Source organism: Nocardia sp. CA-290969, assembly GCF_050936135.1.
In the GTDB taxonomy this organism is placed as follows: domain Bacteria; phylum Actinomycetota; class Actinomycetes; order Mycobacteriales; family Mycobacteriaceae; genus Nocardia.
The window spans coordinates 3031855-3089525 of record NZ_JBNJNJ010000001.1; the positions used below are offsets into that span (position 1 = coordinate 3031855).

Genomic DNA, 57671 nt, shown 5'->3' on the forward strand with positions numbered 1-57671 from the left:
CAGGGGAATCGGGGTACCCGGCGAGCGGGCCAGATGTAATCGGATGCCGCCCGCCGACCATCGCGGTTCGGACTCCACAGCATGGGCCGCGATCAGCGACCTGATGCGATCCAGTGTTTCCGGCATACGACTGTGAGCCTAGCCGGTGCCGGGGCGGTGTAGTCGACGGGCGAGTGCCGTCACACCGGCCGGTGATGGTGCCGGCGCGTGGCAGTATCCGGCACGAGACGGGTAGTGACAGCCATTCCACACGCCTTTCTTCGGACATAGCGTGTGGTTGTCGGGTGTCGGCAGCCGGAATTCACCGGCCGAATTCGAAGGCAAGTCTTCGGTGATTTTCCCGGTGTCCGCCGGCCCCGCCCATCCTTGTGAACTCATCTATGGAGGTTTGTATGGTCGAGCCGATCGCCCAGAGCAGCGACGGCGCACTCGATGCGCAGATCGACACCGCACTCGACGCTTTCGCGCGCGGTCTTGCCTTTTCCGCGCGATCGCCGCTGCTGGCCACGCCCGCGGATGCCGGTCTCGCGTTCGACGACATCACCTTTCCCTCGGCCGACGGCACACCGTTGGAAGGCTGGTTCATCCCGTGCCCCGGCTCCACCGCGTTGATCATCTGTGCGCACCCGTTCGGATTCTCTCGCTACGGCTTCCCGGCGCATCTCGAACCGTGGCAGTCCGCCTGGGGAGAGGGGCTGGGAAACGACTTCGAGGTCGACTTCGTTCCCGACTACAAGATCCTGCACGACCACGGCTACAACGTGCTGGCGTACGACTTCCGCAATTGCGGACTGAGCGCGGCCGCAAACGGCGGTTTGGCGTCGAACGCGCGGTTCGAATCCCGTGACGTGCTCGGCTCATTGGCTTATGTGCGCGGACATCCGGAACTCGCGAGCATGACGCTCGGCCTGTTCAGCCGCTGCATGGGCGCCCACGCGACCTTCGTGGCCATGGAACGCGACCCCGGCGCCTTCGCGACTGTGCGTTGCCTCGTGGCGCCGCTGCTGCTTTCGCCGATGGTCATCCTGGAGCAGCAACTCGAGCGTGCCGGACTCGCCGGATACGCCGCCGAGGTCGATCGCCGATTCCAGCGGATCACGAGTGTCTCGCTGGCGGAGGGCAGTCCGATCGAGTCGGCGCCCGCGGTCACGGTACCGACCCTGACCTACGGCGTCCACGACGATCCGCTGGTCCGCCCGGCGGACCTGGAAAGTATTTTCGACGCGATCGGGGCGGCGGAAAAGGATATGTTCTGGATCCACGACACCACCGCCCGGTGGGACGGCTACCTGTGGTTTCAGCGTCATCCGGAGCGGATCCTGGAATGGCTCGCCGACCATATGTAACACCGGCCCTGTTCCACACCGTGGGCCGCCATCACAAGTCCGCGGCCGGCCGAGCGGCGCCGGGCGCCTGCGAGGGCTACCGTCCGGACTGTCATGATCATCGAGACCTGTGGGCCGCGGGCGAGATGCCTTACCGTGACGGCCTCTACCGGCCCGGCGATACCGCCGTGGAGTTGCATGTGGAAGGGCCGGGTGCCTACCACCCCGATGCGGGACAGCCGATTCCGTTCCGGCTCGGCGGGCCACTGGATGTGGCCCTCGCGGTGGCGGAGGACGGTGTCGCCGAGGCGTATCCGAACTTCGATGTCTGTCTGCCCGACGGCACCGGCCGGATGACCGGAGGCGGCAGCGGGATGGGTAACGTCGGCTGGCTCGCCCGGCTCGGCGCCGACGGCTCGTTGCGCTGGATCGCGCCGATGTTTTCCGCCAATCCCTTCATCGGCGTGCGCTACGAGGGGACCTCGGCGATCTTCGTCAACGACTGGCGCAACCTGCTGACCCTCGATCTCGCCGACGCCCATCTGATCTGACCGTGCACACCCGGAACATCCACTGTATCGACATATTTCGAGTCTGGACCATGTGTGCAGCGTCCTGCGGCCCTCGACGGCGGGCCAACCGCCCGTACCCGTGCGCCGGCCGCCGCGATCCGGCGCGCGAGAGCCCCGATCGAGGCCCCGGCGCCGGGATCTGTCACCGGATCTCAACCGTCGGCTGGCGACTCAGCGCTTCGAGAACCGCAGTGATGTGCGTGATCTGCCGCGAGTCGCTCGACCTCAGTTCCCGGAACTCGCGCTCCTCGCCCGCATCACGCAGCTGCGTCAGCCACGCGATCAGCACAGCGGTGCCCTCGGGAGTCGCGACGAAAACGGTTCCGCCGAGCGTCGGGTCGCCGAGCTGTGCGGTATCTCCGGTGAGGATCTCGGCGAGCGCCAGAGCGGTCACGTCGTACAGGTACTCGTCTTCGGCGGGATTGCCGCCGAGCAACCCCTCCGCGCGGGCGGCGTTCACCAGTTCATCGGCCGTGACCTGATCCCGGCCCGCGGAGACCTCCTCGACCAGAGCCAGCACTTCCAGACCCTCGTCGCTCTCCAGCGCCTTGACACCCCATGCACCCATGACCCGCACTCTAGCGACTGCCTCGAATCGTCATCGCCCGCTCACACCGCCGCAAGCCGCCGCCAATTGCCCGGCGAAGGTCGCGCCGACGCCGTCGGGCCCCAACCGGGCGGCGTCATGAAGACTATCGGTACGGACCGGTCGCAGCGTTTTCCGGCCGATCAGTGGGGAAGCGCGCGCAGCACGGCGGTCGCGAGCTCGACGACGTACCGTGCGCCCGAGCCGTCGGGATCCTGGCCGGGGTCGTAGATCGCGATACTCGCGCCCACGCAGCCCGGTTCCGCGACGGCCGAGGTCACGAGTTCGGTGAGCTGTGTACGCGAGAGCCCGCCCGGTTCGTCGGGATAGCCCGCGATGCCTTGCGCCGGGAACTCCGCGGGGTCGAGCACATCCACGTCGATGTGCAGCCACCACCCCGGGGCCGATTTCCGCACATGTGCGACGGCCGCTCGGCCCGACGCCGAGGGCGCGGCGGCAGTCTCGGCAGCGTTGCGCTTCCACACCCCCAGTTCGGCGAGAGTCCCGACATTCAGCTCGCGCCGCCAGTCGTCGTCACGCTGTCCGAGAAGCGCGAGCAGTTCACGGCGCAGCGCGGGAAGGCCGGTGGTCACGGGCCCGTTCACACCGCGTGCAGTCAGACCGAGCAGCATCCCGATCTCGGAGTTCGCCCCCTCCCCGTCTTCCGAGGCGTCCAGCGGCGTGGTGTCTTCGTGTCCGTCGACATGGAGGAGGCCGACGGTCCCGAGCACGTCGCGGGCACCGCGGACCGCGCCGACGAGCGCGGAGCAGTCACCTCCGACCACAAGTGGGAACCGCCTGTCCCGGAGCGAAGCGGATACCGCCGTAGCCAACTGGCCTTGGATGTCGACGACCGCGACTTCGTTGAGGAGGCCGTTGGGTCCCCGTTGGGCGGACTGCTCGGCCGGTCTCAGGTCGCCGAGGTCGTCGAGCGGGAGCGGGGAATCGATGTCGCCGAGGCCGGCGGCCCGCAGCGCCGTGGCGGCGAGGGTCTGGTTGCCCGGGCGGGCATACCCGTCGAATGCGAGTCCGATGAGGGCTACGCTGCGCGGCGGGTCGATCCGGGTGGCGGAGGGAGCGGTCATCGCAGCCTTCCGAGCATTCGTCGGTGTCCGGTGTCGTGGCAGGATCAGTGTAGATCGCGGGTGGGAGAGCACTCGTCGAAGACCGCAGATCTGCGCGGGTACTGATAGTTTGGGGTCATGCCAGCGTCTGCCGACTCCGAACACACCCAGGACGCTGTCCCGCCCCGCCGTACCGCCGGGCGCGTCATCGGCGGCATCGTCCTGATCCTTTGTGCGCTCGCCTTGTTGGCCGGCGGGATCCAGGCGATTGTCGATCCGGCCGCTGTCGTCGCCGGTTCCTCGAATTCCGCGCGCAGTCCGGACACCGACGCCGAGGCACAGATCGGCGGCCTGCTGCTTTGCCTTTTCGGGATCACGGTGCTGGGCTTCGGCATCGGTCTGCTCGGGAAGAAGTCCGCACCGGACACATCGTCATCGTCCGGCACACCTTGACACCCTGACCGCCCACGACAACCTCGCTCTCCTACGATCCAGAGGCGCCTGCCCGAAGAAAGCTGTCGAGCGGCAGGAATATCCCGATCCGGTCGGCCTCGATGCGCCGGTAGCGCTCGGCCGAGGTGTCGGCAATGGGCTACCGGTGACAGGTTCTCGCCCGGCGCTCTTCCCACACTCGGCAACGCGAGCGGTGGCAGCGGGGGCAGTTTTGCGCGAGTCTGGTGCGGCACTCACCGGAAATGACTGTGCCCGGCCGGCAGTGCCGCAGACAGGAGTCGCACGTGAATACGAGCCGAGAGCAGACGGTCGCCGACTCGGCGGAATTCCTGGCTGCTCACCCCGAATACGAGACCACCGGCGCGTTGGATCTGCTGCGCAGCACCGAGTACCGGTACTTGGGCGACGGTGGTGTGGTGTATCTCGACTTCGCCGGCGCCGGGCTCGCCGCGACCGCCCAGCACCGGGCCCACGAAGCCAGACTGGCCGAACAGTGCTTCGGCAACCCGCATTCGGAGAATCCGACCTCCCGGGCGGCCACCGATTCGGTCGAGCAGGCCCGCCGCGCGGTACTGGCGCATCTCAATGCCGACCCCGCGGAATACTGTGCGATTTTCACCGCCAACGCCTCCGCGGCCTGCCGCCTGGTGGGCGAGGCGTATCCGTTCGCCCGTGGTTCGCGATACGTCGTGGCCGCCGATAATCACAACTCCGTGATCGGTATCCGCGAATTCGCCCGGGCACGCGGTGCGCGGGTGGTGTACGCGCCGATCGACACACCCGACTTGCGCATCACCGACGAAACGGTCGGGGCGGCGCTGCGCCCTCGCCGCATCAGCACCACCGGACGTCGTGGACTGTTCGCGTATCCGGCACAGAGCAATTTCACGGGCGTGCAGCACCCCCTGGACTGGGTGGAACTCGCGCACCGGCGCGGCTACGACGTACTACTGGACGCCGCCGCCTACCTCCCCGCCAACGCGCTCGACCTGAGCGTGGTGAAGCCGGACTTCGTCCCGATCAGCTGGTACAAGCTGTTCGGCTACCCCACCGGCGTAGGTTGTCTCGTCGCGCGCCGGTCCGCACTGGCCGGGCTGCGCCGGCCGTGGTTCGCGGGCGGCACCATCGCCGCGGCGAGCCTGCAGGGCAATTGGCACGTCGGGGCCGACGACGAGTCGGCCTTCGAGGACGGGACACTGAACTTCCTGTCCATCCCGGACGTGACGTTCGGTCTCGAGTGGCTGCGCGAGATCGGCGTCGATACGGTGCGCCGTCGCGTCACCTGTCTCACCGGGTGGCTGCTGGACCGGCTGAGCTCGTTGCGCCACGACAACGGCGCGCCGATGATCCGCGTCTACGGTCCGGTGGACACCGCGCGGCGCGGGGGCACCGTCACGTTCAACTTTCTCGACCCGGAAGGCGTCGTCGTCGATGAGCGCCTGGTCGCCGCCGAGTCGGCGGCAGCCGGTATCTCTCTGCGTACCGGCTGTTTCTGTAATCCGGGGGCAGGCGAAGCCGCTTTCGGGATCACCCTGCCGGTCCTGAGCCGCCTGTTCCGGACGCGCATGGCCACCATGGAGGAATACATCGAGGCACTGGGGTTGCCCAGCGGCGGTGCGATCCGGGTCTCCTTCGGCCCTGTCTCCGATATCGCGGATCTGCAGTACTTTCTGGGGTTCGCGGAGAAGACCTACCGCAACCGCCCCGCAACGCAGCAAGGATTGCAGCCACGAGAACGCTGCTGACCGGGGCCCGCTCGGGCGATCGGCCGCAAGCGTCTGTGTGGACGTTGTATCGACCAACTCGAGCTCCAGCACGACCCGGTCGAATCCCCACATCTTCGGGCTGCAATGCGGCGCGCCCCGTACGCAGGAAGTCCGCCGGGTGTGTCGATCCATGCGTATTCTCCTCGCTTCCGGTGCTAGCTCACCGGGCTCTCGAAGCTCGTGCGGGTCAGCTGTTCGGACGCTGCCCATAACTCGACCGCGGCTTCGGTGTCTCTTGCGGATCGATAAACAGGTAGTTCGGCGGGGCTGCCGGTGAATTCTCCGATGCCGTTCGGGCCGTAGAAGCCTCCGCCGTGGGACTCACCGCCGATGGCCGCGTAGAGGATCGGTTGCACGCCGTCATCGATACCGTGGACGAACATACCCAACCGCTTCAGCGTGCTCATCACCGCTTTCTGCGGTGATGGCCGGGTACGGCCCAGGTTGGGCCCGGCCGCGTAGAGGTTGGTGAGGGTCGTTCCCGGATGGGCTGCCGTACTGGTGATACCCCAACCGGCCCGGGCACTGCGCCGGTCGAGTTCGAGTGCGAAGACCAGATTCGCGAGCTTGGAGATACCGTAGGAACGCGCTGGGGAGTAGCTCCGTTCGGACTGGAGGTCGTTCCAGTCGAACGTGCCGAACCGGGCAGCGCTGCTGGTAACGGTGGTGACCCTGGCCGCACCAGCGCGCAGCAGCGGCAACAGCCCCGCAGTCAGCGCGAAGTGCCCGAGGTGATTGGTTCCGAACTGGAGCTCGAAACCATCCTGGGTGAGTTGGCGGGTCGCGGGTGCCATGACTCCGGCGTTGTTCACGAGCAGATGGAGAGGGCGTCGGTCGGCCAGGAGGCGGTGGGTCAGCTCGGCGACCGAACCGAGTGATGCGAGATCGAGGGCCTCGAGTGTTACCTGTGCCTCCGGAGCCGCAATCCGGATCGCGTCGACCGCGGACCTGCCCTTCTCCTGGTTCCGCACCGGGAGCACGAGTTCCGCGCCCGCCGCTGCCAGACGAGTCGCGAGCGCGAAGCCCACACCGTCGCTGGCTCCCGTGACGATCGCCCGTTTTCCGGTCAGTCGCGGTACGGGCGTGATCGGCATCGAGCGTTTCATATCGACTCCTTCGACATGTTCGTCCTTCCACGATCAACACCTGCGCTGGAATGCACGGCGCCCTCCGACTACGGGGACCGCCGTCAGATGTCGGAGGATCGCTTGGTTTCGGCTCGTGGAACTCGCAATGTGGTTGCCGGGCGGCAGCCGTCACCCCTGACAACCACATGTCTCGCTACGAAAAGGTGGCGTGCGCGGCGTCGAGGACGGCGGCGGTGACCGCGTCCGGTTGGGAGACACTGACGGCGTGGGAGGCACCGGTCACCTCGCGGATCGCTTGCGCACCGGCCCGCTCGGCCATGAAGCGGTGCAGGCCGACCGGGACGTTGGGTCGCGCACATCACCGCGGCTCGAGCGACGGGGACGTCGGCGGCGTCGCTCGGCAGACTCCGCAGCGGGTTGGCGATCGCACCGACCTCGAAGGACTGCTCGCGCAGTCGCTCTACGACGCCCGACCAACCGGCGGATTCCCGCGAAGGCGCCGTGGACGAGGACGACGGTCGGTTTCTGCTCGGACATAGTGTGCTCTTCTCTCGGGTCAGTGGAATGCGCAGCGAAGTGCGTGGACGGCCTGGTCGATCGCCGCGGTCGAGGCGGTCCGGCGCAGGGGTTGAGCATCGTGAAGTCGTGCAGGGTGCCGCTGTAGCGGTCACTGGTGGTGTGCACGCCGGCCGCGGTGAGCTTGCGTGCTTTTCTCTGCTGTCATGACAACTTGGACCGCGCAGCATCGGGACTTTGTGACGGACGCGGCAGGGCCTCGTCTGCCCGGCCGCTCTGTCCACACGACGGGTTCCTCTGCTGTCGTCTTCGGCCAGGTGCGGAATCGCCGCGCGCGTCAGCTGTGAGCAGCCGCTCGAGGTGGGCCATGGCGCCGTGCTGCGCTGCGTCGAGGAAGGCCCGAAGCAATCGGTCCTGGTCCGCGCGGGGAACAGGTTCGTGCTCGTGCCGTGGCCCAGTGAGGCGGGCGCGAGCCCGATGGCAGAGTTGGCGGGCGTTCGTTTCGGATATCCCCAGCCGGTCGCCAATATCGCGGAACGGGTAGGCGAAGGCTTCGCGGAGTACGAAGACAGCGCGTTCGGTGGGCGTCAACCGCTGCAGCACGACCAGGACGGCGTGCTCGACATCCGCCGCCCGCTCGGTCGTCAGTGACGGGTCCTCGGAGGTGGGTAAATCTTCCGGGAGCCAGCGATCGACCAGAATTTCGTGGCGGGCGCGGGCCGAGCCGGTCGCGTTGAGCGTGACCCGGGTCGTGATCGTCACGAGGAATGCGATCCGATCGCGAACTTGTGTGCGGTCTGTGCCCTGCCAGCGGAGCCAGACGTCCTGGACGATGTCCTCGGCGTCGGCTGCCCGGCCCAGCATTCGGTAGGCGATCCCGAAAAGGCGGGGTCGAGCGCCCTGGAAGTCTGCCACGTACCCGGCGACTTCCGATGACGACGGACTCGTCCGGTCCGGCTCCGATAGGTCGTTGGTAATGGTCGTCGAGTGCACGGCGGACGTCCTTTCCTGCGGACCTCGACCGCCACTCGGATCGGCGATCGAAGAGGCGGCCCCCAGGTGGGCCGCATATCCACCGTCGCCCGGCAGGGGTGCCGATCGCGCCCTTGGCGATCCCGGGTGACCCCCTGGCGGCGCGGAACCAGGGATACGTGACCCCTGGGGTCTTTCCCCGGGCTGCCGGTGTGGACAGGCGGCGCCGATAGCCGCTGCCGAGATCCGAAATGCAGGGCGACAGCACGCTGACCAGCAATTGTGCTGAGGAACGCATCCGCGCGGGTGACATCATGAGCGCGTCCGGTCCGGCGGTGGTAGCGCTGGTGGACCAGCGAGCCCAGCGGACGCCTCCCGGGCGTGAGACGCCGCAGAGCCGACGTGATCGGACCCGCATGTCCCCGGCCAGGAGGCATCCTGGCCGAAGCAGACCAGGGACCGGCTACGGTCGGCGGGGCGCGTGCCGCCGCCCCTCTGTCATTCGGCCTGGAGCAGGGCATCCCCGAGCTGCCGGCGGGACGTGATCGACAGCTTCGTGAATATTTTGCGCAGATGCCACTCGACTGTCCGCGGGCTCAGGAACAGCCGGGCGCCCACCTCCGGGTTGGAGAGGCCTTCGCCGACGAGCGTCGCGATCTGCCTTTCCTGCGGCGTCAGCTCATCGCTCGAGGTTTCGACGCTGCGCTTTCGGACTTTCTCACCACTGGCCAGCAACTCACGGCGGGCGCGTTCGGCGAATGCCGCCATGCCGATCGAGACGAACATGTCGTAGGCGGTGCGCAAATGATGCCGGGCGTCGATGCGCCGCGACTGCCGGCGCAACCATTCGCCGTACAGCAGATGAGCGCGCGCCAGTTCGGGGCGTAGCAATGTCCGGCCCAACCGCTCGATCGACTCGCGGTAGAGGTCGTCCGCGGCGGTTTCGTCGGCGAGCAGTGCCCGGCAGCGTGCCAGGATCCCGTGTGACCAGTCGGTGTCGCCGGTCTCCGCCGCGTCGGCCAGCTGTTCGAGCGCGCTGCGGGCAGCCTTGTCGTCCCCCACCCGCACCGCTGCCTCGATGAGCTCGGGCAGCACCCACACCGAGACGACCAGCTGGGCGATCCGGGTGCTGGCCTGGGCTGCCGAGAGAGCGTCCTGGTAGCGGGCGAGACCGTTGTAAAGGACCGCTGCCGACCATTGCGCTGTGGTGACCCCGGTCAATTGGCCGTCCGCTGTGCTTTGTTCGATCGTGGCGGCGATCAGCGCCGACGCTTCGGTCTCATCGCCCTGCATTGCCGTCAGTATGAGAGTTGTGTAGGGAGCGAGCGGGATGCCGGTAGCGGCGGCGATACCTTCGGATTCGGCGACGATCCCGGCCGCGGTGGCGAAGTCCCCGATCAAGGAGGTCGCCGCCCCCAACGAGGCGAGATAGATGGGGAGCTCGGTCAAGATGCCGGCGGTGCGCACGACCTCGGCCGCTCGGGCATACGTTTCGAGCATCACTTGTTCGTCCCAGACGGCCGGGCTCAGGCCGCACCCAGCCCAGCCCCATTTCAGGAGGTCCGGCACGGGCAGGTCCACGAGTGCGGTCATCGCGCGCCGCAACGCGGTGATCGCGGTGCCACGCCCCTCGGTGACGAGCAGCGCGCAGCCCTCCAGCACCAGGTCGATCGGCCGCGGGCTGCCCGGGCGGGGTGGGAGTTCCCGGATCGCCCCGGAGATCGCCAGGAGACTCTCGGAATCGGCGGCACCCCACGCCGCCGCGCCCCAGGCGAGCAGGTAGGTCTCCCGCGCGAGGTCGGGGTCGAACGGCTCCAGTCGCCGCGCCGCGGCCAACAGTATCGGCGGGGCCTCCTGATTGAAGCCCGCCGCGTGCGCGATACGACCCCGCACCAGCTGGGCTCGTGCGCGGAGCCATTCGCTCGGCTCATCGAGTTCAGCGATATCGACGAGCCTGCGCGCGGCATCCAGATCGCCCGCCCGGACACTCGCGTCCGCGGCCGCCACCGCGCGTTCGGCGCGCCGCTCGGTACTCGAGGTCAGTGCCACGGAACGCTGCAGGAAGGCAGCAGCGGAGGCCAGCCCGCCGCGCGCCTGTGCCCGGCCGGCGGACAGCTCGAGTTCCGCGGCGACGCTCTCATCCGGTTCGGCAGCGGCGGAGGCCAGATGCCAAGCACGGCGATCCGGGTCGATCTGCGGGTCGGTGACCTCCGCCAGCGCCAGGTGCACCGCGCGGCGGTCCTCGTCCCCGGCGGCTCGGTACACCGCCGAGCGCACGAGCGGGTGGCGGAAGGTCACGCGGATATCGAACGACAGCAATCCGGCAGTCTCGTCGTCGAGGGCCGTCGCCGACGAGACGCCGAGTCGTTCCGCGGCACGCCACACCAGGGCAGGGTCACCGACCGGCTCGGCGGCGGCGATCAGCAGCAGCAACCGACTCTGCTCCGCCAGTTTCTCGATCCTCGTGAGAAAGCTCTGTTCGATCCGGTTGGGCAGCGTATCGGTCCGCGGCAGGCCGAACCCACCGGCCAGCTGGGTGATGGTGCGCTCGCGGGGCAGCTCCAGTAGAGCCAGCGGGTTGCCCCCGGCTTCGGCGACGATCCGGTCGCGGATGTGGTGATCGAGCCGGGCGTGGGTCGCCGCCTCGAGCAGGGCATGGGCGTCGGCCTTGCCGAGTCCTGTGACTTCCAGCTCGGGTAGCCCGAGGAGATCCCGAATCCGCTGCCGGGCGCCGAAAACGAGCGCGACCGACTCCGCGAGCAACCGCCGGGCCACGAAGCCGAGAACTTGCGCCGAGGCCTGGTCCATCCACTGCGCATCGTCGACCACACACAGCACAGGGCCGCTTTCCGAAGCCTCCGACAACAAGCTCAGCACCGCCAGTGCGACCAGGAAGCGTTCCGGTGGGGTGCCCGCTCGCATCCCGAATACCGTCTCGAGGGCGTTGCGCTGTGGTTCGGGCAGTGCCTGCACTCGATCCAGCAGCGGCACACACAACTGGTGCAAGGTAGCGAATGCCAACTCCATCTCGGACTCGACGCCGACCGCACGTAGCATCCGCATGCCTGTCGCCGAATTCTGCAGGTACTCGAGCAGCGCGGACTTTCCGGTTCCGGGTGCGCCGTGCACGACGAGGACACGGCTCTCACCGGTGCGGACAGCCGCAGCCAGCTGATCGAGGACAGCGCATTCCGATCCTCTCCCGACAAGCCCGGCCTGCCCTCGAAACGCCACCCTCGCCCGCCTTCGCCTCGGTCGATCAGAACCGGATCGGTCCCGACGATCCTGAAAAGATCATCGGGACCATTCTTGCGGTCGGGCAGACCTGATCCGCGCTCGGGCGGTGCTACGGATGCAAAAGTGCCCTGCCAGGGGTGCACAATCGGCTCACCGGATGATCTTGGTTCTCGCCCACCCCCTCCCCGGGAGTTCGCTCGCGGGCACGGATGTGTCCCGCTGCGCGGCGAGTGTCACCGCCACAGCTGTCGCGGTGAGCAGTGCGACCAGCACGACGGTCGAGGCCGGGACCGCCGCAGTGGCGACCGGTGCGATGAGCACCGCCACCGACGTGCCGAACAGCACTCGCGTGCGAATCGGCGAACGCGCCGCGATCCCGGCATGAGCCGCCCACAGCAATACCAGGAACACAGCGGTGGGAATCGCCACGGCATAGCCGGTGACCAGTGAAGAGGCACTGGTATGACCGTCTCCGCTTCGCACCGCGACTTCCAAACCCGCACCGAGCGCGGCCAGCGCGGCGAAAATCGCGTAGTGCGCGTATCCCCAGAGGAACGACCGGGTCCGTCGTTCGCTCAATGCCGCTCCGCTCGGCTCGAGGTCGTAGAGCCACCACAGGGCGAACAACAGGACCAGCCCGGACAACGCGGTGACCACCAGGGTCGGTCGCAGGCCGTGATCGAGGGCATCGGCGACCCCGGTGGACACCGCGAGAACGCTCTCACCGAGGAGGATGATCGTGAAAAGGGTGTAGCGCTCGGCGATGTGGTGTGGATGCCATGCGGTGCCACGGGCTCGTTCGGCCCATACCGGTATTGCCAGCTCGGCGGCGGCGAGTGCCAGAAAGATCGAACTCACCACTGTCGTGGGCAACACGTCGAGCTCGGCCAGCAGCAGTCGTGACAACCACAGAGCTTCGAGCACCGCGATACCGGTTGCGTACCGCAGTGCGGTCCGCCGGCCGGGCCGATCGTCGCGCGCTGCCCGGAGCCATTGCGCCAGGAGACCGCTGCGCATCACCAGATAGCCGACAGTGATCGCGAGATAGTCGTCGTGACCGAACGCGGCGGGCACACCCGCCGCGAGTATCAGCACGCCGGCCATCTGCACCCATGTCAGCAGGCGATAGGGCACATCGTCGGTGTCGTACGACGACGCGAACCAGGTGAAGTTCATCCACGCCCACCAGATCGCGAAGAACACCTGCAGGAACGGCAGCAGACCCGAGAGCGGATGACCGGCGGCGACGGCATGCCCGAGCTGCGAGACGATGGCGGCGACCGCGACCACGAAGCTCAGGTCGAAAAGCAACTCGAGTCCGGTCGACGCCCGATGCGGTTCATCGACCGACCGGCCACGCATCCGGACACGCAGCCGGCCGGAGCGGGTGCCGTTGGTCACTCGACCAGCTTTCCGATGGTTGAAACGTCGCGCATCAGGTGCGCTATATCGGCGGGAATGTCGGGAATCGCTTCCCGTTCGATCCGGCCGGGGCCCGACCACACGAGGTTGACCTGCAGCTCCGGATCGAGCTCCGGATAGTCGGACCGGTTGTGACACCCTCGTGTCTCACGTCGCTCGAGGGCGGCGTCCAAGGTGGCGCGGGCGGCCATCGCCGACGATTTCAGGTCGAAGGCATGCGCCAGATCCTGGAAACCGGCGGGGTCGGGATGCACACCGATATCCGCCATCCGTTCCTCGAGCTCGTCGAGCTCGGACAACCCCGCGCGAATCCCGGCGTCGTCGCGCACCACACCGGCATGCTCGGTCATCGTATTGCGCAGTGTGCGCTGTAGTGCCCGGACGTTCTCCTGCCCGTCCGCCGCCAGCACTTCGTCGACCTCACGGCGGGCCTCGGCGAGCGCGCCTTCCGACCGCCGCTGCACGGACAGCCCGGCCGAGTACCGCGCGGCGGCCTCCCCCACGATCCGGCCGTAGACGAAAAGCTCGATCAGCGAATTGCCGCCGAGCCGGTTGGCACCGTGCAGACCACTGGACGCCTCACCTACCGCATACAATCCCTCGACGCCGGTACCGTGATCATCCGCCCGAACCCAGACACCACCCATCGAATAATGCGCCGTGGGCGCGATTTCGATCGGCGACCGGGTGATATCGAGCATCTGCAGTTCCAGCATCGTCTGGTAGACGCGCGGCAGCCGCCGCATGATCGTCTCCCGGGGCAGGTGCGAAACATCCAGCCACACGCCACCGTTATCCGTGCCCCGGCCCTCTTTGATCTCGGTGTAGGCGGCGAGAGCGACCCGATCACGGGTGGACAATTCCATCCGCTCGGGGTCATAACGCTGCATGAACCGCTCACCCCCGGCGTTGCGAAGAACTCCCCCCTCCCCGCGGGCGGCCTCCGAAACCAGTGTTCCGGCGGCGTTCTCCGGCTCGATCAGACCGGAAGGGTGGAACTGGACCAGCTCCGGATCCCGGATCCGCCCACCCGCCAGCACCGCCAGCCGCACCGAGTCGCCGGTGTTCTCGTCCCGGCGTGACGAGGTACGACGCCAGATCCGGGTGTGCCCGCCCGCGGCGAGGATCACCGCGTCGGCCCGGAATGCGTAGCGCCCGCCGTCGTCGAGATCGAAGCCGTAGGCACCGAAGACGACGTTGTCGTGCACCAGAATCCGAGTCACGTAACAGGTGTCGATGATTTGGATGCCGAGCTGCGCGGCACGGTTCACCAGGGTTCGCTGGATCTCGAGGCCCGTGTAATCACCCGCGAACGCGGTGCGCCGGTAGGTGTGCGCGCCGAAGAAGCGCTGGGAGATCCGGCCGTCGGACTCCCGAGCGAACGGCATCCCCCACCGCTCCAGATCGTCGATGCCGCGTGCGGCATGCTCGGTGACCGTTCGCACCGTATCCGGGCGGGCCAGCAGGTAGCTTTCGGTGATCGTATCCGCGGCGTGCTGTTGCCAGCTGTCCTCGCGGTCCATCGTCGACAGTGCGGCGTTGATACCGCCGGCCGCGAGTGTGGTGTGCGCGTCGGCCTTCGGTCGTTTGCCGACCACCAGAACATCGATACCGCGTTCGGCCAGCTCGATCGCGGCCCGCAGGCCCGCCCCGCCGGTGCCGATCACCAGTACCGATGTCGCGACCTGACGTTCGCCGGGGTAGACGAGCATCAATTCAATCCCTTCGAATCACGATCGGTGCGCGCGGGCGGGGGTGTACCGCCCACGCGCCCCGGATCACTGCTGCGCCAGCCACTCCGACAGGCGCGTCTGCGCGAGTTGCGCGTCTCGCCCGGGCAGCAGACTGCCGGGCTCCAGTACCGCCCCGAAGTACCGCGACTGTGGGTCGGTGCGGACCTCACGCGGATCGGAGCGGGCAGTCAGCACTGTGCGGATCCACTGGTCGAGCCCGAACACCTCCGGACCCGCGACCTCGACGGTGCCGTCGACCGGCGTACCCGCGGCGGTGCGGCCCACGGCGGCGGCGACATCGTCGGCAGCCATCGGTTGCACGTTCGCGCCCGACAACCGGACCACGCCGTCGCGGGTCGCGGAATCGGCTATACCACCGGCGAACTCGAAGAATTGGGTGGCATGCACCAGCGAGTACGGCAGGCCCGATCCTTTGATCAGTTCCTCCTGAGCCACCTTCGCCCGGAAGTACCCCGACTCCGGCAATCGTTCGGTACCGACGACCGACAGCGCGACATAGTGCCCGACCCCGGCCCCGCGCGCCGCCTCGAGCAGGTTGGTGGTGGAGGTTCGGAAGAAGTTCATCACATCGTCGTCGGCGAACGACGGCGAGTTGGAAACGTCGACGACGACGTCGGCGTCCTGCAGGACTTCTTTGACCCCTTCCCCGGTGAGCGTGTTCACTCCCGTGTTGGGTGCGGCCGGAACCGCCTGATGGCCGTGCTCACCCAGCCGGGTGACGAGTTTGGAGCCGATCAACCCGGTACCGCCGATGACGACGATCTTCATGCTCATTCCTTCCATGGAGCGCTGTTTCGAAACCGATATGTCCCTGTAGTGAGGACAAGCCGGGCAGTTGTTTCGTGACGGTTGTTGCCGTTCGCGCTCTCGAGACGGCGCGATTTCCGTTCGAATCCGCTGATCGGTCGTGTGTCCGGCGACGATTAGGACCAGCCACGACGTCAGTTCCGCTGTTCGGGTGGCACGTACTCGAAGGTCGGCCCCGCGGTCGTCATACCGTCACCGCTCGGCATCTTCATCAAGGCCTGGGCTTGTGATTTCAGGGCGTACATGGCCCCGACTGCGTCCCTCATCTGCGACGGGCTGCCGTTGAAAGCATCCTCCAGCAGGTAGAGCAAGAGACAATAGGTGTTGTTGAATTCTTCCTGCGCTGTGCGGATTTCACTGCCCGCTGCATAGTCGGCAGTACGCTGGTTCGGCCGCATGGGCACAATACCCTCCGGATCGATCCGGATCGGCTCACCGCTCGGACCGGACTGCGGAGTGTCACCCGGCCGGAATCGGCGGCCCTGCGCGAGTTCGACGAAGCGGTAGTAATGGGCTACCTCGTCGCGATCGGGATGATAGATGTTCTTGTCGCCGTCCCACACCTCGGTCCGCGCGGCGCCCTCCCCCTGCTCGACGATCTCCGCCAGAGCCGACAGCGCGGATTTCAGATCGTGCACCGGAATTATTTCACCCCCGCCGCCGCTGAAATGCATCTCGTTCAGTTGCCGTCCCGGGTCGCCACAGAAGACCGCGTCTTCGCCGAGGGTGTCGCACAGGGTCCGGATGCCCTTTTCGATTGCGGCATAGAACTGCCCGATCGTCTCGTACCTGTCGGATTCGGGTGGCGCATCGGCTACCGCCGGTTTCTCGACGGCCAGGAACTGCTCGAGCGCCGCGGCACCGAACGGCAACAGGTTGATCTGGACAGCTGGATCACCGTGCGGCAGTGGATGCGGGTATGCGGGCAGGAATTCGGGTGTATCGATACTGGGCTCGCCACCCACCGCGTTGAGCAGATTCGCCGCCAACGCCAGATGCAGCATCTCTTCCACGAACACGCTGCCGATCACCTGCACTGCTTCGCTATTGCGCCCAGGATCCAACGAGTACAACGCGCACAGGTACGGCGGGATGGTCGAATGCTCGAGTTCGATCGCCCACTGCAGGTGACGGCGGAGATCGTCCAGTGTTTCGATGGCAGGAGCGCCACTTGCATGCATGGTAGAACCTCGTCTCGGCGAGTCGTCGGCTGTCGATAACCAGGACAAGGCTTCGCAATGATCCGTGACGATCTCGCGCATGCGAACCCTCGGCCGAGCACCGGAGTGTGGTCAGTAATCCCAGACGGCCGGGACGAAACGAAAGGCGTTGCCGGCGACCGCCACGTGGCATACGGACGGAAACGGCAGATGTGTGGCCACCAGTTGCTCGCCGCTCGCCGCCAGCTCTCGCAAGAGACGGATCCTGACGCGGGCCGATTCCTCGGGGTCGTGTTCGAAGCCGTTGTGCCACTCGGGGTTGTCGAATCCGGGCTGGAATACGGCATCGCCGGCGAACGTCAGCCGGTCGCCGCCGGACTCCAAGCGGACGATGCTGTGGCCCGGGGTGTGACCGCCGGTGCGACGGATCATGACGCCCGGCGCCACCTCGTGCTCTGTCTCGAACGGCCGCAACTGGCTGCGGTACACGTCCAGGAACCGCGAGGCGGTTGTTCGGAGCACCTCCGGCACCGGCGCCGGCATGGCGGTGCGGGAGAAATCGGGCGCCACCCAGAACTCGGCCTCGGCGGCCGCCAGGTGGACCCGCAGGTCGGGGCGCAGCCGGCCTCTCAGCCCGTCGACGAGCAGCCCGCCGATGTGGTCCATGTGCAAGTGGGTGAGCACCACGTCGGTCACGGAGGCGGGATCTATCCCGGCGGCGTCCAGCCGCACGGCCAACTGCCCGGCCCGCGGGAAGCCCGGAAACTCGGTCCCCAGCCCGGAATCGATCAGGATGGTCCGCCCACCGCTGCGCACCACGGCGACATTCAATGGCCAGTCGAGCAGCTCCGGCGGCAGGAACATGTCCCTGAGCCAGGCCGACAGGTCGGCAGTGGGGGCGTTGGTGGCCATCGTCACGGCGGGTATCGGCAGCACCCCGTCGCTGATCACCATCACGTCGATATCGCCGACCTTAAGCGCGTAACGCGACGGAACCAATTCGTCGTACCCCGGTGCATCGGGGCGTGCAATGTCGATCTGGCTCATTGTGTTCTCCTTCTGACGAGAGATAACCGGAGACATCGACGGCGCCATGGGGCCACACCGTTCGGTCATACCTAGGACCGAACGGTGTACCGGTTTGTGACAACCGGCCCGCCGCCTCCCCCGGCCGATCGTGCCGAGGATCGGCGCCGGTGTTTTCCGACGCGGCCACATCGCTCACATCCCGCACGCCAGAACCTCGTTTGCACTCCACCGGCCGGCCGGTACCGCCCCCGCCGGGGGCTTCGCGCCGATCGGATTTCCGGCCGGCGGCCGGTCCCTGGTCTCCGGGACCAGGGTGTCTCCCGGGGGCGACCGGGCACGCGGGACTGGGAGTCTCGAGACCTGGGGTCCGCGCCGAATGCGCCTCCGCCCAAGGGAATGAGGCATACATGTCACATCAGCCGTTGGATGGGTCCGCGGCGCTCGTCACCGGCGCCGGGTACGCCATCGGCCGCGCGACCGCACACCACCTGGCCCGAGCGGGCGCGGCCGTCGCCCTCGTCTCGGACCGCGGTGATCGTCTGGAACGGATTGTCGACGATATAACGATGTCGGGCGGCAAAGCCATCGCCGTGACCGCCGACATCACCGATCCGGCGCTCGCCTACCAGGCGGTCGAGGACACACACGAACGGCTCGGTCGCCTGGACGTGCTGGTCAACGGCGCCGGCCTCATGGGGCTCGATACCGCCCTGCACACCCCGGTCGAGGAGTGGGACCGGATGGTCTCACTCAATGTGTCGGCGCTCCTGCACGTGACGCACGCCGCCGTGCCGTATCTGATCGACGCGGCCGCGACCTCGCCGCGGCAGATAGCGGACCTCGTGAATGTGGGCTCGCTGGCCGGGCGGGTAGCCCGCCCGGCAGGCACCGTCGACAACCTGACCGCGGCCGGCCTGAACGGGTTCACCGAGTCGCTGCGTCAGGAACTGCGACCGGAATCCGTACGGGTCAGTGTGGTGGCCCCCGGGGCCGTGCACGAGACCATCCACGGTGCGGCGCATCGGCCGGCAGGTTCGATGGCGGAACGGCTGCGGCCGGAACACGTAGCGGACGCCATCGCCTACATCGTCACCCGGGAGCGGGCAGTGGCCGTCAACGAGCTGCTGATCCGGGCCGTCGGGCAAACCTGGTAACCGGGGTCAGTGCGGAACAACACAGCGACCGATCAGCTGTCCAGCGCCGCCCGGAGATCTTTACGCGAGGTGATACCCAGCTTGGTGAACACCTTGCGCAGATGCCATTCGACCGTGCGGGAACTGATGAACAGCTCGGCGCCGATCTCGGAATTCGTCCGGCCGTCGCCGGCGAGCCGGGCGATCTGGGCCTCCTGTGCGGTCAGGACATCGGGCGCCTGCGCCGCCCGGCGCCGGACCGACTCACCGGTTGCCAGCAGTTCGCGACGAGCGCGTTCGGCGAAGGCGCCGGCACCACAGCGGCCCAGCATCTCGTGGGCGGTACGCAGATGCTCGCGGGCCTCGACGCGGCGGTTCTCGCGACGCAACCACTCGCCGTACACCAGGTGGGCGCGCGCCAGATGAACGACGACCCGGGTGCGGGTGAGACGCTCGATGGCCTCGCGGTACAGCAGGTCGGCGGTATCACCTTCGCTGAGCAGGGCTCTCGACCGGGCCAGCACGCCGAGGGCCCAGTCCGTGCCGCTCGCCTCGGCTCGCAGCGCGAGGCGTCGCAGGGCTGCCGCGGCCCGTTCCCGGGCATCGCCGCGGACGCCCGCCTCCACCAGCTCGAGGAGTGAAGCGTCGTACACCCCGAGGTCGTCGTACTCGATGGCTTGTTCCGCGCTGGCCACGGCGGCCTGATACCGGCCGAGACCGTTGTACAGCACGGCGAGCAAATGCTGGCTCGAACCGATGGCTCGCCCCTCGCCCCAGGCGGTCGCCCGTTCCAGGCCGGACTCGATCAGTGCGGCAGCCCGGGGGTCCTCGCCCCGCCAGGCGATGAGCAGGGCTTCGGCGTATCCGAGGGTCGAGTTGCCGGTCGCCTTCGTGAGTGCGGTGGCCTCCTCCACCAGAACCGCGGCCGCATCGAACTCTCCGGCGTGTACATGCACCGCCGCGCGGTAGGTGAGAGCCAGGGGAAGGAAGTTGAGCGCCCCGATCTCGCGGGCCGTCCGCACCGCGACCTCGGTCAGGTGGAACATGGTCTCGTCGTCCCAGACATCGAGGCCGGCCGGCCATGCCAGCCACAGCCAGCGCATGATGTCGTCCTCGTTTCCGCCGGACTCGTCGCGAAACGACCGGAGCGCGGTGATCAACAACGCGGCCCCCTGGTCGTGACCATCGACGAAGCGTGCGGTCAGCCCGTCGAGAAGCGCGTCGATCCGCCGGGGCGGCTGCGGTCCCGGCGGCGCGGCGCGGGCCGCTTCCGCCGCGGCGCGCACGCCGCCGTGGACGTCGAGCCGGCCCGCGAAAACCGCGGATCCGATCGCTTCGACGTAGGCTTCCCGGGCCTGGCCCGGGTGGTAAGGCGCCAGCTGTCCGGCCGCCTCGAGCAGAAGCGGATACACTTCACCGCTGCGCTTGCGCGCGAACACGATCTGGGCGCGCAGCCGCGCCAGCCGGCCCCGCTGGAGGTCGTCGAGCCGACCCATCTCCGCCGCCGCCAGAAGCTCGAGCGCCGTGTCCGGGGCCCCGGCTTCGAAAGCGGCCTGGGCCGCCGCCAGCGCCCGCACCCCACGCCGGCCGAGATCAGGCGTCAGCTCGGTCGCACGGCGCAGGAACGCGGCCGCCGCCGCGATACCCCCGCGAGCCTGCGCCCGATCCGCGGAACGTTCCAGTTCGGCGGCCACTACTTCGTCCGGTCCGACCGCCGCGTTGGCGTGATGCCATGCGCGGCGATCCGGGTCGGCAACGGGATCGGTGGCCGCGGCCAGCGCCCGGTGCACATCCCGGCGCCGGCCCCCTTCCGCCGCACGATAGGCCGCCGAACGCACCAGCGGATGACGGAAGCGCACCCGCGCTCCGAACTCGACCAGCCCCGCCGACTCGGCCACCCGCGCAGCGTCGGCACCGATATCGAGCTGCTCGGCCACCCGCCGTAACAAGGTCACATCGCCCACCGGTTCGGCCGCCGCCACCAGCAACAGCCGCTGCGCCGCGTCGGGAAGCGATTCGATACGGCGCAGGAAACCCTGCTCGATCTGATTCGCGACGGACGCGGTGTCCGGACGGATGAACCCGCCGGCCAGTTCCGCCGCCGACAACCCGCGCGGCAACTCCAGCAACGCCAGGGGGTTACCGCGGGCCTCGGAAACGATCCGGTCCGTGATGTGCTCGTCGAGCCGCCCAGGGACCGCGGTGCGCAGCAGCGCCCGCGCATCGCTGTCGCGCAAGCCCCCGACCACGAGTTCGGGCAGACCCGCAAACGGATCATCGTACGGACCGGGCGTCGAGGTCCGCACCGCGACGACCAGCAACACCCTTTCCGCGAGCAGCCGGCGGGCGACGAAGGACAGCGTCTGCGCGGACACCTGGTCGAGCCACTGCGCATCGTCGACCACGCAGACGAGCGGTTGATCCTCCGCCACCTCGGCCAGCAGGCCGAGTACCGCAAGCCCCACCAGGAAACGATCCGGCGGGCTTCCGGCACTCGAACCGAAGGCAACCGACAGCGCATCCCGCTGCGGCGGGGGAAGGTGCTCGAGATAGCCCAACATCGGCGCGCACAGTTGATACACCCCGGCGAACGCGAGCTCCATCTGGGACTCGACACCGACAACCCGCGCGATCCGGCACCCTGCCGCGCTCCGCACCACGTAGTCCAGCAACGCGGACTTGCCGATCCCCGCCTCGCCGCGTAGTACCAGCACCCGGCCCCGGCCGGACATGGCATCCGATGTCAGCCGGTCCAGCGATTCACACTCGCTACGCCTGCCACGCAGCAGATCGCCGCTCGACATTCACACCACCACCGCATTGAAAGTAGCCAAGCCCTGGTCACCGGGGTCAGCTCATGATGTCACCCGCTTGGGTGACGTCCCGACATCACACCCAGGGGATGCGGCGCCGAGACAGGCCGTCATCTCGCCGGCCTCCGCGCCACCCTTCCGGATCGAACCGTTGTACAGATCCACCGCACTGCACGGCTTCCGGCAGATACCGGTTTTCGCCTCCGAGGCGTCCCTCGCCCGCCGCTGCGGCCCCTCGTGCTGCTGGTCGATGATGTCGAAGAGGTCCTCCAGACTCGCGTCCGCGATCTCCTCCTGAGTGACGGTGGGTTCCGTGGCTACCCGCGTCTCGGCCAGCAGCTCGTGCAGCCCCGCGGTGAGCCGATCGCGCTCGGCGCGCGAAGGCGGCACAGCCAAGAACGCCCGGAGAGCGGCCAGCTGCTCGTCGACCACCGAGGTCGCGGCGGTGACGGTGACCTTCGACAGCAGGAACCCGGCCAGTGCCGCGGCGGTCGGATAGTCGAAGACCAGGGTGGCGGGCAGTCGCATACCGGTCGCGGCGGAGAGGCGGTTGCGCAGTTCGATGGCACTGAGAGAATCGAGACCCAATTCGCTGAACGCCGTCTCGGGGTGGACCGCGCTACCCGCGGGCAGCCCCAGTACCGCCGCGATGTGTTCCCGGGTCAGTGTGAGTGCCATGGTCTCCCGCTTGTCCTCGGGTGCGGCGGCGAGTTCGGCCAGCAGACGGCCACCGGTCGGCTCCACGGGCACCCGGCGGGTTCGGATGAGAACCAGTTCGGTGAGCAGATCGGGGAGTACTCCGTCGGCCGCCCGTGCGATCAGGGTCGCGGTCTCGAACTCGGCAGCGACGACCACGGGTTCGGCTGAATCGAGTGCAGCGTCGAAGAGAACCGACCCGGAATGTGCGTCGAGCATCCGCATCCCCATGCGTTCCACCCGGCTGATCGCGGCCTGATCCAGATCGCCGGTCATCCCGGCGGCCTGGCTTCAGGGCCCCCAGGCGAGGGAGAGCGCCGGCAGACCTTCGGCACGCCGGGTGTGGGCGAGGGCGTCCAGGAACGCGTTGGCCGCCGAGTAATTGCCCTGCCCGGGGGAGCCGAGAGTCGCGGCCACGGAGGAGAACAGAACGAACGCCGACAGGCCGTGCCCCCGGGTGAGTTCGTGGAGGTTCTGGGCACCGGCGACCTTGGGCGCGAGGACGCGGTCGATCTTGCCGGGGTCAGGGTCGCGATCGTGGCGTCGTCGAGCACTCCGGCAGCGTGGATCACCGCGGTCAGGGGATGTTCGTCGCCGATCGTGCCGAGCAGCGTGGCGACGGCGGCCCGGTCCGCGACATCACAGATCGAGGAGACCGTCGCGCGCTTCGCCGAGACGGCGCAGCGGGCCCAGGAAGCCGGATTCGACGGCGTCGAGATCCACGCAGCGCACGGTTACCTGCTGTCCCAATTTCTCTCGCCCCTGACCAACCGGCGCACCGATCAGTGGGGATAGCAGCCTGGAGAACTGAGCCCGGCTGCTCCTGGATACCGTCCGGGCAGTGCGGGCCGCGGTCGCACCCGCATTCGCCGTAGCGGTCAAGCTCAACTCGGCCGACTTCCAGCGCGGCGGTTTCGATGCCGCCGACGCCGCGACCGTGATCGCGGTGCTGGCCCCGCTCGGCGTCGATGTCATCGAGCTTTCCGGAGGTAGTTATGAGGCGGCCGCAATGACCGGCCAGGCCAGTGATGAGCGGACCCGGTCGCGGGAGGCATACTTCCTCCCCCTCGCCGAAGAACTGGCGACGAACAGCCCGCTGCCGCTGATGCTGACCGGCGGCATCGTCCGACTACCGGTGGCCGAGGAAATCCTGACCGGCACGAGCATGGCCCGGGTGCGACAACAGCTTCGCCGCCTCGGCGCGGGTCGGCGCACCCGTCCTGGGGCCGACCCCGAACTCGCTCTGCTCGCGGAGACCTTGCGGCGGCGACGCGCACTACGCCGATACCGCGAGTGGCTGAAGGGCCGTGCCGCGTGACGTGACCCTGCGAACCTACGCTTGGACGGCCTCGACGTGTACCAGCGCGTTCAAGGAGTCGCAATTGGCCCAGGACCTCGTCGCCGAAGGTGTCATCCTGAGGCGACAGACGACCGCTATCTCCCGAGACCGAAACAGCCCGGATAGGGCCGACCGCACCGTGCACTCGACGGCCACCGGATGCGAGGACACCCGCCTGCATGTCGTCACGCCGGGATCCGACGGGAACGGGAGGTGCTATTTCAGCATGCTCCCGGCGTCGATGGTCATGGGAAGACCTGTGATGTAACGGCTTTCGTCCGACGCAAGGAACAGTACGGCGTTGCTGACATCTACCGGTTCGACCCACCCGACGGGAAGCACGTGCATCTGCTGCGCAGCCGGGGCGAGATCGTCGGGGCCGGGGTTCTCCAGGTCCGGACGAAACATCCGCAACGTGCTGTCGTTCATGAACATCGGGGTATCGACATTGGTCGGGTGCACGGTGTTGACCCGAATGGAATGCCGCCCCAACTCGACTGCGAAACTCCGCATCAAACCGACCACCCCATGCTTGGCGGCAACATAGTGGCCGATGTTCTGGTGCGCCTTGAGTCCCCCGACCGAGCTGGTCAGGATGATCGAACCCCCGCGCCCGCCGGACAACAGATGGGGTACACCGGCTTTCACTGTTTTCCAGACACCGGACAGGTTGATGCCGATGACGGCGTCCCAGTCGTGCTGACCGGTCTGGCCCAGCGTCGCGCCACCGAGCCCGATCCCCGCATTGGCGACGATGATGTCCAGACGCCCGAATTGCTCTACACCACTGTCCACGGCAGCCTGTAGTGCGTCGAAATCCCGGACATCGACTTCCGCCGTGACGATGCGGCGGCCGGCGCCTTCGACGAGATCCGCGGTCTCGGCCAGATCGTCCGGAGTCGACGCCGGAATGCCGCTGCTACCACCCACCGGTTTACACACATCGACAGCGATGATGTCGGCACCCTCCTGCGCCAGGCGCACCGCATGACTGCGGCCCTGCCCGCGTGCCGCACCCGTTATGAAGGCGACTTTGCCTTCGACCCGACCAGTCATGAAGAACCTCGCTCGTCACGGACCGAGCATGTCGATGCCCGATGTTCCACCGGTCGGTAGTCACCGGCCGATTCGAGGGTTTCAACCCATTCGCGAGAGTATCATTCTACTTTAAACGAGAGTGCGATTCTCATGAACATGCCTCCACCTATCCCGATGAAGGGCCGATGAGCATATGAGCGACCTGGCATCCGCCGACTACTTCTCCGACCCGGACATAGCGCAGGACCCCTACGAGTACCTCGATCACCTGCGCAGCCGGAACCCGGTATTCCGCGAGCCGCACCACGGAGTCGTGACGGTTACCGGGTACCGCGAGGCCGTCGAGGTCTTCCGCAACCAGGACGACTTCTCGGCCGCCGTCTCGGTCAGCGGGCCGTTCCCGCCGCTGCCGTTCCAGCCGGAAGGCGATGACATCGGCGCCCAGATCGAGGCTCACCGGCATCTATTCCGGATCTCCGAGCACATGGTGACCATGGACCCCCCGGATCACACCCGCACCCGGGGACTACTGAACCGGCTGCTGACGCCCAAGAGGCTGAAGGAGAACGAGGACTTCATGTGGGCTCAGGCCGACCGCCAACTCGACGAATTCCTTGCCGAGGGCCGTTGCGAATTCCTGAGCCAGTACGCCAAGCCCTTCGCCACCCTGGTCATCGCCGACCTGTTGGGTGTACCCGATGGTGACCGCGACGAGTTCCGGGCCAGGCTGGCCGGTCAAACGACACCGGGCAGTATCGAGGGGTCGATGTACCAGGATGCGCCCGGCACCAATCCCCTGGAGTGGCTCGACGACACGTTCAGTGCCTACATCACCGATCGGCGCGCGAACCCACGGAGCGATATTCTCGGCGTTCTGGCCTCCACGAGGTACCCCGACGGGTCCGAACCGTCGGTGATCGAACTCGTGCGGCCGGCCACGTTCTTGTTCGCGGCCGGCCAGGAGACGGTCACCAAGTTGCTCAGCGCGGCGGTGCGGGTACTGGGCGAGAAGCCCGAGTATCAGCAGATCCTCCGCGAGGACCGCAGCCTCATCGGCCCGTTCATCGAGGAATCACTGCGCACCGAGAGCCCGACCAAGGTCGACTTCCGGCTCGCGCGTAAACGCACCACCCTCGGCGACGTCGACATCCCCGCAGGCACCGTCGTCATGCTGTGCATCACCGCGGCCAACCGTGACCCGCGCAAGTTCGAGGACCCCGGCGAATTCCGGCTCGACCGCCGTAATGCCCGCGAGCACCTCGCCTTCGGCCGCGGCATCCACACCTGCGCGGGTGCGCCGCTGGCACGAATCGAGGGGCAGGTCACGCTGAACCGGCTGCTCGACCGCGTCACCGATATCGCCATCGACGACACCGTCCACGGCCCCGCGACCGACCGGAACTATTCCTACGAACCCACCTTCCTGCTCCGCGGGCTACGAGAGCTCAACATCACCTTCAACCCGTAGGCAGACGTTTCCACGACAGAAAGATCGGCTGCGCTGTCGGCGGCCTGACGCACCACGCGTTCACGTGGGTATCCGCGGATGCCCACGATATCGCCGCGCAACCGTGGTCATTCCGGCGGACCGCATTCGGCGTTCCCACCATCGAAAGGTAACGGGACAGCAATGGAGCATGCGCCCCTGTTTTCCAAAGGCCGAGATCTCGACGCTATGGTGGCCGCGCTGCGGCCCTGGCTGGCCGATCGGCTCGGCGTCGGGTCGGTAGCGATCGACCCGCCCGATTACCCTCGTGGCGCGGGCTTTTCGAACGAAACCGTTCTGGTAACGGCCCGCGCCGGGCAGCGGGTAGACGACCTCGTCGTTCGTATCGCACCGGCGCCGGAACATCAGGTGTTCTTCGAACCGAAATTCCAGATGCAGTACGACGTCCTCACCGCCCTCGCCGGGCATCCGGAAGTGCGGGTGCCACAGGCATTGTGGTTCGAGCGCGACACCACCGTCCTCGGCCGGCCCTTCTACGTCATGCGCCGTATGCACGGTCGTGTACCGGTGAGCATGCCGCCGTACAACTCCTCCGGCTGGCTCGCCGACGCGACACCTGACCAGCGAAGAACCCTGTGGGAGAGCGCGATGCGCCAGCTCACCGCGATCCACCGGTTGCCCATGGAAACCGTATCCTTCTTCGACCGGCCCGAGCACGGCGCACCCGGTATCGCACAGCACCTTACGTATTGGACCCGCTACGCCGACTGGGCCTTCGGCAACGAGATACCCGAGATCGTGCGCACGCTGCTCGATTGGCTGAACGAGCATCGGCCGCCGATGTCCCCGCCCGGGGTGTCCTGGGGCGACTCTCGTATCGGCAATATGATGTTCGACAACGATTTCCGCGTGGTCGGGGTGATGGACTGGGAGCAGGCGTCGCTGGCCGGACCCATCACCGACCTGGCCTGGTGGCTACTGTTCGACGAATCACTGTCGGTCGGTCAGGGTGTGCCGCGGCTCGCCGGGCTCGGCACCCGCGCGGAAACGATCGCTCTGTGGCAGGAGCACACCGGCCACTCGGTCGACCACCTGCATTGGCACGAGGTATTCGCGCGGGTCAAAGCCGGACTGCTGAGCCTGCGCAGCCGACGCACAATGCAACTGCCGGCAGACTCGGGCGGCGCTCGCCACTTCGGCTATCTGCGTCAGGCGTGTGAGCTCGCGGAAATCGCAGCTACACAATAGCTTCGGTGACCACGAAGGACAGCTGTCCCGCTGACACGGCGGTGGTATTCCCGCCCGGCCGGCGGCGGACTGCCGTGCACGCGCCGGCCGGGCCACTGGAGGCAGCACGGGGATGAAACGGGTCGGCCGGGTGTGGACCCGCCGCAGTACTACCGTCGTCGTAACAGCCCGACGCGAGAGGACACTGTCGTGCCCACACAGAACCATCCTGCCGGTGAGTCCACCGACGACGCCGCGGCCACGCCGTCCTGGGCCGATCGGGCCGCGGAACGCTCCCGCTCGGTGCAGCGGTCGCGGGCGCGCAGCCGGGAGCAGGCCCGATCGATAGTCGCGGCGGCACGGCGGCTGTTACAGACCGAAGGGGCCACCCTCACCACGCAGGAGTTGTCCAAGGAAGCAGGTATTGCCCTGCAGACCTTCTACCGGCACTTCTCCGGCAAGGACCAGTTACTGCTGGCCGTATTCGAGGATGTCGTCAGCGAACGGGCGACCGAGGTCGCCTCCGCCGCCCGGGAGCTACCGGATCCGGTGGCACGGCTGCGCTTCTACCTCCTGGAGATACTCCGTTCACTGCGGGGCGAGGGCGGCGGTCTGCTCGGGTCGCGATTCATCACTGCCGAGCACTGGCGGCTGTACCAACTCTTTCCGGTGGAGATAGCACAGGCCAACCGGCCTTTTGTCGACCTTGTCGAGCAGGAGTTGCGGGCCGCCTCGGCAGCCGGTCTGCTGCGTCCCGCCGATCCGGCGACCGATGCCTGGCTGGCGCTGCAACTGGTCACAGCCGTATTCCATCACTACGCGTTCGCTCCCGCGCCCGCCGATTTCGACGATGTCACCGAGCAGGTGTGGGCATTTTGCCTGACCGCTTTCGGTGGCCCACCCGTCGAAAAGTAAGTGGATGTATCGGACCGGCGGCTCACGACTTCTGGAGCGGCGACACCGGTCGGTGAGGCGCCGCGGAGGACAGCACCCCACCCACCGCGTCCCTTCTACACAGAGGAGTGCGCGCCGCCGGTGGCCGGCTTACGACCGTGCCGCATGAGCACCGCGATGATCAGCGCGACCACGGTGGTCCCGAGGACAACCCAGAAGCTCTGGGTATAGCCGCTGTCGGCGAACACCTGCGGTACCACCTGCGTCGACGACTCCCCCGCGACCTCGATATGCGCGACAACCGGATTGTGGTTCAGCAGCGCGGTGGTGATCGCCATCGCGACCCCGCTACCGAGTGCCAGTGTGACTCCGAGCATGCCGGAGCTGATGCCCTGCTGCTCGGGCGGGACGGCCTCCACGACGAGATTGGGCAGGGCCGCCCAGAGAAACCCGAAGGCCACCCCCGCAATCACGTACAGGACGAGGTAGGTCACCCAGCTGTAGTCCGCGACGACGAATCCGATACCGGATACTGCCAGCAGGGTGAGGGCGATGATCGCCGGAATGCGGGCACCGACCCGCCGGGTCAGCACCCCGGCGAACGGACCGACGATCATGCCGATCAGGCTGGCCCAGATGCCGATATGCAAGGCATACTCCAGCAGGCCGAACCCGTCCCCGTAGCTGTAGCCCGGATCGAAGGTGACGTCGACCGCTGTGGCCGGCAGATCCGTACCGTTCGCCTGCGCACGATCGACGACACCGTCGACCATGCCCTGCCGCAGCCCTTCTTCATTCGGCGACTGAGTCATGTACCCGAGCGCCATCGGCTGGACGGCCGTGATGCCGATGCTGAATACCGCCATCAACAAGACGAGACCCAGCTTAGGGTCGAGCAGCAGTTTCATATCGATGATCGGGCGCCGGACCCGTGTTTCGACAATGAAGAACAACATCAGCAAGACCAGGCCTGTCACCAGCCACGCCAAACCGCTCGGGCTCGCCCAGCCCCAATGCTGACCGTTGTTCAGGTAGAGCAAGGTGAGCACCGCGCCCGCGGCCAGCAGTACCACGCCGTAGGGATCGACCCGGTCGGGCACCCGTACCGGAGATTCCGGAACCACCACCAGCAGCAGCGGTGTCAGAACGAGTACGAAGACCGCCATGAACCAGAACAACGCCCGCCAGCCGAAGCTGTCGACGAAGACCCCACCCACCAGCGGACCCACGACACCGGTGAAACCGACACCGGTGCCGATCAGGGCGAGACCGATCGGCACATATTTACGCGGCAGCAGGTCACGGACCAAGCCGAAGGCGATGACCTGGGTGGCGAGGGCGAACGCCGACAGCCCGCGCCCGATCAGGAACACGGTCCAGTTGCTGGTGAGCGCACAGATCACACTGCCCAGCAGGAACATCATCCCGCACACCAGCATGATCTTCTTCTTGCCCCAGATATCGCTGGCCTTGCCCAGCAACGGGTTCGCGGCCACACCCACAAGTCCGAGGATGATCAGCGCCCACGTGATATTCCCGCCGACGGAGTCGAACGTGGCGGTCATCGGTTGCAGCGCCGCGACCACCATCGTGTACTGCAGCGGGCCGACCTCGGTGTACAGGATGATCACGGCCAGGACGGCACCGATGCGTAGCCGGGACGCGCCGTCCATGCGGCCGGCGTCGGATCTGCCTGTGTCGTCGCGTGCGGGGTCGGATTCGATGGTTGACATGGGAACTCTCCAATAGCCCGAGATGGGTGACCGGCGGACCGTCGCGTCGGATCGCTACGCGAATCCGAGCCACCGGTTCAGGACGGGCCACACGCCAGCGCGAGAGTCCCGCTCTAGCTAATAGTAGAGTGTGATTCTCGTTTGGGGATCGGTTATTCCCGGGTCCATAGAGTGATTCTTTTTCGGCAGGTGTGCGCGGCCCCTGCCGGCGGCCACGGCCGGGACCATGCCGGGGTCGTGACGATCGTTGAGCGGGAAGACCGTGTTTGCCCGCGCCGCCCGGCGCCACTTCTCGGCGAGTTCACCGACGAGTTCCGGATATTCGGTCGCCGGATGTGGCTCCGCGTAGGACCGGCCGCCTGGGTAGCGGACACAGGTCTGTGGTCCGCCGAGTTCGAGTGTGGCACCGGGCTTGGTTCAGAGCCCTGGCTGTCGAACGGGGTTCATTCCCCGGTGCGGGGAGACGTGTAGGTCCGACCGTCGAGAACCGTGATCAACTCGCCGGTTATGGTGGCGCGCTCACCGGATTTGCTCGGCGGTATCACCACGAAACCGTCCCGTCCGGTGGACCTCGATCCGCTGTGCTTTCCGCTGAGCGTCACGTCGGAATGCCAGGCGTAGGGCGCCGCGGTAGCCGACTCCGTACCGTTTACGACGTTGTCTCCGTCGATGGAGTAGTCGTCGTAGTCGACATCGATTCGTGAAATCGCGGTACCTCCGGCATTCTCGGTGACCACCACCGTGGCTTTGCCCGATACGTCGCCGTCGAGCGTATAGGTGCCCGCAGGTAGGTGCGGGCGGGTGGATAGCGGCTGCCCGGGCTCCACCCGGGTTGCCCAGGGGATGTCCATATCGAACGATTCGACCGGCGGGGGCTCGTGTGGTTCTCGATCGGTCAGTTCGGCGATCATGAGCCGGGTTGCGCGACCGCCGGGTTCGGCGGACGCCGGACAGCTGGGTGCGGTGGGTTGGCCCGGGCCGCAGGCCGGCGGCACCGCCATGGCCTGCCAATAGACGATGGCAGTTCCATCCGGCGACCAGGCCGGATCAGCGCGACCGTTCCACAGCGGGTCGCATACGCTTCCACTCCCTGGTGTCGGATCGTCGCAGGCGTTGAGCTGTTGAGTTCTGCCGGGGTCATCGATTCGTGCGATATACGGCTGAAAGAAGCGGCGGTGGCCGTTGTTGTAGAAGAACTGGACTGCTCCGGTATTCACCAGATCGACGATCGGCGGTACACCCGGTAGTGCACCGGCAAAACTCATGCGATCACCGACGCGGCCATCCATGTACACGATCCAGTCGTCGTCGGGCGAGGTCCTCGACGGGTCGGTGTATGCGGGGTCCCTGGAAACCCTGTGGGAGTCAGCGGTTTTCAGGTCGGTGACGAACAGGTCGAAGTTCCACGAGTCATAGGTTCCGATACCCAACGCCGACTTCCCGTCGTGGGTGAAGCCGCGGAACTCTCCGATCATCGCGGTGGGCCCGTTCCTGCGTAGCCGGGCGGGTTCCCCGGGGACCGGCTCGATCAATCCCTGGGGTTCGGACGCGTTCGGGAGGAGATAGTGGACCTCGGTCAGTTCATAGCGCGCGGCCGCCCGGTTGAAGGTGAGCCCGCTCATCACCGCGAACTGGTCGACGAACACCCCGTTGACCAGGCTCGGTTCGCTGAACCCCAGATGCCTGTCGTCCGGATGCAGCCGGAGTTCCCGCATAACCGTCCCCGGCCGGTGCGGCGCGATCGGGTAGACCGTGGCCTTGTCCGGCGTACACGTGTCCACCAAGCGGTGCGGCCCGCAGTCGAACACGTTGGTACCGATGAGCATGCGGGTACCGTCACGAAACGCCTGTGGGTGGTCGACGAGGATCTCACCGGCACCGGAGGATCCGGGCTGCCGGTTGGCGCGGGCGGTGTCGGCGATACCGCACGTGAGGCATCGCCACGCTTCACCGTCGGCGAACGTGGTCCCATCGGTCTTGATCACGATGACCTGGTCGCCACTGAAGACGTGGCGAGGGTCCGGTGCGGCGGGTGCGCCGGAATAGCGAATCGGCAGCAAGACATGCTCGGCATCCCAGGTATAGCTGGGCCCTTCCGCGATACCACGGTCTCCGCCATCGATGCAGCCGGTCGGATGCGCACACGAACCGGCTCGGTCCGACGGGGCAGTCGGTGGCAGCGGTAATTCGCGGACCGCGACCGGTTCGCCAACGGACGCCTGCCCACTGGGCGCGGGATCGGTTGTACCGCTGGAGCAGCCGACCAACATGGCTACCGTCAGCATGAATGCACCGATGCCGGCGCGGGCTGTACGCGTCGATCGCATACCGGGCGTCCTCCATGGTCAAAATACATCTCTATAGATGTATCTCTGGTGATAGATTAGCAGCCGTGGACCGGCAACGATTGCATCGCCTGGGGCGACGATTGGTCGAGCTTTCCCGGCAGGTGCAGCTCGAACCAGGGGACGTACGGCCGAGCCCCGCAGAGGAATTGATCATCAGTGACGTGATGTTTCACTCGAACAGCACGGTCGGCGATGTTGTCGCCCGCACCGGTTATGCGCAGAGCTATGTGTCCAAATGCGTCGCCGACCTGGTCGAGCGAGGCCTGCTCGTGACGAGTACCGATGAATCGGACCGCAGACGTACGATCATCGGCCCATCCCCGATGTTGCAGAGCGCCACTCCGCGCCGTACGCCTCCCCTGGCCCGCATTCTCGCCGGCGATCTGGGCAGCGACGAAGCAGCACATCGGGCGCTGACGCTCCTGGACGACCTTTCCGACGTACTTCTGGACCGGACACCAGGCGACAATTCAGGCAATGTGGGCAGCGGCGCCGGTGAGCAGGGACACACCGCCTGTGGTCCAATTGACCGGTGATGATCTTCGCGCGCCGTTGGTGGCAGCACCTGCACTAGCGGCCGAAGACCTGGTGTGGCCGCCTCACCCGCGGCCTCGTCCTGTCTCGTCGAGCGACAGCTCGTTCCCGCCGTATGAGGTGGCACTGGAATAGAGAAGGGACAACCCGCCGATGCCCCACACCGACGAACAGTCGCCGGCCGAGAGATTCGGACAAATCCTGGTCAGCTCCCGCTCGCTCGACGAATACCGGGCGATGTTCAACCTCACCGACGCCGACCTCCGTTCACGAATACTCGACTGCCCCAGTGGTGCAGCCGGGTTCACCGCCGAAGTATGCCGCCGAGGTGGTGATGCCACCGCGTGCGATGTCGCGTACTTCGACGATGGCATCGACGAGGTCGCCGCAACCGCGGTGGCCGAGGTCGAGCGCGGCAACCGATTTGTACGCTCCCACCAGCACCTCTACAAGTGGACCTTCTTCACCGACCCCGAACAGCATCGACTCCGGCGCCGTCACGCGGCCGAACGCTTCGCCGCCCATACCCGACACGACCCGAGCCGCTATGTAAGCCACCAAGTCTGATCGAGACAGCGGTCAACGCTCATGTACCTAGCGGACGTTCCCGCCATCGGGATTCAGATCAAGCGACTTCAGCCCTAGAGGTACTCGAAACCCCCGCGCTCCGGCTGTAAGGCCCCGACCACAGGCCCGGAATCAACGACCCGGGCAACCTCGGGATCCGTCGATCGCCTCGAGGCTGAGGCAGAAAGCGAACATGGTTGACAGCTGGACGCTCAACCGCTTGAAATGGTCGAACGATGACCGACCATGACCCGACGGAACTGAACCTCGAAATCGCTCGCAAGATCTACCCGGTCGGCCAACATGTGACCGGCATGGTCGCAAATATCCCTAGGCCGGGCGTTATAGGGTTGTTTGTCGACTTGGGCACGAGCACGCCACCCTGGGGATTCGTGGATGTACTCCATCTTCCGGACTCTCCGGAGCAATGGCCGACCGTCGGCACGATCACCGAGTTCGAGGTCGTCCATCACACCCATCAAGGACACCAGGTCAGACTCCTTCCCCTCGATCCCGCCTACCGTGCAACTCCTCGGCCACCGGCAAGTGAGCAGCGACTACGCGCTCTGAAACGTTCTCTATGGGGAGCGCATCATCGACCTCGACCAGGCGGTTACCGATCCAGACCCGGTCGGGGTGCGGATCCAGAGTGCTGACAGATCGAACATCGTGAGCTTGGTTCTGTTCCGCGGTGAGTGGGCAGAACTCGACGCGCTGACCGATGAGGGCTGCCCCAACTCAGTAGACCTGGATCGACATGCGCAGACGTTCGGTGCCGGGCGCGTATGCCGTACCCGACGATCGGCCGCGTCATCCCGTCGACGACGTAGGCTTTGCCGCAGCCAGGTAAACCATCGGGACCTTCGCAAGTGAGTGGCGGCGCCAGGGCGACTACCCCACCCGCCCCGCCGGCAACGCCGGCCTCGCATTGCGGCGCGACGATCTCGACGCCCGCTTCCCCGGCCTGATCGCCGCCGTGCTCACCGCGGCCGCCGCCCGCGGCCGCGGCTGACGGGCTCACTGGTGCAGGTGGGAAACCCAATCCTGCGGCACCCGCCCGGCCGGGCCCGGCGCGCCCTGCTCGATCGGATGGTGCTCGGGCGCGGCGAGCTCGGGACCGCTTTCGTACATGACCTGCTCGCCGTAGTCGTAGAACCACGCTTCGCCCGGTTCGAAACTACGGATGAACCGGTGCCCGGACGCCGCGGCGTGGCCGCTGGCGTGCTGGTTCGGGGAGGAATCGCAGCACCCGATATGCCCGCATTGGGCGCAGCGGCGCAGGTGGAACCACCAGCCCGGCGGGTCGAGCGCCTCGCAGTCGGCGCAGCCGGTGCCACTGGGCGCGGCGGCCGGATCGATTCCTTGCATCAGAACTCCTTCCGGGGCGCCCGCCCGTGTGCTCGTGCAGGCGTAGCTGGCATAACCGTTGCCCGGCCCGGCGGGCGGTGGCCGGGCTGTGGCCGCGGTGTTCAGGACTGGGGGTCAGCCGCAGCAGGTCCTGGCCGACCAAGGGGCCGGCGGGTACCTGGTACAACCGGCCGCCTTCGGCCGGCCCGCCCAGATCGATCGGGGCGAATCCGAGCGTGGTGAGCAGCTCGGTGAACAGTTTCTTGGCGTCGGCGTCGTCGCCGGACACGAACAGTACCCGGTTGCCCTCGCTGCGGCGGGGATCTTCGGCCAGGGTCGCGTCGCGGCGAACAGGTGGTTGAACGCCTTGATCGCCCGCGCTCCCGGGGTGTGCCGTGCCGGTCAGCCGCCACAACCGCTGTCGCGACTGCGCGCGAAGCCGACCTGGCCGCGGCACCGATCCCATCGCCGCCTGGGGAAGGGTGGACTGGCACCGGTCGAACACACCGAGGGGCTGGGCCGGCCATTGCGCGGCCGGCTGGCACCCGGTGACCACGCAGGGGACGGGGCCGGGGCTCAAACGACTCCGGCAGCGATCAGCAGCGTCCAGATCTCGCTCTGGTCCACGACCTCGACGCCGAGTTTCGCTGCCTTGGCCAGCTTGCTGTCTCCGACGCCCGCACCGGTGATGAGCAGATCGGTGTTCGCCGACACCGAGGACGCTGCCGTGGCACCCGCCTTCTCGCACAGCCGCTGAAAGGTCGGGCGCGCGACCTTCTCCCCGGAACGCGGGTCGCTGATCGCGCCGGTGATGACCACCGTTTTGTCTGCCAGCGGCGCACCGGCCGCGACGACCGGCGGCAGATCCTCCGCGCGGACGTCCAGGCTGACGCCCGCAGCCCGCAGTCGCTGCATTTCCGGGCGCAGGCGGGTGAGGTGCTCGATCAGGGAGGCGGCGACCTTCGGACCGATATCCTCCACCGCCACGAGCCGTTCCTCGCCCGCGTCGGCCACATCTTCCAGGGAAGCGAAACCCGCGCGGGCAAGGCGGGCGGCCGTTCCCGCCGAGGCCATCGGAATAGCCAGCCCGATCAGCGCACGGCGCAGCCCGACCGCACGGCTCGCGTCGATCGAATCGATCATGCGCCCGGCCGACACATCGCCTATCCGGTCGAATTCCAGCAGACGTTCCTTGGTCAGCGTGTAGAAATCCGAGGGATGTTCCAGGATCCCGGCTTCGGCGAGGCGTTCGATCCACACCGGCCCGACAGCGTCGATATCGGCCGCCGGCCGCGAGGCCCAGTGGATGAGCCGGCGCACGGTCTGCGCGGGACAGGAGACATTGGTACAGAACAGTTCCCGGCTGTTGCCCTGCTCGATCACCGGCTGCGCGCACGAGGGACAGGCCGTGGGCGCGACGATCTCGCGCTCCTCCCCCGTGCGTTTCGAGGCGTCGAGCACGCCGGCGACGAACGGGATCACATCACCCGCCCGGCGCACCAGCACGGAATCGCCCACCTTGATATCGCGGGCACGGATCACTTCCTGGTTGGCCAGCGTCGCTTTGGTGACCGTGGTGCCGCCCACGAACACCGGTTCGAGCCAGGCGACCGGGACGATCTTTCCTGTCTTGCCGACATCCCAGACCACCTCGTTGAGCAGTGTGGTCTTCTCCTCGGCGGCGAACTTGAAGGCCAGCGCGCCACGTGGAGAACTCGACCGGGTCCCGGCGGCGGCATAGGCGTCCCGGTCCGCCAGCCGTAGCACCGCCCCGTCGATGTCGTAGTCGAGATCGTTGCGGTCCTGTTCGATCACGGTGATCGCCGCCTGCGCCTGCCCGGCATCCATACACACCCGCATCTGCGCCCCCGCGATTCCCAAGGCCTGCAGGCCCGCCTCGAGGTCGGCCGCAGCCTGCCCTTCGGACTCGTCCAGGTCGAAGCCGAAGAACTGCAGTCGCCGCTCGGCAACGGTGGCCGGATCCTTCGCCCGCAGCGTCCCGGCGGCGGCGTTACGTGGATTGATCAAGGGTTTGTCCGGGTGGGCGGTGTTGTAGGCAAGGAACGTCGAACGCAGCATCACGGCCTCGCCACGCACCTCCACCCGCCCCGCAACATCGATCCGGCCCGGCACACCGTCGACCAGCGCGCGCACCAGCGGGGTCACATCGTCCCCGGTGGTGCCGTCACCGCGGGTCACCGCACGCGTCAGCCGCCCGTTCTCGTAGACCAGGGCCAGCGACAGACCGTCGAGTTTCGGCATCACCACCACCGGCTGTCCGGGAAAACGCTCGAAGAACGCTGCGACCTGTTCCGGCGTGGTTGCCTTCTCCAGCGACAGCATCGGGCGCGAATGCCGGACCGGGGCGTGCAGCACGGCAGGTGCCCCGACCTGCTCCAGCGGATTCGGGTCGGGCGCCAGGCCGGGATGTGCCGATATCAGGGCCCGCAGTTCGTCTTCGATCTTGTCGTACTCGGCGTCGGCCACCAGCGGCGAGCCCTGATAGTAGGCATCGCGCAGCACCATGATGCGGTCCGCGAGCTGCTGAATACGTTCCCCAGTGTCCACAGCACCAGACGCTACCGAGAACCACCGACACCGAGGTGCATCGGCGGTACCGCACGGCTGTGCTCGTTGTGCTGTAGACGGCTCACCGGACGCCGCCCACCGGCTGAAGTGCCCGCGTCCTCCGCTTCGCGCACGGCCCGCCTGCTGCGGCTGCGCCACGCGAACACCCAGCACGTGTAGGGCCCGGCTTCGGAGTGCGGATCGACTGCGTGTTGTTCAGCGACGGTGGTTCGGCTCATGTCCACGGCGCGGGGATCGTCCCCGCGTTCCATTTCGCCAGTGTGGCATTATCCACCAGTCTGATACCGGTGCGCTCGGCGGTCTGGCGGGCCGAGCGGGTGAAACGTGACGTCGTGACCAGCACGGCGACTACGGCGATCACCGCGGCGACGATGACCGCGAGGTTGTCGCGGGCGAACTGCACCGCCGGCACGCCGACGACGAATACGGCGATCCCTGCCATACCCAGCACACCAGCACTGGGTGAGTGGCGACGACGTCTACCCACCTGCTACCCCTGTTCTCCGACCCCTGCCGTAATCGATCAGGGTGACTGTAGTCCCAGGGGCCGACAGAATGAGATGAAACCCGCTGTCACCCTCGGGATTCCAGACGGTTCATCGATGGTTGAGCTATCCGGCATCGGTGATCGCGGTATCTCAGCCACCCCCGAAGCCACAATAACGATAATTTTCGAGCCGCTCAGCGGGGAATTCGACCTGACAGACGGTGACATCATCGACCTTCGCATACCGAGGCATTTGAGCGAATTGCTGAAGTATGTCGTATGGCCCAATGGTCTCTCCGTATGGTTGAACTACGGAAAAGACGAAAAGGGAGAGTTCATCATTCTCGATCGAAACAAGGTGGAAATCGACAGGTTTTGATCACAATTCGCCAGTTGGCCTCCGACAATCGAGTGGGCAGACGTGCCGACCGATCGTCTTTGATCATCCGTTTACGTTGGCCAGAGCCGCGTCAGCGGCCTAGCCGGCCACCGGGCCCGGAAAGTCCGACGACGAACCGGAAGATACGGGGAGCGCGGCAATCATCGTAGGCAACTGAGAGGGAAGCCCGGCAGCGCCGAATGCGGCCTACCGATGCACCTACGCCCAGGCATGGGTTGCGGTGAAATCGATGTGGGGTCTGACCCTGCAGCAAGCCGGGAAGGACACGCTCACCCGAACGCCGGCCGGGTGCCGAGCAGTCGTCTGAACAATCCCGGTTCAGTGGCCTACCTCCATCACCTACCGCGCGGCGGTGGCCTCGACGCGGTCGAGGGCGGTATCGCTGAGGTCGGTGGGGTCGTAGAACTCGCAGAACACTGCGCTGCCTCGGAGGATGTTGTCGAGGTTCCACAACGGGATCGGGGTGGTGTGGCCGCGCAGCCAGTCGAGGATGAACTCTGTGACGGTGCCGGAGTAGAAGCCCCACTGGATTTTGTCGATATCGGTGAAGACCAACGTCCAGTTGTCGGGGTCGGGGTCGCCGGCGTCCCAGAGGCAGTAGTCGCCGCTGAATGATCCACCCCATTGGATGAGGTTGGCCGGGTCGACGGATACGCCGGGCGGTAGATCGGTGGGCGGTTCGCCGAATTCGTCGCTGGCCAGGGGCTCTCGGGAGGCGAGGGTGACCTCGGCGAGATCGAGGTAGGGCTGGGTGCTGGGCCGGTACAGGCGCAGTACGTTGCAGAACCGGACGTCACCGTAGGCGGCCAACAGGTCTTCGAAATCCTGCGGCAGCGCGGTGACGCCGAGTCGCTGCTGCACCGGGGTCCAGTCGAAGTCGCGACCGGAGCCCGGTGGCGGGGGCAGCATGGCCTGTAGTTCGTCGAGCGCGCTCATTTCGGTGTCCTCGAAGGCGTCAGAAGTTCTGCACGTAGGTCGGTGGCAGGTTCCATCCCTGGTCGCCCCAGGCCTGCAGCAAGTAGTAGTCGGGTATCACCTTGTCATCGATGTAGATCGGGATCTTCAGGTAGGTGACGTTCTGGGCGGGCACCCCCGGCACCGCGCCGGTGACGACCTGCCCGAGGTGACGCTCGTAGACCCGCATGGCGCCGGTGTTGGTGGCGCCCAGCTCCGGAGCCAGGAACTGCAGGATATCGCCGGGGCCGCCGTATCGGTTGGGCCACAGATGTCCCCGCTGGTACACACCGCCCGCACCCGGGACCGCAATGCTGGCGGGCCCGGTGCCGGTGACCGCGGCGCCGGCGGCGTCGAGGTAGCCGTAGGAGCCTGTCGGCCGGCCCAGGGTGTCGAGTGGTCCGGCGACCGCGCGGGTGGCGCCGGGCCCGACGTAGACCGCGGGCCCGCTGTTGGAGACCGCGCCGGTGCCGGTGAGATCGGGCAGCCGGTAGACCTGGCCGCCGCCGGCGGTGGACGGTACGGGTACGGCTTTGGTCGCGTCCAGCAGGCGCGGGGCGGTGGCGAAGAATTCCTGCTGGGTCGGGGTCATTCCGGGCTGTCCGGGCGGAGTGTTCAATCCAGGTGCCTGCAGAGGTTGGGCGGGGGCCGGCGAGAAACGCGGGTTCGTTGCCGCGCTCCCGGGCAGCGGTGAGGGCGCGTTCAAATGTACCCGCGCCACCGATGCCGGGTTGTAGGCCGTGCCCGGGGCGATACCCGGGTTCGGAACCACAGTGCTCGGTCGAACCGGCAGCGACTGCACCGGGTTGACCACCGGGGACGCCGGCGCCGCGGGGGAAGCCCGCAGCGCACCGGGCGCGCCGGTACCGGGCGCGGGAACAGGCGGTGCGGGAATGGCAACCGCCGGGGCCGGGGCCGGGGCTGGGGCAGGTGCTGGTGCAGGGGACGGGGACTGCGGGCCCGCGCTCGGCGGCGCACCGACATCGGGCACGTCCTCGCCCTGCGCCCTGCACTGTGCGGCCAACCCGTTGAGCCGCGCCGCCTCGGCGTTACCGCGCTGGGCTTCGAGGTTGTAGGCCTGCACCGCTGCCGCGTTGTTCGGATCCGGCGGGCTGGCGTTATGCGCCGCGGCCGTCGCGTTGTGCGCCTGGATCTGCGCGGCCACCGCCGCACAATCCAGCTGCCCCCGCGCCACAGATGGCGACACCAGCACTGCCGCGATACCTGCAAACACGACGAAAAGCGCCAGTGCTGCCCGCGTGAAACGCATTACTGGAGAGAACATTTCGAAACCCCCATCGACCCCCGTCCACCCTCCGGACGAGCCGAATCCTACCGAACCACACCACCCCACACCCGTCAACCCCAACTGCGTCGGCGATGGCCGGGCACCGTTGGGGTAGCGGGGTTTTCAGCTATGTTGAGCGTCGGCGGTGACCTGGGGTAGCCAGTTGGGCAGGTGGCTGCCGAGGAAGAGCTTCATGGGATATCCGAGCTATCTGCCGGGCGGATCCGGCGGTGTCTGTGTCTCTGCCCCGGCCGCCTCGGCGAGGTACCGGTCGAGGGTTGCCCGCGATACCCGAACACGTCAGCGGCCTGGGCGACGGACTGGTCCTCACGCAGCGCGGCCCGGGCCATGGCCAGCCGGGCGTCGCTGAGTTTGCGCGGCGGCCGGGCTGTTTGCCCTGGGCCGCGGCGACCTCACGCTGTCCAGGAACGCATCGACTTACGAACACCACAACCGGAGGCGGATCCAGCCTGTCATGGATCTTGAAGGTTCATTATTTTCTGAATACAGATTCTGGTGTACTGTTCTGGGCCATGGAGACCGCAGTCCACACCGACGCGTTGGCCCGGTTCGGCCACGCCCTGTCCGACCCGACTCGCACCCGGATCCTGTTGAGCCTGCGCCGGGCCCCTGGGTATCCGTCGGAGCTGGCCGAGCAGATCGGGGTGACCCGGCAGATCCTGTCCAATCACCTCGCCTGTCTACGCGGCTGCGGACTCGTGGTCGCGGTACCGGAAGGCCGGCGCAGCCGTTATGAACTCGCCGATGCCCGGATCGCCGCGGCGCTGGGTGATCTGCTGGGTTTGGTGCTGGCGGTGGATCCCGCCTGCTGCCCGGGCGCCGAGACCGAGGGCTGCTGCTGATGTCGGCGCCGCTCGGCATGCCCACCCCACTGTCCGCGGTGGCCGCCGGCCCCGGCCCGGGCCGGAAGGTGGTGCTGGCGCGGCGGATCCGCTGGCTCGTCGCCGCGACCATCACCTACAACGTCATCGAGGCGATCATCGCGCTCACCGAAGGCGCCCGGGTGTCCTCTACCGCGTTGATCGGGTTCGGTCTGGATTCGGTGATCGAGGTGTCCTCGGCGGCGGCGGTGGCGTGGCAGTTCGCCGGCCGCGACCCGGAGGCACGGGAGAAGGCCGCATTGCGGATCATCGCGTTTTCCTTTTTCGCCCTCGCCCTCTACGTCACCGTCGACTCGATCCGGGCGCTCTTCGGCCTCGGCGAAGCACAGCACTCCGCGATCGGCATCGGGTTGGCCGCGGCGAGCCTGGTCATCATGCCGGTGCTTTCGGCCGCGCAGCGCCGGGCCGGCCGTGAACTCGGATCCACTTCGGCGGTCGCCGATTCCAAACAGACTCTGCTGTGCACCTACCTCTCGGCGGTCCTGCTGGTGGGCCTGCTGCTCAACAGCCTGTTCGGGTGGTCTTGGGCGGACCCGCTCGCCGCCCTGGTCATCGCCGCGATCGCAGTGCGAGAAGGCCTCAACGCCTGGAAGGGCGACACCTGCTGCCCCACAACGACGATGCTCACGGGCGGCGCCGACAATGCGGACGGCTGTGACTGCTGCGAGCACCCCACCGGAAAGGACCACTGATGCCCCGCCTGCCCGCGCCCGCTCGCGACCGCTACCACCAGGAAATGCAGGCCGCGAAGACCGCGGTCGCCGACGAGATCCGGTGGGTACACCTGGAGCGCGCACACATCCTGTCCCAGCCGGATCCATGGCTGCACACCCGCAACCATCTCGCCATGCTCGTTCTCGCGGTACGCCGGCGCGACCGCCGCGAAGCCCTCGGACAGGTGGTGCGGATCATCGTGGCAGCACCCAGTTCCCTGGCCGGCCGCTACCCCGAAGGCAACACCGGCCGCGCCCGCGTCGGGCTACGCCGGACGATGCCCACCCCCTCCGACCTCGCGGCGCTGCTGAATCCGACTGCCGCCTGACGACCGGCGTCCATAGAAGGGATATTTTTCGGCGCCGCCGTGACGACAGTGAGGTCGGGATGGCCGATTCAATCCGCAGGACGGAAGGCCCGTTCGAAGGGACGGCTTGGCACCATGCCCGCTCGGGGCACCTCCCTGCGATAGAACGCGACCCGTGGCGCGAAATACCCTACACCGCATGGTATCCGGTGTCCGGAACTGTGTCGGCCCTCCTGCTCGACGTGCAGGTAGGTCCGGTTTCGGCTGCTGACGGTGCTGCCGTACCGAGTGATCAGGCTGCGGTCGTGCGAGGGTGAACCGGGTTACGCGGCAGGCGGAGACGAATGAGAGCACGCCGAGTACGCGTGTCCTGCCGCATCGACCTCCTGGTTTACCGAGTAGGCCGGGCCCGCTCCCCGCACGCGACGACCGCGCGAGACCGAAATGATAGGAAGTACCGACTGGTCAGAACTGGCCGAAAGTCTTTCTGTCGCAAGAAGACACGATCTACCCAGGGTTTCACCCATGATCACCGAGCAGCAGCTCAGAGATTAGAACTCGAGCTAGGGCATGTTCCAGACGCGCACCGTTTTATCCTTGGCGCCGGAAATGATGACCGTCCGGCCGTCGCGTTGCGCGGTGGTGACAGCTGTGATCATTTCGGTGTGGCCGGAGAGAGGCTTGCCCACGGGTTGACCGGTGGCGAGGTCCCAGACATGGATCTTGTTGTCGAAGCCACCGGCGATGATAACGGTGCGGCCGCCGCGTTGCGCCGTCGTCAGGGTCCACGAGAGGGCGTCCGACCCGGTGATCGGTGTGCCGACTGGTTGACCGGTGGCAAGATCCCAGAACCGGATCGACTTGTCGGTCGCGGCGGAGACGATGACGGTACGACCGTCGAGTTGGGCGGTCGCGACGCTGTAGACGGTATCGGTGTGACCGGTCAGCGGCCGGCCCACGGGGTCGCCGGTGGCGAGATCCCAGATACGAATCGTATTGTCGCTGCTACTGGTGATGGCTACCACGCGGCCCTCGCGTTCGGCGGTGGTGATGGCGGTGGCGTAATCGGTGTGCCCCTTTTGGGGTGTGCCGACCGGTTGGCCGTCGGTGAGGTCCCAGGCTTCGAGGTAGTCCCAGCGGGCGCCGACGATCACGGTGCGACCGTCGAGTTGGGTGGTGGTGAGCGCGTCGAGATCGGTACCGCGTTGGCCGGTCAGCGGATGTCCCACGGCTCGGCCGGTAGCGAGATCCCAGAGCCGGATTGTGTCTCGGCACGCGGCGATGATGACTGTGCGGCCGTCGCGTTGGGCGGTGGCGACGGCTTCGACGCCCTCGTCGCCGGTCAGGGGCTCGCCGACCGGCCGGCCGCTCACGAGGTCCCAGGTGCGGACGGAGTTGTCTGCGCTGCCGGAAATGATGACCTGGCGGCCCTCGCGTTGGGCGGTGGTAATCGAGGTCACGTCGTCTGCGGGGCCCGTCAGCGTGGCGATGGAATCGTCGTCATCCTCGAGCCGCAAAGCAACGGTGGTACCTACCGCGATCGTGAGGATCGCGACGAGGATCGCAGCGACGGTCCACAGCCGGCGGCGGCCGCGGCCTGGGTGGCCACCGCTGACAGCGGGGATCGCGCCGGGCCCACGCACGACAGTCGCAGCGGTGGCCGGTGCAGCGGTGAGCGCGGCGCGTGCGGCAGCGGCCAGCTCACCGCAGGTGGCATAGCGGTCGGCGGGGTTCTTGGCCAGCGCACGAGCGATCACCGAATCGAACGCGACCAGGGCTGGATGTGTCGCACTCGGTTGCGGTGCAGGCTGATTCAAGTGGGCGTTGATGAGTGCACCGAACTCGCCGTACGGGTACGGCTTCACGCCCGTGAGGCACTCGTACAGCACGCAACCCAACGAGTAGACATCGACAAGCCGGTCGACCGGTCGCGCGTTGAACCGTTCGGGTGCCATGTATTCGAGACTGCCGATGGTTTCACCGGTCATGGTCAACCGCGACCTGGTGGCCGCATCCACGATCTGTGCGATGCCGAAATCGGCGAGGTAGACGAATTCCGGGACTCCGTTGGTGACAATCGCGTTGGCCGGCTTCACATCACGGTGGACCAGCCCCGCGTCGTGGGCGTCGTCGAGCGCCGCCGCCAACTGCTCCACGACGCTGACTGCCCGGGCCGGGGCGAGCGCTCCGGTCACCGAGAGCACCTCGGCCAGGTCACGTCCCTCGACGAGGCGCATGTCTATGAACAGGCGGCCGTCGTGTTCCCCGAACCGGTGAATCGGGACGATGTGCGGATCGGTCAGCCGTGCCGCGATTCGCGCTTCCCGCTGGAACCGGGCCACGTACTCGGCGTCACCGGACAGTACGGCCGGCAACACCTTGAGCGCGACTTCACGTTGCTGCTCGGAGTCGTAGGCCCGCCATACCTCACCCATGCCCCCGCGGCCGAGCAGTTCCTCGAGCCGGTACGGGCCAAAACTATCGACCACGACGGAAACCTACCCGAAACGGTGAGATTGCGTAGCGCAGCCGGACATTCACGCGACAGCGACTGCTACGGCATGTCCCACACGTGGATGGTGCCGTCGATGCAGCCGGCGATGATGACGGTCCGGTCGTCGCGCTGTGCGGTGGTGACCGACTCGGTGGCGGAGCATCCGGTCAGCGGGTGGCCGACGGGTTGGCCGGTGGCGAGATCCCAGACGCGGACAGTGCCGTCGCGAGCACCGGAGACGATCACGGTGCGGCCCGCGTCCTGGGCCGTGGTGACAGCCCTGACCCAACTCTGATGGCCGGTGAGCGGCTGGCCCACGAGTCGACCGGTGGCGAGATCCCACACCCGGATCGTCTCGTCATGACTGCCGGAGATGATCACGGTGCGGCCATCGAGCTGAGCGCTGGTGACTGAGGCGACGTCATCGGTATGGCCGACAAGGGCCTGGCCGACGGGTCGGCCGGTGGCGAGGTCCCAGGCCCGGACGATGTCGTCCGAGCCGCCGGCGATGACAACGTCCCGGCCGTCGACCTGAGCAGTACCGACGGCGTTGATGATATTGACAGTCATGGGGGCCACGCCCTCGGTGGTTCCCGCGAATTCTTCGCGGAGGCGCCGACCGGTGGCGAGATCCACGGCCACGACTCCCGACGAGATGCCGGCGAGAACGACGGCGCGCCCGTCGCGCTGGGCAATGGTGAGTGCTTGGGTATAATGCACGCCGAGTTCGCCGGGTACCTCACCGTTCGCGATGCGACCGATGGGAATGGCTGCGTCGAGGTCCCAGAGACGGAGGCCCTCGAAGCCGCCGGCCACGATCACGGTGCGGCCGTCGCGCTGCCCGACCGCGAGTGCCTGGATGCGATTCGACTGGTCGGTCAGGGGCGGGCCGACCGGTCGGCCCGTGGCGAGGTCCCAGATACGGACCGATTCATCGGCGCTGCCGGAGATGACAACAGTGCGGCCATCGCGCTGCGCGGTCGTGACGGCGTTCACGTTGTCGGTGTGTCCGGTCATCACACCGACGAATGGCCGGCTGGAGACGTCGCGCTCCTCGGCACTGCCGCCCTGATCGTCGCCTCGCAGTATCACTGTCGTAATCGTGGCAATCATGCCGAGTGCGACAACCAGCGCGGCAGCAGCCCACAACCGGTGCCGCGTGCGGTCAGGACGAGCACCGACCAGAGCATTCGGAGGGCCCCAACCGCCCGCGGGCGCCGCATCGGGCACCGCACCAACCGGCGCAGGGCTCGCGCCACGAACCAGCGTGGGTGCCGTCGTGAGCGCGGCACGCGCGGCCGCGGCCAACTCCCCGCACGTGGCATACCGGTCGGCAGGGTCTTTGGCCAACGCACGAGCGATCACCGGATCGAACGCGACAAGCGCGGGATGTGTCGAACTCGGTCGTGGTGCAGGCTGATTCAGGTGCGCGTGGATCAGTGCGCCGAACTCGCCGTACGGGAACGGTTTCGCACCGGTCAGGCACTCGTGGAGCACGCACCCCAAGGAATACACGTCCACGCGGCGGTCGATCGGCCCCGCCCCGAACCGTTCCGGAGCCATGTACTCGAGGCTGCCGATGGTGTCCCCCGTCGTCGTCAATCTCGACCGGGTATCGGCATCCACGACCCGCGCTATCCCGAAATCGACGAGGTAGACGAACTCCGGACCCCGCGCGGGCAGCAGCGCATTCGCCGGCTTCACATCACGGTGAACCAACCCGGCCCCGTGCGCAGCGTCCAACGCCGATGTCACCTGCTCCACGACCCCCACCGCCCGTGCCGGTGCCAGCGCCCTCTCGGCAGCCAGCACTCGCGACAGATCCCAACCATGGATCAGGCGCATATCGATGAACAGGCGGCCATCGTGTTCCCCGAACCGATGAATCGGGACGATGTGCGGATCGGTCAGCCGTGCCGCGACTCGCGCTTCCCGCTGGAACCGGGCCACGTACTCGGCGTCACCGGACAGTACGGCCGGCAACACCTTGAGCGCGACTTCACGTTGCTGCTCGGAGTCGTAGGCCCGCCATACCTCACCCATGCCCCGCGGCCGAGCAGTTCCTCGAGCCGGTACGGGCCAAAACTATCGACCACGACGGGAAACCTACCCGAACCTGCTTTCGGTGGTTCGAGCGCGACTTGGCCCAAAGGTTGATACAACAGCACGATCAGGGTGGTCCGCGGCTCGACTACCGTCCCGATCAGAGGTACGCGGCGAACGGCCACCAGTGGCCGGTCCACGCGAGCAGCGCGGTAGAGCGCGAAACCGGCCGGGGCCCATGCACCGGCCGGTCCGCGCCGTCGCTGGTCGCCGTGCTCGACGGACTGCACCACGGCGCCGACCTACTCGCCTCCGGCGCCGAAACCCTGCACGAGATGCAACAGGATCAGCAGGACCGGCGCCCACGACTGCAGCACGCATGAGATGACTCCTTAACCGAGTTAATCCCTGATGCCGACAGGTGCCTTAACTTTGTTAAAGTGTCAACCGTGGCAAAAGGAATCACGCGGGAGCAGATCGTGACGGCGGCACTCGAACTGCTCGATGAGCAGGGCATGGACGCCCTCACGGTCCGAGCGCTCGCCTCCCGGCTCGACGTGAAGGCCCCCGCCCTGTACTGGCACGTCCGCAACAAACAGGAACTCCTCGACGAGATGGCCACATTCGTGATGCGACGCGTCACCGACGCCCTCGCGACGATCCCGCGCGGCGGAGACTGGCGTGCCGACATAGCCGCCTACGCCCGCGTCCTGAGGTCGGAGTATCTGACGCACCGGGATGGGGCGCGCATCTTCAGCGGCACGCGTTTCGCCGACCCCGAAGTGGTGAAGGCGAAAGAATCGTGGCTCGAGCGCTTGACTGCGGCCGGGTTCTCACTGCCCGAGGCCGACGACACCCTCGACCTGGTCACCGCCTTCGTGGTCGGCTTCGTCATCGAAGAGCAGGAGCGCAGCCCGTCCCCCGGCGCCGACCCCGCTCGATACTCGCTCGCCGGACGTGATGCGTGGCTCGGCGAAGGGGCCGAACTGATCAAGGCCGCCGGACATCTCCGCGACGACGGCGACCCGAGGTTCGAACGGCAGCTCGGCGTTCTCCTCGACGGACTCGCGACCCGCCTGTTGTGACGGCCGGTCGGCCGATCCGCCCGTCACAACAGGCGGCTGTACGGGGTTCAGGCCCCCGGAGGGGCACTCCGACCCGAGGTGGGTGATCTTCTCCCACTCGCCGGACGTTGATCGCGCCGCGGAGCAGACCCGCGCCCACTGGCGCAGTGGGGCCGGCCCGACTACGGACTCGGGCCGGAGAACTCCGTGCGCACCGGCGCGACATCGGACCTGGTGATGACTGCTGCCCGCACCACATTCTCCTTATCTAAGTTCAGTCGACTGATTGCCACCGCTCCTTAACTTAGTTAAGGTATGCCCGTTGGGGAAGGGAATCACCCGGGAACGGACCGTGGCGGCAGCGCTGAAACGGCCCGACCATCGCAAAGGAGCTTCCGTGAACACCACGCCGGACACCGGCCTGCCACCTGGCACGACACGGCACAGACGGTGGAACAAGCGCCTCGCCGCACAGATCGCCGCACTCCTCGTCGGGAACCTGATGGCGGATACCGTGATCGTGGCGCCGCTGCTCTTCCTCCCGCAGATGCTCGAGCACTTCCAGACAGATCAGGCGGCCTGGATCAGCTCCAGCGCGGTGCTCGCCGGTGCACTGTGGGCCCCGCTGCTGGGCCGGAGCGCCGACCTGCGCGGCAAACGCCGGATGCTCATCATCACGCTGCTGCTCGGCTGCACCGGCTCCGTCCTCTGCGTGATGGCTCCCAACCTGCTGGTATTCACCCTCGGACGCCTGGCCCAAGGCGCCGTCATCGCGTCGGTCTTCCTCTCCGCCACGATCGTCCGCGAACTCTGCGAACCACGGATCGCGATGCCCGCGGTCGGGATCGTCACCACCGGCACCGCAGTGCTCAACTTCGGCGCCGCCTTCCTCTACGAGAATCTGGTTGCCGAGTTCGGCTTCCGCGTCATCTTCGTGACGGCAGCCGCACTGGGCGCCGTCGCCGCCGTCGCCGTGCGCGTCGTCATCCCCGACTCCACGACCAGGATGCCGGGCCGGCTCGACGCCGGCGGGGCCCTCCTACTGGGCGCCGGCCTGACCGCGGTGCTCGGCTATATCAGCCTGGGGCCGGAGATCGGCTGGTTCGGTCTTATCCCGTTCACCCTCCTCAGCGCCGGTCTGATCACGCTGGCGTACTGGGTACGGCACTCCCGGCGGACCGCTGATCCCGTGATCGACATCAGCAACCTCGGGCGGCCCCTACTGCTCACGCTGCTCGTCATCGTGCTGGCTACGGGAGCGACGCAGAGCATGGACCAGCTCCTCAGCCTGATCGCCCAGGTCTCACACGAGCAGCAGCTCGGTTACGGGCTCGACGCCCAGGGCATGCTGGGGCTGCTGTTCGGGATTCCCGCCGTCGGGGTTGTCGTCGGTGGAGTGCTCTCGGGCTGGCTCGCGACCCGGATCGGACCGGCGGCCACGCTGGCCGGCGCCACGACGGTCGGCACCGCCGGCGCCGCCGGGATGCTCACCGGGGCCTCGTGGCTGCCCGCCGCAATCGCCTGCTCTTTTCTGCTGCAGTGCACAATGGGTGCGCTCCTGACCACCGGCTTCAACCTGGCGGGGTCGCTCGTGCCGGCCGATCGCCAGGCCGCGGTCTCGAGCATGGTCTCGGTCGTGGGCGCGGTCGGCTCGGTGGTCATGACGTTCGTGGGTGCAGCCGTGCTCTCGTCCACCCGGACGATCATCGACGGGACGGCGGTGAACTCGGCGACGGGCGTGTACAGCTACATCGCGATCGCAACCACCACGCTGGCGATCGCCACCCTGCTCGCCGTCGGCCTGACCCGCCGGCGATTGTCCCGGTTCACCGCCGCCGATGGCCGGCGGGGAGTGTCACTCACGAGCTCCGGCGGGTGATCGCGGCGATCAGGCGGCGTTCCGGGGTCATGATCGTGCGCAACGCGGGGTCGGCGATCAGGACGGTCGGCATGACCCGCAGCGGCGAATCCGGTTGCCAGGACGGCAGTGCGTTCCGCAGTTCGGTCCAGGCGTCGTCGGGACGCCCGAACTCGACGAGTTCCCGGGCGACGGCGCAGGCGCGGCCGAAGGGCCCGGGATCGGGGACCGGATCGCCGGCAAGTGTCGCCGCGAAGGCGTCCCATGCCCGGTCGTCCTGCTCGTCGTCACCGGCCGGCCGGTCCGGTCGCGCGGCGAGGCGGGGGACGAACGAGGTGAGCCACCGCGCCCAGGCGGCGGGGGGCCTGACCTGATCGGGCCGGGTCAGGGCCAGGTACATCGGGATGAGGTCGCCGCGGAGGTGATCGTCGTCGATGGCCGCCATCACGTGGTCGTTGCCGAGTATGTCGCGCAGGGTTGCCTCGTACCAGTCGCCGGGGAACGCGAACAGCCGGACCTGCGCATCGAGATAGGCCGCTACCGCCGAACCGGCGTCCATCGCGCGGTTCAGGGTTTCGTGCGCTGCTACCACGTCACCGGCCAGCGCCAGGCGACGCCCCTCGGCGAGAAAGACGCCGGCGCCCTCCGGGTGGGCGGGACGGCCCTGGTGGGCGCGGAGCCGTTCGAGGGTCGTTCGTTGATCGGCCAGCAGGGCGGCAAAGCTGTCGTGACGTACGGGGTCGGCGCCTTGCGCGGGATGCCAGGTGTAGGCGGCCCACTCGCCGTCGCGGACGTCGGCGAGGTCGAGGAACCAGTAGTCGCCGTCGTCGTTCGCACCGATCTGCAACGCCCGCGCCTGCGGACCGGAGTCCTCGACGAACAGGCCCCAGAGGTCGAGCAGATCGGCATTCGTCTCCCGCATCCAGTCCAGCTCGGCCAGCGACCACACCTGCTCGCCGAACGCTCCGGCCTCGAGCAGGCCGTCGGTGACCTGGTAGAACGACCGCAGCGACGCGGGTAGCCGGTGCCCCAGCCGGGCCTCGGCCCGCTCGATCGCCGTGATGCCGGCCGGCGGCCGGACGAGCCCGGCGGGTGGCAGCCCGGCGACTTCGAGGTCTTCCTCGCTCGCCGTCCGGAACCATTGTTCGCTGTAGCCGGTGATCCAGTCCTGCCATTGCGGCGGAGCCGCCGGTACCGCTTCGGCTGCGTCCTCGGCGGGACCGGGTGGCAGCGGTGTGGTCGCCCTCTCCTGCCGCACCAGGAATCCGTGCAGCGGGACGGCGGCTTCGCCGGGTCGGCGATACCAGCCGAGGAACTTCGGTGGCGGCTCGGGCTTTTCCGCCGTGAAGAACCGCAGTCCACCCAGTTGCAGGTGCGGCGACCCGGCATTGCCGAGGATCCGCAGCCAGTACCGTTCGCAGGTGCGCGGCCGGGCGACCGTGAATGTCCGCGACGTGCGCCGCCCGCCGAATCGTTCTCCGTGGCGTTCGTCGAGCACGAGCCAGTGACCGTCGCAGAAGCCGAGCAGTTCCCAGTCGCCGGGATCCCGGTCCGGGGCGTCGTCGGCCGAGTCCAGCTCGTAACGGACAACTGTGCGCTTCGTGGTCAGCCGCAGCACCAGGTCCGCCCTGGGGACCGGCGCGAACCACTTGGTCGCCATCGAGCCGTCGAGGAGGTTGCGAGCCACCTCGCCGGCCTCGGGATGCTCCGCCGTGGCCTGGATGTCGGCCACCTTCGCGGTGTGACCGTCCTGAAAGGGTGGCGCGAAGACGACGTGTCCGCTCTCCCCGCCGGCCGACCGCCACGACAGCCGGACGGGATGCCCCTGCCCGGTGTCCAGCAGCAGTCGCAGCGGATTCTGCGGGTGCTGTGCCAGCGGCTGCTCGTTGTCGCCCTCGAACAATCGGTAGACAACAGGATCCGCGAGCTCGCCCACCCGGCCCGGCGCCGGCTCGCCGCGAAGCTCCCATACCTCGCCGTCCGGTGACCGGTAGCTCCCCATGAGCTCCGGCAACGTCAAGGAAGTATCGGCGCCGTCCTCGGCGCGCCAGCCGACTTCCGTCAAGACGGCGGCGATGCCGCCCCGCTCGATCCGGACCGAGAGCTGCCCGGCGCGAGTCCAGCCGTGCGAAGCGTCGAACGGACGCCGGAACAGCCTGCAGTGCAGAATGTCCGATCCCATGGTCGTCGATCTTTCCTCCACCGTTCGACATCGCCGTCACGGGTCCCCCGCCTGACGAACTCGAGGGCGTCCATGCCCTGGTCGTCGGGGAGTTCGAGCGCCGCCGTGATGATCCGCTCCCGAGTGATGCCCATGGTCATATTGACAACTTAACTTTGTTAAGGGACGCTGATTGCAGCGTTGAACTTAGTTAAGGAGTATCTGATGCGTGCTGCGGTCGTCACCACCCCCGATATGTCACCTGTCTGCAGTGACTTCCCCGAGCCGACGCTCCCACCCGGTCACGAGCCGCTGCACCTCGTCAGTGCCGGCCTGCACAACATCGTTCGCGGGCTGACCACCGGGCGGCAGATCGGCTCGCTCGCGGGCTTGGCGGCGTCGCTGCCCGCGGACCTGCTGCGCAGCAGGCGGATCCGGGTCACCGGGAGCGGCGTCGGATCGCGGTCCGCCGAGGAGATGCTCGCCGAGACGTCCGAGGTCATGGCCCGCTTCGCCGACGGGTCCCTGCAGCTGCCCTACACCGCGTTCCCGCTGAGCCGGGTCGGCGAGGCGTGGGCACACACCGGCCGCAGCCGCGTCGTCGTCGTGCCGGATTGAGCCGTCCATCCATCAGAACGTGATCGGAGAGAGGAAAGCCATGCAGAAGAGGGCACTGGTGGTGGGGCTCGGGATCGCGGGGATGTCCGCGGCCATCGGGCTGCGCCGGGCCGGTTGGACGCCGGTGATCGTCGAACGAGCGGCCGAGCGTCGGACGGGGGGCTACTTCATCTTCATGTTCCCGGAGGGTCTGCAGGCCGCGGCCGACCTGGGGATCGCCGACCACCTGCACACCCGCAACCCGCAATGGCGACCGGGCGGGAACTCGTGGTCGGTGGATCGCCGGGGCAGGCGGAGGCCGGCTCTGGGATTGCTGGACGCGCCCAGCGGGGTGGCAGCGGTGCTGCGCGGCGACATCGAGGCCGCGTTGTGGCAGGGCATCACCGGCAACGGGACCGAGGACGCGGTCGAGGTCCGGTTCGCGACCACTCCGGTCGACATCACCGAGGGCGCCGGCGGGGTGCGGGTCCTGCTCGAGGACACCGGCACCGGGAAGCAGTACCGCGAGGACTTCGATCTCGTGGTCGGCGCGGACGGGATGCGCTCGAGTGTGCGCCGGATGGTGTGCGGTCCGGACGAGGACTACCTGGCGAACTGGAAGGCGATGATCTGCGCGTTCCAGATGAAGGAGCAAGTGCCCTCGTACGAGGCGAGCGACAGCATCATCGTCTCGCGCCCCAAGCGTGCGATGTGGGTGTTCGGACTCGCCGACCACGCGCCCTGCGCATGGCTGACCTACCGCACCGACGATATTCCGGACCGGTTCGCCGGGCCGTCGATCGAGCAGGTGCGCGCGGCTTTCTCCGGGATGGACGACGACCCCGTGGTGCGCCACATCCTGGACTCCCTGGAGCAGGCCCCGGACCACGTGTTCGACTCGATCCACCAGGTGAAGATGCCCCGGTGGAGCACGGGACGGGTCGTGCTGGTGGGGGACGCGGCCTGGTGCATGAACACCTACTCGGCCATGGGCTCCTCGTCCTCGCTGCGCGGCGGCGCCGCACTGGGCGTGGCCCTGCGGGAGCACCCCGACGACCTCGCCGCCGCGCTGGACGCCTGGGAAACCGGCCTGCGTCCCTACATCACCGGCCAGCGGCGCTCCGCACGGATCAAACAACAGCGGTTCGTCCCGTCCAGCCGCCCGGTCCAGGTGCTGGTTTCGGGCATTCTCGAACTGGTCCGCAGGGTCGTCCACCGCCGGCTGGCAGCGGAGTTCACCGCGGCGGTGGCCGCTGCCCCGTACGGCGCGACGCGGTGACGGCCATGCGGAAGAGGGCGTTGGTGGTCGGGCTCGGGATCGCGGGGATGTCCGCGGCCATCGGGCTGCGCCGGGCCGGTTGGACGCCGGTGATCGTCGAACGGGCGCCCGAGCGGCGTACCGGGGGCTATTTCGTCGGGCTGTTCCCGGAGGGTCGGCAGGCCGCGGCCGACCTGGGCATCGCCGACCACCTGCACACCCGCAACCCGCAACGGACGGCCCGCGCGAATTCGTGGTCGGTGGATCGCCGGGGCAGGCGCAGGCCGGCTCTGGGATTCCTGGATCAGCCCGGGGAGCCGGCAGCGGTGCTGCGCGGGGATATCGAGGCCGCGCTGTGGCAGAGCATCACCGGCGTCGAGGTGCGGTTCAGGACCACTCCGGTCGCGATCACCGAGGGTCCTGCCGCGGTGCAGGTTCTGCTCGAGAAGGCCGACACCGGTGCGCAGTACCACGAGAGCTTCGACATGGTCGTCGGCGCGGACGGGATGCGCTCGAGCGTGCGCCGGATCGTGTTCGGTCCGGACGAGGACTACCTGACCACGTGGAACGCGATGATCTGCGCTTTCCAACTGAAGGAGCAGGTGCCGTCGTACGAGGCGAGTGACAGCATCATCATTGCGCGCGCGAAGCGGGCGGTGTGGGTATTCGGGCTCGCCGACCACGCGCCCACCGCGCTGCTGACGTACCGGACGACGGACATCCAGGAGCAGTTCAGCGGGTCACGGGTCCAGCGGCTGCGCTCGGTCTTCTCCGGAATGGACGATCCCGTGGTGCGGCACGTCCTGGACTCCCTGGAGGAGGCCCCTGACCACCTGTTCGACTCGGTGCACCAGGTGCGGATGCCACGGTGGAGCAAGGGCCGGGCCGTGCTGGTGGGGGATGCGGCGTGGTGCATGAACCTCTACTCGGGCATGGGTGCCACGTCCTCGCTGCGCGGCGGCGCCGCACTGAGCGCGGCCCTGCTTGAACACCCCGACGACCTCGCCGCCGCGCTGGACGCCTGGGAAACCGGCCTGCGTCCGTTCATCACCAAGCACCAGCGCACCGCGCGACTCAAACAGCAGATGTTCGTCCCCTCCAGCCGTCGGGCCGAGGCCCTGCGGTCGGTCCTCCTCTGTCTGGTCCGCAGAATCCGCGGCCGTCGGCCGGCGACGGAGGCAGGCGGTCCGCGGGCCCGGGCGCTGTCCGGCACGTCGCGGTGAGAACGATGTCCGCGGCGAGGAGGACAACGAATCCGCCATTGGGTGCGGCCACCGGACAGCCGGGCGTGGGCCTCGGTCATCCGAAACGTAGATACTTGTACCCGGCCCAGGGGCGCTCGCATTCGGTGAGCCCGAGACTCAGGAGAGACAGTGGCGACGTCGGATATCTTGGTCGGTCTGCCGCTGCACCCGACAGTGGTGAACGCGTTGTGGCAAGCCAAGTCCGAGGCCGGCTCGCTCCCGGTTGATACCCGCGGTCTGCTGGTGGCGCTGATGCGGGTCGATACTCCAGGCAGCTGGGAGCGGATTCAATTGCACTGCGGGGACTGCAACAGTCTTGCCAGGAAGGTCGCGGTGGACCCGGCGCCCCGCAGTACGGCGCATTGGGCGGGTATCCGGCTCACCGATACTTGCGCCCAGGCTCTGCGGACTGCTGTCGAACTGGCTCAGCACTACAACTTGCACGGTGTCCCGGCGGGGATGCTGGCGCTGGGGCTGCTCGCCGACAGTTCCACTGCCGCAGCGCAGGTCCTGCACGACGGGTTGGGTCACCGTGAACTGCTGGACATCGTGCACGCCGATGTCCTGGGCGGCACCTTCACCGGCATCGACGCCGAGCTACGCCCGACAACGGCCACGCCACCACAGCCCGCGCTACCGCCCGCCACATCAGAGCAGATGCTGTATTGTCTGCACTGCGGCGCTGTTCCGGCCGCTGCGGTTACTATTCGCAGCCATCGCGGATTCGTGCTGTGGATGCAGTTCGTGCGGATGCCGGGGCCGTTCTGCCGCGATTGTGGCCTGGCCACGCTGCGCCGGATGACGATCGAAAGCGCCTGGCTCGGCTGGTGGGGTCCATTGTCATTGTTCATCAACCTGTTCACACTACTGTCCAACGCATCGGCCCATTCGCGAATCATCCAGCTCGCCGCGCCGTTTCCGGGTATGCCGGGTCGGCCGATGGATCCGGGCAAGCCGCTGTTCCACAGGCCCGCAGCCATCGCATTCCTTATATCGATCAGCATCCTGCTCTCGTTCTGGGTCGTCCTGCCGCTGCTGTCGATCTGATCCCGCCGGGCACGACTGTGGCCGCAGCTCGTCTCCCCCGGCAGGCGCCGGTGAACGCGAAACGGAGGAAACCGTGAACTCTTTCAACCCGGCCCGCGCCGTCGATACGGCATTGACAGAGGCGTTGAAGGCGGCGCGCTCGTCCGGGGCCACCGAGCTGACATCTGCTCACCTACTGGCCGCACTGTTGAGCCAGGCCGATGGCGGCGCTGCCGTGTTGCTGCGGGTACTCGGGGCCGACCCCGAGAAGGTCCGCAGCGCCGCCCTGGCGATCGCCGCGCAGGTCCGGAAAGCAGCAGACCCGAGTGTCATCCCACGCTTGAACGAAGCTGCACTTTCGGCTTGCACACAGGCGCGGCGCCTGGCCGACGAGCGCGGCGAAGCCGCAGTCTCTGCCCAGCATCTCCTTATCGGCCTGGCGTGGGGCAGCACCACCGAGGCACGGCTGCTCGCCGAGAACGGCGCCTCCTATCACCTGTTACGAGCGGTGCTCGCCGCCGGCGCGGCCGCCGACCCGGAGCTCCACACGCACTCCGACATCGATACTCGCCCGCTGGCGAAGTACAGCACTGATCTCACCGAACTCGCCATCCTGGATCAGCTCGACCCGGTCGTCGGCCGCCACACCGAAATCCTGGAACTGGCGAAGGTGTGGGCACGTCGTAGCGGCAACGCTGCCGTGCTACTCGGCGACCCCGGCGTGGGCAAGACGGCGATTGTCTCGGGCTTGGCTCAGCGCATCGCTGCCGACGAGGCACCGGACTTGCTGCGCGACAACGGTGTTGTGCGCGTCGACGTGCGCGCAATGATCACGGCCGCCCGCTCGCGGAGCGCCTTCGACGAGTTGCTCACCACTGTCCTGGACGACGTCGAAGACCGTGCGGGCCAGGCGGTCGTCTTCATCGACGACCTCGCTGCCGTCGCCACCGCGGCAGCCGAATTCACCCCCACTGTCAGTGACATCCTGGCGCCCGCGTACAGCCGTCCCGCGCTGCGTCTGGTTGCCGCCGCGACCCGAGCGCACTACACCGGCCTCACCGCGGCCGACGACGCTCTGACCCGCATCTTCGTCCCGGTCGAGATCACGTCGCTGTCGACGCAGGACGCCGTCGAAGCCTTGGCCGCGCTCGCGCCGACCTACGCGGCCTACCACGGAGTGGAGATCCCCGAGACCACCGCGATCGCCGCGGTTGAGCTCAGCGATCACTACCTGGCCGGGCCCCGCCCGCACAGCGCGCTCCAGCTACTCGACGCAACAGCTGCCCGGCTGCGCATCGACGGCACAGACCGGCCGCTGAACTCCGAAGACCTGGCAGTAACTGCTCGCCACCTCGCAAACCAACGGCCGGCGACATCGTGGTCACAATCGCGCGCTGCCTCGCTTCCGGCCGGCCCAC

The 57671-nt window shown here is 67.6% G+C and carries 50 protein-coding genes and 1 pseudogene (2 of these 51 only partly in view); 24 read left to right on the top strand and 27 right to left on the bottom strand.

Going from position 1 to position 57671, the window contains the following annotated elements:
* Positions 1 to 126 carry the 5' portion of an AraC family transcriptional regulator N-terminal domain-containing protein gene (locus ACQEVO_RS13675; RefSeq protein WP_432912945.1) on the bottom strand. It extends 858 nt beyond the left edge of the window, so only the first 126 of its 984 coding nucleotides appear in the window; the start codon lies at positions 124 to 126; its stop codon lies beyond the left edge, outside the window.
* Between the two features lie 266 nt (positions 127 to 392).
* Here ACQEVO_RS13675 and ACQEVO_RS13680 point away from each other — a divergent pair, with 266 nt between their 5' ends.
* Together ACQEVO_RS13680 and ACQEVO_RS13685 are read left to right on the top strand one after the other, a co-directional pair.
* Entirely contained in the window at positions 393 to 1346 is a 954-nt protein-coding gene (locus ACQEVO_RS13680; RefSeq protein WP_432912947.1) for an alpha/beta hydrolase family protein, read from the top strand.
* Positions 1325 to 1876 (top strand): hypothetical protein, encoded by a 552-nt coding sequence (locus ACQEVO_RS13685; protein ID WP_432912949.1) that lies wholly within the window; start codon positions 1325 to 1327, stop codon positions 1874 to 1876. The genes ACQEVO_RS13680 and ACQEVO_RS13685 overlap by 22 nt, the downstream gene beginning before the upstream one ends.
* 163 nt (positions 1877 to 2039) lie before the next feature.
* Here the strand turns inward: ACQEVO_RS13685 and ACQEVO_RS13690 are convergent, their stop codons facing one another.
* Entirely contained in the window at positions 2040 to 2465 is a 426-nt protein-coding gene (locus ACQEVO_RS13690) for a hypothetical protein (RefSeq protein WP_432912951.1), read from the bottom strand.
* A 161-nt stretch (positions 2466 to 2626) separates the two neighbouring features.
* On the bottom strand, positions 2627 to 3568 hold the full coding sequence (locus tag ACQEVO_RS13695; RefSeq protein WP_432912953.1) for an arginase family protein: 942 nt from the start codon (positions 3566 to 3568) through the stop codon (positions 2627 to 2629).
* Between the two features lie 117 nt (positions 3569 to 3685).
* On the opposite strand from ACQEVO_RS13695, the gene ACQEVO_RS13700 reads away from it, so the two are divergent.
* Both ACQEVO_RS13700 and ACQEVO_RS13705 read left to right on the top strand, forming a co-directional pair.
* Positions 3686 to 4000, top strand: coding sequence for a hypothetical protein (locus tag ACQEVO_RS13700; RefSeq protein WP_432912955.1), 315 nt, complete (start codon positions 3686 to 3688; stop codon positions 3998 to 4000).
* A gap of 284 nt (positions 4001 to 4284) precedes the next feature.
* The gene (locus ACQEVO_RS13705; RefSeq protein WP_432912957.1) at positions 4285 to 5745 is read left to right on the top strand and encodes an aminotransferase class V-fold PLP-dependent enzyme; all 1461 of its coding nucleotides are present in this window, start codon (positions 4285 to 4287) and stop codon (positions 5743 to 5745) included.
* Positions 5746 to 5921: 176 nt separating this feature from the next.
* Here ACQEVO_RS13705 and ACQEVO_RS13710 read toward each other — a convergent pair whose 3' ends face one another.
* The 9 genes from ACQEVO_RS13710 to ACQEVO_RS13750 all read right to left on the bottom strand — a co-directional run bounded on the left by ACQEVO_RS13710 (position 5922) and on the right by ACQEVO_RS13750 (position 17769).
* Complete coding sequence (locus ACQEVO_RS13710; protein WP_432912959.1) at positions 5922 to 6872, bottom strand: SDR family oxidoreductase; 951 nt, start codon at positions 6870 to 6872, stop codon at positions 5922 to 5924.
* Positions 6873 to 7047: 175 nt separating this feature from the next.
* Positions 7048 to 7173, bottom strand: a complete 126-nt coding sequence (locus ACQEVO_RS13715; protein WP_432912961.1) for a hypothetical protein — start codon at positions 7171 to 7173, stop codon at positions 7048 to 7050.
* Between the two features lie 401 nt (positions 7174 to 7574).
* A complete protein-coding gene (locus tag ACQEVO_RS13720) occupies positions 7575 to 8363 on the bottom strand; it encodes a sigma-70 family RNA polymerase sigma factor (RefSeq protein WP_432912963.1) in 789 nt (262 codons plus the stop codon).
* Positions 8364 to 8840: 477 nt separating this feature from the next.
* Positions 8841 to 11576, bottom strand: a complete 2736-nt coding sequence (locus tag ACQEVO_RS13725; protein ID WP_432912964.1) for an AAA family ATPase — start codon at positions 11574 to 11576, stop codon at positions 8841 to 8843.
* 153 nt (positions 11577 to 11729) lie between these two features.
* The gene (locus tag ACQEVO_RS13730; RefSeq protein WP_432912966.1) at positions 11730 to 12980 is read right to left on the bottom strand and encodes a low temperature requirement protein A; all 1251 of its coding nucleotides are present in this window, start codon (positions 12978 to 12980) and stop codon (positions 11730 to 11732) included.
* Entirely contained in the window at positions 12977 to 14713 is a 1737-nt protein-coding gene (locus ACQEVO_RS13735) for an L-aspartate oxidase (RefSeq protein WP_432912968.1), read from the bottom strand. The genes ACQEVO_RS13730 and ACQEVO_RS13735 overlap by 4 nt, the downstream gene beginning before the upstream one ends.
* A gap of 66 nt (positions 14714 to 14779) precedes the next feature.
* Positions 14780 to 15523 carry an SDR family oxidoreductase gene (locus ACQEVO_RS13740; protein ID WP_432912970.1) on the bottom strand — a complete coding sequence of 248 codons (744 nt, stop codon included), beginning with the start codon at positions 15521 to 15523 and terminating at the stop codon, positions 14780 to 14782.
* A gap of 173 nt (positions 15524 to 15696) precedes the next feature.
* The gene (locus ACQEVO_RS13745; protein WP_432912972.1) at positions 15697 to 16743 is read right to left on the bottom strand and encodes a ferritin-like domain-containing protein; all 1047 of its coding nucleotides are present in this window, start codon (positions 16741 to 16743) and stop codon (positions 15697 to 15699) included.
* A gap of 111 nt (positions 16744 to 16854) precedes the next feature.
* Positions 16855 to 17769, bottom strand: a complete 915-nt coding sequence (locus ACQEVO_RS13750; RefSeq protein ID WP_432912974.1) for an MBL fold metallo-hydrolase — start codon at positions 17767 to 17769, stop codon at positions 16855 to 16857.
* A gap of 389 nt (positions 17770 to 18158) precedes the next feature.
* On the opposite strand from ACQEVO_RS13750, the gene ACQEVO_RS13755 reads away from it, so the two are divergent.
* The gene (locus ACQEVO_RS13755; RefSeq protein ID WP_432912976.1) at positions 18159 to 18905 is read left to right on the top strand and encodes an SDR family NAD(P)-dependent oxidoreductase; all 747 of its coding nucleotides are present in this window, start codon (positions 18159 to 18161) and stop codon (positions 18903 to 18905) included.
* A gap of 32 nt (positions 18906 to 18937) precedes the next feature.
* On the opposite strand, the gene ACQEVO_RS13760 is transcribed toward ACQEVO_RS13755, so the two are convergent.
* From ACQEVO_RS13760 to ACQEVO_RS13775, 4 genes and pseudogenes are all read right to left on the bottom strand, one after another.
* Positions 18938 to 21688, bottom strand: a complete 2751-nt coding sequence (locus ACQEVO_RS13760; RefSeq protein ID WP_432912978.1) for a helix-turn-helix transcriptional regulator — start codon at positions 21686 to 21688, stop codon at positions 18938 to 18940.
* 51 nt (positions 21689 to 21739) lie between these two features.
* Positions 21740 to 22669, bottom strand: a complete 930-nt coding sequence (locus ACQEVO_RS13765) for a beta-ketoacyl reductase (protein WP_432912980.1) — start codon at positions 22667 to 22669, stop codon at positions 21740 to 21742.
* A 15-nt stretch (positions 22670 to 22684) separates the two neighbouring features.
* Positions 22685 to 22906 (bottom strand): ketoreductase domain-containing protein, encoded by a 222-nt coding sequence (locus ACQEVO_RS13770; protein ID WP_432922664.1) that lies wholly within the window; start codon positions 22904 to 22906, stop codon positions 22685 to 22687.
* Positions 22907 to 22944: 38 nt separating this feature from the next.
* Positions 22945 to 23040 (bottom strand): annotated as a pseudogene (locus ACQEVO_RS13775) (KR domain-containing protein); the annotation flags it as partial.
* On the opposite strand from ACQEVO_RS13775, the gene ACQEVO_RS13780 reads away from it, so the two are divergent.
* Positions 23006 to 23188, top strand: coding sequence for a hypothetical protein (locus ACQEVO_RS13780; RefSeq protein ID WP_432922667.1), 183 nt, complete (start codon positions 23006 to 23008; stop codon positions 23186 to 23188). The pseudogene ACQEVO_RS13775 and the gene ACQEVO_RS13780 sit on opposite strands and share 35 nt — an antisense overlap.
* 46 nt (positions 23189 to 23234) lie before the next feature.
* Positions 23235 to 23711: a hypothetical protein gene (locus ACQEVO_RS13785; RefSeq protein ID WP_432912982.1), complete on the top strand. Its 477-nt coding sequence runs from the start codon at positions 23235 to 23237 to the stop codon at positions 23709 to 23711.
* 237 nt (positions 23712 to 23948) lie between these two features.
* On the opposite strand, the gene ACQEVO_RS13790 is transcribed toward ACQEVO_RS13785, so the two are convergent.
* Positions 23949 to 24788 carry a mycofactocin-coupled SDR family oxidoreductase gene (locus ACQEVO_RS13790; RefSeq protein ID WP_432912984.1) on the bottom strand — a complete coding sequence of 280 codons (840 nt, stop codon included), beginning with the start codon at positions 24786 to 24788 and terminating at the stop codon, positions 23949 to 23951.
* Between the two features lie 175 nt (positions 24789 to 24963).
* Between ACQEVO_RS13790 and ACQEVO_RS13795 the strand changes: the two genes are divergently transcribed.
* The 3 genes from ACQEVO_RS13795 to ACQEVO_RS13805 all read left to right on the top strand — a co-directional run bounded on the left by ACQEVO_RS13795 (position 24964) and on the right by ACQEVO_RS13805 (position 28359).
* Positions 24964 to 26238, top strand: coding sequence for a cytochrome P450 (locus ACQEVO_RS13795; protein ID WP_432912986.1), 1275 nt, complete (start codon positions 24964 to 24966; stop codon positions 26236 to 26238).
* Positions 26239 to 26400: 162 nt separating this feature from the next.
* On the top strand, positions 26401 to 27465 hold the full coding sequence (locus tag ACQEVO_RS13800) for a phosphotransferase family protein (protein WP_432912988.1): 1065 nt from the start codon (positions 26401 to 26403) through the stop codon (positions 27463 to 27465).
* Between the two features lie 189 nt (positions 27466 to 27654).
* Positions 27655 to 28359, top strand: a complete 705-nt coding sequence (locus ACQEVO_RS13805; RefSeq protein ID WP_432912990.1) for a TetR/AcrR family transcriptional regulator — start codon at positions 27655 to 27657, stop codon at positions 28357 to 28359.
* Between the two features lie 95 nt (positions 28360 to 28454).
* Here the strand turns inward: ACQEVO_RS13805 and ACQEVO_RS13810 are convergent, their stop codons facing one another.
* Together ACQEVO_RS13810 and ACQEVO_RS13815 are read right to left on the bottom strand one after the other, a co-directional pair.
* On the bottom strand, positions 28455 to 30071 hold the full coding sequence (locus ACQEVO_RS13810) for an MFS transporter (RefSeq protein WP_432912991.1): 1617 nt from the start codon (positions 30069 to 30071) through the stop codon (positions 28455 to 28457).
* A 443-nt stretch (positions 30072 to 30514) separates the two neighbouring features.
* Positions 30515 to 32398 carry a hypothetical protein gene (locus tag ACQEVO_RS13815; protein WP_432912993.1) on the bottom strand — a complete coding sequence of 628 codons (1884 nt, stop codon included), beginning with the start codon at positions 32396 to 32398 and terminating at the stop codon, positions 30515 to 30517.
* Between the two features lie 65 nt (positions 32399 to 32463).
* On the opposite strand from ACQEVO_RS13815, the gene ACQEVO_RS13820 reads away from it, so the two are divergent.
* Together ACQEVO_RS13820 and ACQEVO_RS13825 are read left to right on the top strand one after the other, a co-directional pair.
* Positions 32464 to 32955 (top strand): MarR family transcriptional regulator, encoded by a 492-nt coding sequence (locus ACQEVO_RS13820; RefSeq protein WP_432912995.1) that lies wholly within the window; start codon positions 32464 to 32466, stop codon positions 32953 to 32955.
* 235 nt (positions 32956 to 33190) lie between these two features.
* The gene (locus tag ACQEVO_RS13825) at positions 33191 to 33520 is read left to right on the top strand and encodes a hypothetical protein (protein WP_432912997.1); all 330 of its coding nucleotides are present in this window, start codon (positions 33191 to 33193) and stop codon (positions 33518 to 33520) included.
* A 1017-nt stretch (positions 33521 to 34537) separates the two neighbouring features.
* Here the strand turns inward: ACQEVO_RS13825 and ACQEVO_RS13830 are convergent.
* The 3 genes from ACQEVO_RS13830 to ACQEVO_RS13840 all read right to left on the bottom strand — a co-directional run bounded on the left by ACQEVO_RS13830 (position 34538) and on the right by ACQEVO_RS13840 (position 37898).
* Positions 34538 to 34888: a UBP-type zinc finger domain-containing protein gene (locus ACQEVO_RS13830; RefSeq protein WP_432912999.1), complete on the bottom strand. Its 351-nt coding sequence runs from the start codon at positions 34886 to 34888 to the stop codon at positions 34538 to 34540.
* 555 nt (positions 34889 to 35443) lie between these two features.
* Entirely contained in the window at positions 35444 to 37435 is a 1992-nt protein-coding gene (gene ligA, locus ACQEVO_RS13835) for an NAD-dependent DNA ligase LigA (protein ID WP_432913001.1), read from the bottom strand.
* 235 nt (positions 37436 to 37670) lie between these two features.
* Complete coding sequence (locus tag ACQEVO_RS13840; protein WP_432913003.1) at positions 37671 to 37898, bottom strand: restriction endonuclease; 228 nt, start codon at positions 37896 to 37898, stop codon at positions 37671 to 37673.
* A 118-nt stretch (positions 37899 to 38016) separates the two neighbouring features.
* Between ACQEVO_RS13840 and ACQEVO_RS13845 the strand changes: the two genes are divergently transcribed.
* Positions 38017 to 38322 (top strand): hypothetical protein, encoded by a 306-nt coding sequence (locus ACQEVO_RS13845; protein ID WP_432913005.1) that lies wholly within the window; start codon positions 38017 to 38019, stop codon positions 38320 to 38322.
* A gap of 360 nt (positions 38323 to 38682) precedes the next feature.
* Here ACQEVO_RS13845 and ACQEVO_RS13850 read toward each other — a convergent pair whose 3' ends face one another.
* Together ACQEVO_RS13850 and ACQEVO_RS13855 are read right to left on the bottom strand one after the other, a co-directional pair.
* Entirely contained in the window at positions 38683 to 39279 is a 597-nt protein-coding gene (locus tag ACQEVO_RS13850; RefSeq protein ID WP_432913006.1) for a hypothetical protein, read from the bottom strand.
* Positions 39280 to 39298: 19 nt separating this feature from the next.
* The gene (locus tag ACQEVO_RS13855) at positions 39299 to 40582 is read right to left on the bottom strand and encodes a hypothetical protein (protein ID WP_432913008.1); all 1284 of its coding nucleotides are present in this window, start codon (positions 40580 to 40582) and stop codon (positions 39299 to 39301) included.
* Between the two features lie 536 nt (positions 40583 to 41118).
* On the opposite strand from ACQEVO_RS13855, the gene ACQEVO_RS13860 reads away from it, so the two are divergent.
* Genes ACQEVO_RS13860 through ACQEVO_RS13870 form a run of 3 tightly spaced genes read left to right on the top strand, consistent with a single transcriptional unit; the run spans position 41119 to position 42529 of the window.
* Positions 41119 to 41448, top strand: coding sequence for an ArsR/SmtB family transcription factor (locus ACQEVO_RS13860; protein ID WP_432913010.1), 330 nt, complete (start codon positions 41119 to 41121; stop codon positions 41446 to 41448).
* Positions 41448 to 42179, top strand: coding sequence for a cation transporter (locus tag ACQEVO_RS13865; RefSeq protein ID WP_432913012.1), 732 nt, complete (start codon positions 41448 to 41450; stop codon positions 42177 to 42179). Before ACQEVO_RS13860 ends, ACQEVO_RS13865 begins: the two co-directional genes overlap by 1 nt.
* Positions 42179 to 42529: a DUF3703 domain-containing protein gene (locus tag ACQEVO_RS13870; RefSeq protein ID WP_432913014.1), complete on the top strand. Its 351-nt coding sequence runs from the start codon at positions 42179 to 42181 to the stop codon at positions 42527 to 42529. The genes ACQEVO_RS13865 and ACQEVO_RS13870 overlap by 1 nt, the downstream gene beginning before the upstream one ends.
* 542 nt (positions 42530 to 43071) lie before the next feature.
* Here ACQEVO_RS13870 and ACQEVO_RS13875 read toward each other — a convergent pair.
* The gene (locus ACQEVO_RS13875; protein ID WP_432913016.1) at positions 43072 to 44997 is read right to left on the bottom strand and encodes a WD40 repeat domain-containing serine/threonine protein kinase; all 1926 of its coding nucleotides are present in this window, start codon (positions 44995 to 44997) and stop codon (positions 43072 to 43074) included.
* Between the two features lie 65 nt (positions 44998 to 45062).
* Positions 45063 to 47045, bottom strand: coding sequence for a WD40 repeat domain-containing serine/threonine protein kinase (locus ACQEVO_RS13880; protein WP_432913018.1), 1983 nt, complete (start codon positions 47043 to 47045; stop codon positions 45063 to 45065).
* 98 nt (positions 47046 to 47143) lie between these two features.
* Here ACQEVO_RS13880 and ACQEVO_RS13885 point away from each other — a divergent pair, with 98 nt between their 5' ends.
* From ACQEVO_RS13885 to ACQEVO_RS13895, 3 genes are all read left to right on the top strand, one after another.
* Positions 47144 to 47428, top strand: coding sequence for a hypothetical protein (locus tag ACQEVO_RS13885; protein ID WP_432913020.1), 285 nt, complete (start codon positions 47144 to 47146; stop codon positions 47426 to 47428).
* A gap of 66 nt (positions 47429 to 47494) precedes the next feature.
* Positions 47495 to 48130 (top strand): TetR/AcrR family transcriptional regulator C-terminal domain-containing protein, encoded by a 636-nt coding sequence (locus ACQEVO_RS13890; RefSeq protein ID WP_432913022.1) that lies wholly within the window; start codon positions 47495 to 47497, stop codon positions 48128 to 48130.
* A gap of 376 nt (positions 48131 to 48506) precedes the next feature.
* A complete protein-coding gene (locus ACQEVO_RS13895; RefSeq protein WP_432913024.1) occupies positions 48507 to 49988 on the top strand; it encodes an MFS transporter in 1482 nt (493 codons plus the stop codon).
* On the opposite strand, the gene ACQEVO_RS13900 is transcribed toward ACQEVO_RS13895, so the two are convergent.
* Positions 49969 to 52149: an SMI1/KNR4 family protein gene (locus tag ACQEVO_RS13900; RefSeq protein ID WP_432913025.1), complete on the bottom strand. Its 2181-nt coding sequence runs from the start codon at positions 52147 to 52149 to the stop codon at positions 49969 to 49971. The genes ACQEVO_RS13895 and ACQEVO_RS13900 overlap by 20 nt on opposite strands.
* Positions 52150 to 52353: 204 nt before the next feature.
* On the opposite strand from ACQEVO_RS13900, the gene ACQEVO_RS13905 reads away from it, so the two are divergent.
* The 5 genes from ACQEVO_RS13905 to ACQEVO_RS13925 all read left to right on the top strand — a co-directional run.
* Positions 52354 to 52746 (top strand): hypothetical protein, encoded by a 393-nt coding sequence (locus ACQEVO_RS13905; protein ID WP_432913027.1) that lies wholly within the window; start codon positions 52354 to 52356, stop codon positions 52744 to 52746.
* A gap of 40 nt (positions 52747 to 52786) precedes the next feature.
* A complete protein-coding gene (locus ACQEVO_RS13910) occupies positions 52787 to 54004 on the top strand; it encodes an FAD-dependent monooxygenase (RefSeq protein ID WP_432913029.1) in 1218 nt (405 codons plus the stop codon).
* Between the two features lie 5 nt (positions 54005 to 54009).
* On the top strand, positions 54010 to 55206 hold the full coding sequence (locus ACQEVO_RS13915) for an FAD-dependent monooxygenase (RefSeq protein ID WP_432913031.1): 1197 nt from the start codon (positions 54010 to 54012) through the stop codon (positions 55204 to 55206).
* 150 nt (positions 55207 to 55356) lie between these two features.
* Positions 55357 to 56274, top strand: a complete 918-nt coding sequence (locus ACQEVO_RS13920; RefSeq protein WP_432913033.1) for a hypothetical protein — start codon at positions 55357 to 55359, stop codon at positions 56272 to 56274.
* A gap of 73 nt (positions 56275 to 56347) precedes the next feature.
* On the top strand, positions 56348 to 57671 hold the 5' portion of the coding sequence (locus ACQEVO_RS13925; protein ID WP_432913035.1) for a Clp protease N-terminal domain-containing protein. 635 nt of this gene lie beyond the right edge of the window; the window shows 1324 of its 1959 coding nt (coding positions 1–1324); its start codon is at positions 56348 to 56350; the stop codon falls past the right edge of the window.

Excerpts from the sequence above, each read along its gene's own strand:
- ACQEVO_RS13855 (WP_432913008.1), bottom strand. The coding sequence starts at position 40,582 with ATGTTCTCTCCAGTAATGCGTTTCACGCGGGCAGCACTGGCGCTTTTC.
- ACQEVO_RS13830 (WP_432912999.1), bottom strand. The coding sequence starts at position 34,888 with ATGCAAGGAATCGATCCGGCCGCCGCGCCCAGTGGCACCGGCTGCGCC.
- ACQEVO_RS13680 (WP_432912947.1), top strand. The coding sequence starts at position 393 with ATGGTCGAGCCGATCGCCCAGAGCAGCGACGGCGCACTCGATGCGCAG.
- ACQEVO_RS13715 (WP_432912961.1), bottom strand. The coding sequence starts at position 7,173 with ATGGCCGAGCGGGCCGGTGCGCAAGCGATCCGCGAGGTGACCGGTGCC.
- ACQEVO_RS13765 (WP_432912980.1), bottom strand. The coding sequence starts at position 22,669 with ATGACCGGCGATCTGGATCAGGCCGCGATCAGCCGGGTGGAACGCATG.
- ACQEVO_RS13740 (WP_432912970.1), bottom strand. The coding sequence starts at position 15,523 with ATGAAGATCGTCGTCATCGGCGGTACCGGGTTGATCGGCTCCAAACTC.
- ACQEVO_RS13865 (WP_432913012.1), top strand. The coding sequence starts at position 41,448 with ATGTCGGCGCCGCTCGGCATGCCCACCCCACTGTCCGCGGTGGCCGCC.
- ACQEVO_RS13735 (WP_432912968.1), bottom strand. The coding sequence starts at position 14,713 with ATGCTCGTCTACCCCGGCGAACGTCAGGTCGCGACATCGGTACTGGTG.
- ACQEVO_RS13825 (WP_432912997.1), top strand. The coding sequence starts at position 33,191 with ATGTTCAACCTCACCGACGCCGACCTCCGTTCACGAATACTCGACTGC.
- ACQEVO_RS13860 (WP_432913010.1), top strand. The coding sequence starts at position 41,119 with ATGGAGACCGCAGTCCACACCGACGCGTTGGCCCGGTTCGGCCACGCC.
- ACQEVO_RS13700 (WP_432912955.1), top strand. The coding sequence starts at position 3,686 with ATGCCAGCGTCTGCCGACTCCGAACACACCCAGGACGCTGTCCCGCCC.
- ACQEVO_RS13710 (WP_432912959.1), bottom strand. The coding sequence starts at position 6,872 with ATGAAACGCTCGATGCCGATCACGCCCGTACCGCGACTGACCGGAAAA.
- ACQEVO_RS13750 (WP_432912974.1), bottom strand. The coding sequence starts at position 17,769 with ATGAGCCAGATCGACATTGCACGCCCCGATGCACCGGGGTACGACGAA.
- ACQEVO_RS13845 (WP_432913005.1), top strand. The coding sequence starts at position 38,017 with ATGAAACCCGCTGTCACCCTCGGGATTCCAGACGGTTCATCGATGGTT.
- ACQEVO_RS13910 (WP_432913029.1), top strand. The coding sequence starts at position 52,787 with ATGCAGAAGAGGGCACTGGTGGTGGGGCTCGGGATCGCGGGGATGTCC.
- ACQEVO_RS13880 (WP_432913018.1), bottom strand. The coding sequence starts at position 47,045 with ATGGGTGAGGTATGGCGGGCCTACGACTCCGAGCAGCAACGTGAAGTC.
- ACQEVO_RS13815 (WP_432912993.1), bottom strand. The coding sequence starts at position 32,398 with ATGCGATCGACGCGTACAGCCCGCGCCGGCATCGGTGCATTCATGCTG.
- ACQEVO_RS13685 (WP_432912949.1), top strand. The coding sequence starts at position 1,325 with ATGGCTCGCCGACCATATGTAACACCGGCCCTGTTCCACACCGTGGGC.
- ACQEVO_RS13745 (WP_432912972.1), bottom strand. The coding sequence starts at position 16,743 with ATGCATGCAAGTGGCGCTCCTGCCATCGAAACACTGGACGATCTCCGC.
- ACQEVO_RS13795 (WP_432912986.1), top strand. The coding sequence starts at position 24,964 with ATGAGCGACCTGGCATCCGCCGACTACTTCTCCGACCCGGACATAGCG.
- ACQEVO_RS13900 (WP_432913025.1), bottom strand. The coding sequence starts at position 52,149 with ATGGGATCGGACATTCTGCACTGCAGGCTGTTCCGGCGTCCGTTCGAC.
- ACQEVO_RS13800 (WP_432912988.1), top strand. The coding sequence starts at position 26,401 with ATGGAGCATGCGCCCCTGTTTTCCAAAGGCCGAGATCTCGACGCTATG.
- ACQEVO_RS13850 (WP_432913006.1), bottom strand. The coding sequence starts at position 39,279 with ATGAGCGCGCTCGACGAACTACAGGCCATGCTGCCCCCGCCACCGGGC.
- ACQEVO_RS13840 (WP_432913003.1), bottom strand. The coding sequence starts at position 37,898 with ATGGCAGGGATCGCCGTATTCGTCGTCGGCGTGCCGGCGGTGCAGTTC.
- ACQEVO_RS13870 (WP_432913014.1), top strand. The coding sequence starts at position 42,179 with ATGCCCCGCCTGCCCGCGCCCGCTCGCGACCGCTACCACCAGGAAATG.
- ACQEVO_RS13810 (WP_432912991.1), bottom strand. The coding sequence starts at position 30,071 with ATGTCAACCATCGAATCCGACCCCGCACGCGACGACACAGGCAGATCC.
- ACQEVO_RS13695 (WP_432912953.1), bottom strand. The coding sequence starts at position 3,568 with ATGACCGCTCCCTCCGCCACCCGGATCGACCCGCCGCGCAGCGTAGCC.
- ACQEVO_RS13690 (WP_432912951.1), bottom strand. The coding sequence starts at position 2,465 with ATGGGTGCATGGGGTGTCAAGGCGCTGGAGAGCGACGAGGGTCTGGAA.
- ACQEVO_RS13760 (WP_432912978.1), bottom strand. The coding sequence starts at position 21,688 with ATGTCGAGCGGCGATCTGCTGCGTGGCAGGCGTAGCGAGTGTGAATCG.
- ACQEVO_RS13905 (WP_432913027.1), top strand. The coding sequence starts at position 52,354 with ATGCGTGCTGCGGTCGTCACCACCCCCGATATGTCACCTGTCTGCAGT.
- ACQEVO_RS13790 (WP_432912984.1), bottom strand. The coding sequence starts at position 24,788 with ATGACTGGTCGGGTCGAAGGCAAAGTCGCCTTCATAACGGGTGCGGCA.
- ACQEVO_RS13915 (WP_432913031.1), top strand. The coding sequence starts at position 54,010 with ATGCGGAAGAGGGCGTTGGTGGTCGGGCTCGGGATCGCGGGGATGTCC.
- ACQEVO_RS13755 (WP_432912976.1), top strand. The coding sequence starts at position 18,159 with ATGTCACATCAGCCGTTGGATGGGTCCGCGGCGCTCGTCACCGGCGCC.